The 56,751-nt window shown below is 70.7% G+C and carries 51 protein-coding genes and 2 pseudogenes (2 of these 53 cut by a window edge); 27 read left to right on the top strand and 26 right to left on the bottom strand.

Features of this window, described 5'->3' with window-relative positions; genetic code table 11:
* Together OC490_RS20155 and OC490_RS20160 are read left to right on the top strand one after the other, a co-directional pair.
* A protein-coding gene (locus OC490_RS20155; RefSeq protein ID WP_262059350.1) for a helix-turn-helix domain-containing protein crosses the window boundary here: on the top strand, positions 1-142 show its 3' portion. The gene continues 710 nt to the left of window position 1, outside the view; the window shows 142 of its 852 coding nt (coding positions 711-852); the start codon falls outside the window, past its left edge; its stop codon occupies positions 140-142.
* Between the two features lie 3 nt (positions 143-145).
* Positions 146-337 carry a DUF397 domain-containing protein gene (locus tag OC490_RS20160; RefSeq protein WP_262059351.1) on the top strand — a complete coding sequence of 64 codons (192 nt, stop codon included), beginning with the start codon at positions 146-148 and terminating at the stop codon, positions 335-337.
* Positions 338-367: 30 nt separating this feature from the next.
* Here OC490_RS20160 and OC490_RS20165 read toward each other — a convergent pair whose 3' ends face one another.
* Positions 368-2,902 carry an FG-GAP-like repeat-containing protein gene (locus OC490_RS20165; protein ID WP_262059352.1) on the bottom strand — a complete coding sequence of 845 codons (2,535 nt, stop codon included), beginning with the start codon at positions 2,900-2,902 and terminating at the stop codon, positions 368-370.
* Positions 2,903-3,086: 184 nt separating this feature from the next.
* On the opposite strand from OC490_RS20165, the gene OC490_RS20170 reads away from it, so the two are divergent.
* A complete protein-coding gene (locus tag OC490_RS20170; protein ID WP_262059353.1) occupies positions 3,087-4,457 on the top strand; it encodes a polysaccharide lyase family 1 protein in 1,371 nt (456 codons plus the stop codon).
* A 22-nt stretch (positions 4,458-4,479) separates the two neighbouring features.
* Here OC490_RS20170 and OC490_RS20175 read toward each other — a convergent pair whose 3' ends face one another.
* From OC490_RS20175 to OC490_RS20195, 5 genes are all read right to left on the bottom strand, one after another.
* Entirely contained in the window at positions 4,480-5,916 is a 1,437-nt protein-coding gene (locus OC490_RS20175; RefSeq protein WP_262059354.1) for an FG-GAP-like repeat-containing protein, read from the bottom strand.
* 94 nt (positions 5,917-6,010) lie between these two features.
* Complete coding sequence (locus OC490_RS20180; protein WP_262059355.1) at positions 6,011-6,487, bottom strand: hypothetical protein; 477 nt, start codon at positions 6,485-6,487, stop codon at positions 6,011-6,013.
* A 131-nt stretch (positions 6,488-6,618) separates the two neighbouring features.
* Positions 6,619-8,211 carry a methionine--tRNA ligase gene (gene metG / locus OC490_RS20185; protein ID WP_262059356.1) on the bottom strand — a complete coding sequence of 531 codons (1,593 nt, stop codon included), beginning with the start codon at positions 8,209-8,211 and terminating at the stop codon, positions 6,619-6,621.
* Between the two features lie 30 nt (positions 8,212-8,241).
* Entirely contained in the window at positions 8,242-9,966 is a 1,725-nt protein-coding gene (gene metG / locus OC490_RS20190; protein WP_262059357.1) for a methionine--tRNA ligase, read from the bottom strand.
* A 144-nt stretch (positions 9,967-10,110) separates the two neighbouring features.
* Positions 10,111-11,886, bottom strand: coding sequence for a VWA domain-containing protein (locus OC490_RS20195; protein WP_262059358.1), 1,776 nt, complete (start codon positions 11,884-11,886; stop codon positions 10,111-10,113).
* A 214-nt stretch (positions 11,887-12,100) separates the two neighbouring features.
* Between OC490_RS20195 and OC490_RS20200 the strand changes: the two genes are divergently transcribed.
* A complete protein-coding gene (locus OC490_RS20200; RefSeq protein ID WP_262059359.1) occupies positions 12,101-12,646 on the top strand; it encodes a hypothetical protein in 546 nt (181 codons plus the stop codon).
* A 24-nt stretch (positions 12,647-12,670) separates the two neighbouring features.
* On the opposite strand, the gene OC490_RS20205 is transcribed toward OC490_RS20200, so the two are convergent.
* From OC490_RS20205 to OC490_RS20215, 3 genes are all read right to left on the bottom strand, one after another.
* Complete coding sequence (locus OC490_RS20205) at positions 12,671-14,632, bottom strand: FUSC family protein (RefSeq protein WP_262059360.1); 1,962 nt, start codon at positions 14,630-14,632, stop codon at positions 12,671-12,673.
* Between the two features lie 26 nt (positions 14,633-14,658).
* Positions 14,659-15,657, bottom strand: a complete 999-nt coding sequence (locus OC490_RS20210) for an endonuclease/exonuclease/phosphatase family protein (protein WP_262059361.1) — start codon at positions 15,655-15,657, stop codon at positions 14,659-14,661.
* 126 nt (positions 15,658-15,783) lie between these two features.
* The gene (locus tag OC490_RS20215) at positions 15,784-16,722 is read right to left on the bottom strand and encodes a hypothetical protein (RefSeq protein ID WP_262059362.1); all 939 of its coding nucleotides are present in this window, start codon (positions 16,720-16,722) and stop codon (positions 15,784-15,786) included.
* A gap of 188 nt (positions 16,723-16,910) precedes the next feature.
* Between OC490_RS20215 and OC490_RS20220 the strand changes: the two genes are divergently transcribed.
* Complete coding sequence (locus tag OC490_RS20220; protein ID WP_262059363.1) at positions 16,911-17,480, top strand: SH3 domain-containing protein; 570 nt, start codon at positions 16,911-16,913, stop codon at positions 17,478-17,480.
* A 97-nt stretch (positions 17,481-17,577) separates the two neighbouring features.
* On the opposite strand, the gene OC490_RS20225 is transcribed toward OC490_RS20220, so the two are convergent.
* The gene (locus OC490_RS20225; protein WP_262059364.1) at positions 17,578-18,024 is read right to left on the bottom strand and encodes a hypothetical protein; all 447 of its coding nucleotides are present in this window, start codon (positions 18,022-18,024) and stop codon (positions 17,578-17,580) included.
* A 103-nt stretch (positions 18,025-18,127) separates the two neighbouring features.
* On the opposite strand from OC490_RS20225, the gene OC490_RS20230 reads away from it, so the two are divergent.
* From OC490_RS20230 to OC490_RS20240, 3 genes are all read left to right on the top strand, one after another.
* Entirely contained in the window at positions 18,128-18,763 is a 636-nt protein-coding gene (locus OC490_RS20230; RefSeq protein ID WP_262059365.1) for an NAD(P)-dependent oxidoreductase, read from the top strand.
* Between the two features lie 46 nt (positions 18,764-18,809).
* The gene (locus OC490_RS20235) at positions 18,810-19,964 is read left to right on the top strand and encodes a PP2C family protein-serine/threonine phosphatase (protein WP_262059366.1); all 1,155 of its coding nucleotides are present in this window, start codon (positions 18,810-18,812) and stop codon (positions 19,962-19,964) included.
* Positions 19,965-20,094: 130 nt separating this feature from the next.
* Positions 20,095-21,285, top strand: coding sequence for a hypothetical protein (locus OC490_RS20240; protein WP_262059367.1), 1,191 nt, complete (start codon positions 20,095-20,097; stop codon positions 21,283-21,285).
* Positions 21,286-21,291: 6 nt separating this feature from the next.
* Here the strand turns inward: OC490_RS20240 and OC490_RS20245 are convergent, their stop codons facing one another.
* The 3 genes from OC490_RS20245 to OC490_RS20255 all read right to left on the bottom strand — a co-directional run bounded on the left by OC490_RS20245 (position 21,292) and on the right by OC490_RS20255 (position 24,259).
* The gene (locus OC490_RS20245; RefSeq protein ID WP_262059368.1) at positions 21,292-22,533 is read right to left on the bottom strand and encodes an amidohydrolase; all 1,242 of its coding nucleotides are present in this window, start codon (positions 22,531-22,533) and stop codon (positions 21,292-21,294) included.
* Between the two features lie 98 nt (positions 22,534-22,631).
* Positions 22,632-23,420 (bottom strand): NPP1 family protein, encoded by a 789-nt coding sequence (locus tag OC490_RS20250; protein ID WP_262059369.1) that lies wholly within the window; start codon positions 23,418-23,420, stop codon positions 22,632-22,634.
* Between the two features lie 74 nt (positions 23,421-23,494).
* Positions 23,495-24,259: an NPP1 family protein gene (locus OC490_RS20255; RefSeq protein WP_262059370.1), complete on the bottom strand. Its 765-nt coding sequence runs from the start codon at positions 24,257-24,259 to the stop codon at positions 23,495-23,497.
* Between the two features lie 276 nt (positions 24,260-24,535).
* Here OC490_RS20255 and OC490_RS20260 point away from each other — a divergent pair, with 276 nt between their 5' ends.
* Positions 24,536-25,321: a mechanosensitive ion channel family protein gene (locus OC490_RS20260; RefSeq protein ID WP_262059371.1), complete on the top strand. Its 786-nt coding sequence runs from the start codon at positions 24,536-24,538 to the stop codon at positions 25,319-25,321.
* A gap of 45 nt (positions 25,322-25,366) precedes the next feature.
* Entirely contained in the window at positions 25,367-25,774 is a 408-nt protein-coding gene (locus OC490_RS20265; RefSeq protein ID WP_262059372.1) for a Uma2 family endonuclease, read from the top strand.
* A 265-nt stretch (positions 25,775-26,039) separates the two neighbouring features.
* Here the strand turns inward: OC490_RS20265 and OC490_RS20270 are convergent, their stop codons facing one another.
* Entirely contained in the window at positions 26,040-26,357 is a 318-nt protein-coding gene (locus OC490_RS20270) for a DUF6401 family natural product biosynthesis protein (protein ID WP_262059373.1), read from the bottom strand.
* A 200-nt stretch (positions 26,358-26,557) separates the two neighbouring features.
* Here OC490_RS20270 and OC490_RS20275 point away from each other — a divergent pair.
* The 6 genes and pseudogenes from OC490_RS20275 to OC490_RS20300 all read left to right on the top strand — a co-directional run.
* Positions 26,558-27,202 (top strand): annotated as a pseudogene (locus tag OC490_RS20275) (DUF5753 domain-containing protein); the annotation flags it as partial.
* Between the two features lie 74 nt (positions 27,203-27,276).
* Complete coding sequence (locus OC490_RS20280) at positions 27,277-27,462, top strand: DUF397 domain-containing protein (protein WP_262059374.1); 186 nt, start codon at positions 27,277-27,279, stop codon at positions 27,460-27,462.
* A gap of 48 nt (positions 27,463-27,510) precedes the next feature.
* A complete protein-coding gene (locus tag OC490_RS20285; protein ID WP_262059375.1) occupies positions 27,511-28,854 on the top strand; it encodes a helix-turn-helix domain-containing protein in 1,344 nt (447 codons plus the stop codon).
* A gap of 139 nt (positions 28,855-28,993) precedes the next feature.
* The gene (locus OC490_RS20290) at positions 28,994-29,950 is read left to right on the top strand and encodes a permease (protein ID WP_262059521.1); all 957 of its coding nucleotides are present in this window, start codon (positions 28,994-28,996) and stop codon (positions 29,948-29,950) included.
* Entirely contained in the window at positions 29,947-30,699 is a 753-nt protein-coding gene (locus OC490_RS20295; protein ID WP_262059522.1) for a TIGR03943 family putative permease subunit, read from the top strand. Before OC490_RS20290 ends, OC490_RS20295 begins: the two co-directional genes overlap by 4 nt.
* Positions 30,700-30,833: 134 nt before the next feature.
* A complete protein-coding gene (locus tag OC490_RS20300; protein ID WP_262059376.1) occupies positions 30,834-32,882 on the top strand; it encodes a TerD family protein in 2,049 nt (682 codons plus the stop codon).
* A gap of 68 nt (positions 32,883-32,950) precedes the next feature.
* On the opposite strand, the gene OC490_RS20305 is transcribed toward OC490_RS20300, so the two are convergent.
* Positions 32,951-33,733, bottom strand: a complete 783-nt coding sequence (locus OC490_RS20305) for a hypothetical protein (protein ID WP_262059377.1) — start codon at positions 33,731-33,733, stop codon at positions 32,951-32,953.
* Between the two features lie 234 nt (positions 33,734-33,967).
* Here OC490_RS20305 and OC490_RS20310 point away from each other — a divergent pair, with 234 nt between their 5' ends.
* The 3 genes and pseudogenes from OC490_RS20310 to OC490_RS20320 all read left to right on the top strand — a co-directional run bounded on the left by OC490_RS20310 (position 33,968) and on the right by OC490_RS20320 (position 37,071).
* A complete protein-coding gene (locus OC490_RS20310; protein ID WP_262059378.1) occupies positions 33,968-34,663 on the top strand; it encodes a type 1 glutamine amidotransferase domain-containing protein in 696 nt (231 codons plus the stop codon).
* A gap of 128 nt (positions 34,664-34,791) precedes the next feature.
* Positions 34,792-36,069: pseudogene (thrS, locus tag OC490_RS20315) on the top strand (threonine--tRNA ligase); the annotation flags it as partial.
* Positions 36,070-36,111: 42 nt separating this feature from the next.
* On the top strand, positions 36,112-37,071 hold the full coding sequence (locus tag OC490_RS20320) for a nucleoside hydrolase (protein WP_262059379.1): 960 nt from the start codon (positions 36,112-36,114) through the stop codon (positions 37,069-37,071).
* 39 nt (positions 37,072-37,110) lie between these two features.
* On the opposite strand, the gene OC490_RS20325 is transcribed toward OC490_RS20320, so the two are convergent.
* Complete coding sequence (locus OC490_RS20325) at positions 37,111-38,061, bottom strand: LAETG motif-containing sortase-dependent surface protein (RefSeq protein ID WP_262059380.1); 951 nt, start codon at positions 38,059-38,061, stop codon at positions 37,111-37,113.
* Between the two features lie 166 nt (positions 38,062-38,227).
* Between OC490_RS20325 and OC490_RS20330 the strand changes: the two genes are divergently transcribed.
* Positions 38,228-39,898, top strand: a complete 1,671-nt coding sequence (locus tag OC490_RS20330; RefSeq protein WP_262059381.1) for a glycoside hydrolase family 13 protein — start codon at positions 38,228-38,230, stop codon at positions 39,896-39,898.
* A 23-nt stretch (positions 39,899-39,921) separates the two neighbouring features.
* Here the strand turns inward: OC490_RS20330 and OC490_RS20335 are convergent, their stop codons facing one another.
* Both OC490_RS20335 and OC490_RS20340 read right to left on the bottom strand, forming a co-directional pair.
* Complete coding sequence (locus tag OC490_RS20335; protein ID WP_262059523.1) at positions 39,922-40,662, bottom strand: DUF4142 domain-containing protein; 741 nt, start codon at positions 40,660-40,662, stop codon at positions 39,922-39,924.
* Positions 40,663-40,859: 197 nt separating this feature from the next.
* Positions 40,860-41,333 (bottom strand): carboxymuconolactone decarboxylase family protein, encoded by a 474-nt coding sequence (locus OC490_RS20340; RefSeq protein WP_262059382.1) that lies wholly within the window; start codon positions 41,331-41,333, stop codon positions 40,860-40,862.
* 289 nt (positions 41,334-41,622) lie between these two features.
* On the opposite strand from OC490_RS20340, the gene OC490_RS20345 reads away from it, so the two are divergent.
* From OC490_RS20345 to OC490_RS20360, 4 genes are all read left to right on the top strand, one after another.
* Positions 41,623-42,153 carry a DUF1062 domain-containing protein gene (locus OC490_RS20345; protein ID WP_262059383.1) on the top strand — a complete coding sequence of 177 codons (531 nt, stop codon included), beginning with the start codon at positions 41,623-41,625 and terminating at the stop codon, positions 42,151-42,153.
* Positions 42,154-42,285: 132 nt separating this feature from the next.
* Positions 42,286-42,981 carry a DUF6445 family protein gene (locus OC490_RS20350; protein ID WP_262059384.1) on the top strand — a complete coding sequence of 232 codons (696 nt, stop codon included), beginning with the start codon at positions 42,286-42,288 and terminating at the stop codon, positions 42,979-42,981.
* A gap of 230 nt (positions 42,982-43,211) precedes the next feature.
* A complete protein-coding gene (locus tag OC490_RS20355) occupies positions 43,212-44,486 on the top strand; it encodes a hypothetical protein (protein ID WP_262059385.1) in 1,275 nt (424 codons plus the stop codon).
* Between the two features lie 77 nt (positions 44,487-44,563).
* Positions 44,564-45,091 (top strand): hypothetical protein, encoded by a 528-nt coding sequence (locus OC490_RS20360; protein WP_262059386.1) that lies wholly within the window; start codon positions 44,564-44,566, stop codon positions 45,089-45,091.
* Between the two features lie 48 nt (positions 45,092-45,139).
* Here the strand turns inward: OC490_RS20360 and OC490_RS20365 are convergent, their stop codons facing one another.
* Positions 45,140-45,514, bottom strand: a complete 375-nt coding sequence (locus OC490_RS20365) for a DUF6479 family protein (protein ID WP_262059387.1) — start codon at positions 45,512-45,514, stop codon at positions 45,140-45,142.
* Between the two features lie 10 nt (positions 45,515-45,524).
* Positions 45,525-45,770 (bottom strand): hypothetical protein, encoded by a 246-nt coding sequence (locus OC490_RS20370; protein ID WP_262059388.1) that lies wholly within the window; start codon positions 45,768-45,770, stop codon positions 45,525-45,527.
* Between OC490_RS20370 and OC490_RS20375 the strand changes: the two genes are divergently transcribed.
* Together OC490_RS20375 and OC490_RS20380 are read left to right on the top strand one after the other, a co-directional pair.
* Positions 45,756-46,163, top strand: a complete 408-nt coding sequence (locus tag OC490_RS20375; RefSeq protein ID WP_262059389.1) for a hypothetical protein — start codon at positions 45,756-45,758, stop codon at positions 46,161-46,163. The two genes, OC490_RS20370 and OC490_RS20375, sit on opposite strands and share 15 nt — an antisense overlap.
* 77 nt (positions 46,164-46,240) lie before the next feature.
* Complete coding sequence (locus OC490_RS20380) at positions 46,241-47,407, top strand: sensor histidine kinase (protein ID WP_262059390.1); 1,167 nt, start codon at positions 46,241-46,243, stop codon at positions 47,405-47,407.
* Between the two features lie 34 nt (positions 47,408-47,441).
* On the opposite strand, the gene OC490_RS20385 is transcribed toward OC490_RS20380, so the two are convergent.
* Positions 47,442-49,382, bottom strand: a complete 1,941-nt coding sequence (locus OC490_RS20385; RefSeq protein WP_262059391.1) for a YncE family protein — start codon at positions 49,380-49,382, stop codon at positions 47,442-47,444.
* Between the two features lie 226 nt (positions 49,383-49,608).
* On the opposite strand from OC490_RS20385, the gene OC490_RS20390 reads away from it, so the two are divergent.
* Positions 49,609-50,136 carry a hypothetical protein gene (locus tag OC490_RS20390; protein WP_262059392.1) on the top strand — a complete coding sequence of 176 codons (528 nt, stop codon included), beginning with the start codon at positions 49,609-49,611 and terminating at the stop codon, positions 50,134-50,136.
* A gap of 28 nt (positions 50,137-50,164) precedes the next feature.
* Here the strand turns inward: OC490_RS20390 and OC490_RS20395 are convergent, their stop codons facing one another.
* From OC490_RS20395 to OC490_RS20415, 5 genes are all read right to left on the bottom strand, one after another.
* Positions 50,165-51,022: a calcium-binding protein gene (locus tag OC490_RS20395; protein WP_262059393.1), complete on the bottom strand. Its 858-nt coding sequence runs from the start codon at positions 51,020-51,022 to the stop codon at positions 50,165-50,167.
* 251 nt (positions 51,023-51,273) lie between these two features.
* Complete coding sequence (locus OC490_RS20400) at positions 51,274-52,098, bottom strand: phosphate ABC transporter ATP-binding protein (RefSeq protein ID WP_262059394.1); 825 nt, start codon at positions 52,096-52,098, stop codon at positions 51,274-51,276.
* A gap of 16 nt (positions 52,099-52,114) precedes the next feature.
* Positions 52,115-53,050: a sortase gene (locus tag OC490_RS20405; RefSeq protein ID WP_262059395.1), complete on the bottom strand. Its 936-nt coding sequence runs from the start codon at positions 53,048-53,050 to the stop codon at positions 52,115-52,117.
* Positions 53,051-53,135: 85 nt separating this feature from the next.
* Entirely contained in the window at positions 53,136-55,130 is a 1,995-nt protein-coding gene (locus OC490_RS20410; protein ID WP_262059396.1) for an Ig-like domain repeat protein, read from the bottom strand.
* 159 nt (positions 55,131-55,289) lie between these two features.
* Positions 55,290-56,751, bottom strand: the 3' portion of a protein-coding gene (locus OC490_RS20415; protein WP_262059397.1) for a hypothetical protein. 1,256 nt of this gene lie beyond the right edge of the window; the window shows 1,462 of its 2,718 coding nt (coding positions 1,257-2,718); its start codon lies beyond the right edge, outside the window; the stop codon is at positions 55,290-55,292.

A 56,751-nucleotide genomic window follows, 5' to 3' on the forward strand; every position in this document is an offset into this window, starting at 1 on the left:
GGACATGCCGTATGGCTCGGCCTTTGTTGATGCCGCTGCCCAGCTTGCCTCGATGCGAACGCTCTTCCGTAGGGTGGAGGCGGCTTCCCTGGACCCGGTTCGGTCCACGGAGTTCGTCCACCGCCTGCTGAAGGAGTTGTGAGCCGTGATCGAGTGGCAGAAGTCGTCGTTCTCCGGCGGCGCTGACGGAAACTCGTGTGTGGAACTCGCCTGTGGTGACGCCTCGTTGCTCCTCCGCGAGAGCGACGACCCCACCCGAATACTCTCCCTCACCCCCGCCACCCTCGCCGCCCTCCTCCACGGTGTCGGACGGTCGGTGAGCGCTCGGGATCGCTGAACCCCGGGCGCTCACCGGCACTGCACTGTCCTACGACAGCGGCTTGTAGCCGCCCCACCCGGTCGCGATCTTCACGCGTGCCCCGAACGACCCCTTGCCGTCACCGCTGTTGCGGTACAGGGTGCCGCTGGTGTCGCGGGACACGAGGTCGGCCTTGCCGTCGCCGGTGATGTCGCCGGTCCCGACGATCACGTTGTACGAGGCGCCCCACGCGGTGAACAGCTTCGCCCGCGCTCCGAACGTGCCGTGGCCGGTGCCGTAGTAGCGGTAGAGGTTGTTGGACTTGTCCTGTGCCAGCAGGTCGCCGATGCCATCGCCGTTGAGGTCGCCGACGCCGACGACCTTCTTGTACGTCTTCCAGTTGGTGTACAGCTTCACGCGCGCCGACAGCTTGCCCGCGCTCGTGCCCTTGTAGAGGTAGACGTCCCCGGTCGCCGTGTTGCGCGCGAGCAGGTCCGGGCGGCCGTCGCCGCTGATGTCACCCGGGGACGTCAGCACGTCGTACTGGTTCCAGCCGCTCGTGGCGAGTGTCGTGTACGCCGTCGACGGCTTCAGCGCCGCACCGCAGCCCGGCTTGTACAGGCGCAGCGCGCCGCTGCTCAGCCGGACCAGGACGTCGTTGCAGCGGTCGCCGTTCAGGTCACCGAAGGGGACCGCCTTCACGGTCGTCGGCCAACCGGTGCCGCTGATCTTGCCGGAGAACGTGCCCTTGCCCGTGCCCAGTTGATACGTCAGCGCGCCCGAGGAGCTGAGCGTGAGGAGGTCGCCGGTGCCGTCCGGAGTGGTCGACGTGCCGCCGAAGTCGTGGGCGACCGCCGCTCCGCCGGTGACCGTGACCGTGCCCGAGGCCAGCTTGACGGCCGTGGCCGCGCCCGCCTGGGTGGCGCGCAGGGTCCAGGTCAGGGGGCCGTTGGAGGCGTAACTCCCGGATGTCGTACGGCCGTTCCAGGTCAGCGCGGCTTTGAGGCCGTCGGGCGTGCCGGTCAGCGTACGGACCGTCTTGCCGGCCCGGTCGGTGACGGTCACCGTGAAGGACGACGTGGGCCTGCTGAGCTGCCAGACCGGCGCCCAGGCGCTGCTGGACGCGGTGGTGCCCTTGAGCGCGGCGGTCGCCGGGACGGTGGAGGCGGTGACGGCGAGGGTGGGCCAGGCGGTCCGGGAGCCGTACAGCACGCCGACGCTGGTGCCGGTCTTGTTGCCCGTCCAGACGGCGGTCGCGGTGCCGTTGTCGCCGACGCTGATCCGACCGCGGACGTACGCGTTGGCCGATCCGGGCAGTTGGGTGGCGGTGGTCCAGGTGCCGTCGCTGCGCACCGACTCCATCAGCACGCGTCCGCCGCCGCCCGTCTGGGTCCACAGGGCGTGCACCGTGCCGTCGGCGGTGACGGTCGTGTCGTACTGCTCGGGGACGTACGACGTCGACAGCGTCCGTACGGCCGACCAGGCGCCGGTGGCCGCGTCGCGCGTGGCGGTGCGAGTGCTGAAGGTGCTCGTGTAGTCGACCCAGACGAGGGTCACGTCGCCGTCGGGCGCGATCAGCGGCTCCGGGGTGTCGGCGAGGTCGTCCGTGGCCGTCACGGACTCCGGCGCGGACCAGGTGCCGTCGGCCGTGGAGCGGGTGGCCGTGCGGATGGACTCGGATTCGTCCGTGACGGTGGCCTCGTAGGCGATCGTCACGGACCCGTCGGCGGCTGCCGTGGCCTCGGGGTTGCTGATGGACTGGTAGGAGCCGGTCGCCGCGCTCGGTGCGGTCCACTCGGTGGCGCCGGGTGCCCTGGACACCGTACGGACCGAGGCGGACTCGCCCACGGTCTGCTTGTACACGACGACGGTCGTTCCGTCGGGGGTGACGACGACGCTCGGCGCGTAGGCCGCGTCGGCGCCGTCCGTGTCCGTGGAGCTGAGCTGCACAGGGGTCGACCAGATGCCGTCCGCGCCGCGGGTGGCGGCGTGGACCTCGGCCTTCGACGCGCTGGCGGCCCTGGTGGCCCAGGCCGCGGTGAGCGTGCCGTCGGGCGCCTCGGCGAGGTCGATGCCGCCGTCGTACCAGGCCGAGTCGGCGCCGACGAGTTCGGCGGGCGCGGACCAGGTGGAGTGGTCGGCCGCCAGCACGGAACTGACCAGGCGGATGTCGTACTCCCCCTCTTCCGGGGCGGTTTCGTCCGGGAACTCCACCCACAACGCGGTCACCGTGCCGTCGGCGGAGGCGTGCAGCTTGACGCTGCCGGGCTCGGTCGGGGTCGTCGCGAGCAGTGCGGGTGTGCCCCACGTGTCACTGCCGGCCGGTCGTACGGCGCCGTACAGCTTCCGTTCGTTGCTGCTGGTGCTCGCGAACTGGTTCCACACGGCCACGGCGGAGCCGTCGGACGCGGTGACGACATCCAGTACCGAGGCGTCGACGTCGGTGCCGGTGATCGGGGCGGCGGTCGCAGCCCAGGGGGCGACCGGAGCGGCTGCCGCGGATCCGGCGGCCAGCACCGGCAGCAGGGTGCCGCCCGTCAGGGCGAGCGTCACCGAGGAGATCGCGAGCGCCGTCCGGCGCCGCGAAAGGGCGTATCTGCCCACGTGTTCATCCCTCCCCGCGGAGAGGTACACCCTCTCCGCACAAGTGTGCGGACTTTACCAGCGCTTTTACCGGCGGAAGCGGGGTGGGGCTCGGCTCAAGAAAGTCGGCGGCTCACGGCAACCTTCTTGATCCCCACGGCCACTGAGGAGTCGTAACCCCCTCACCGCACCGAAGGACTCCCCCGTGGCCGCCACCGCTTCACCCGCCCCTTCCCACCGCCGCTCCCTCCGCAAGCGCCGCACCATCGTCGTCACCGCTGCCGCAGCCGCCGCGGGCATCGGCGCGGGCTTTCTCGTGCTCAACGCGAACGCCGCCGGCACCACCGCGGCCGTCGACCTGTACCACCAGACCCTCGCCGCCAAGGACGGCTGGGCCTCGTCCGGGGCCGGGACGACCGGGGGTGCGAAGGCCGATGCCGCGCACACCTTCACGGTGAGCACCCGCGCGCAGCTCGTGAAGGCGCTCGGGTCGGCCAGTGACACCACGCCCCGGATCGTCAAGATCAAGGGCACGATCGACGCGAACACCGACAACTCCGGCAAGAAGCTGACCTGCGCCGACTACTCGGCCGGGACCGGGTATTCGCTGTCCGCCTACCTCAAGGCCTTCGCCCCCTCCACCTACGGCACCTCCAAGCTGCCCTCCGGTACGCAGGAGAAGGCGCGGGCGGCAGCGCAGGTCAAGCAGGGGAAGAACGTCATCTTCCGGGTGCCCGCCAATACGAGCGTCGTCGGCGTGCCCGGCACCAAGGCCGGGATCACCGGCGGCATGCTGCAGATACAGGGCGTGGACAACGTCATCGTGCGGAACCTGACCTTCGCCGCCACCCAGGACTGCTTCCCGCAGTGGGACCCGACGGACGGGGACAGCGGTAACTGGAACTCGCAGTACGACGCCGTGACGCTGCGGGGGGCCACGCATGTCTGGGCCGACCACAACACGTTCACCGACGCGCCCGGCCTCGACACCTCCGACCCGACGTACTACGGGCGCCAGTACCAGATCCACGACGGCGACCTCGACATCACCAAGGGCTCGGACCTGGTGACCGTCGAGCGCAACCAGTTCACCAACCACGACAAGACGATGCTCATCGGCAGCAGCGACACCGACAGCGTCGGCAAGCTGCGCGTCTCCATCCACCACAACGTGTGGAAGGGCATCGTGCAGCGCGCGCCGCTGGCCCGGATCGGGCAGATCCACATCTACAACAACTACTACGACACCACGAACCTCAACGGGTACGTCCTCCAGTACAGCGTCAACTCGCGTGCCAAGGCGCAGGTCGTCGCCGAGGACAACTACTGGAAGATTCCCGCGAGTCAGAAGGTCGGCAAGCTGTTCAGCGGGGACGGCACCGGGTCCATCGCCGGTGGCGGCAACCTCGTCAACGGCACCGCCACCAACCTCGTCGCCGCCTACAACGCCGCCAACTCCAAGAAGCTGAAGACCACCGTGAACTGGACGCCCACCCTCACGGCCGGCCTGGAGAGCTCCGCCAAGAACCTGCCGACGGAGCTCGCCACCACGACCGGGGCAGGGGTGCTCAAGTAGCCTGCGGAGAGCGGCAGTTGCCTCAGATCAGCGAGAGCAGCCCGTTCCCGCCCAGGGCCGTGCCGCTCTGCTGGGTGAGGCCGACCGCAGGCGCGGTGAACAGCTTGCTGCCCGTGGCCGTCGGGCGGGAGGTGCCACCGGGGAAGACCCAGACGGCGCCGGTGGCGTTGTTCTCGTAGGCCGCGCTCACGAACAGCTCGGGCTTGCCGTCCTTGTTGACGTCCCCGACCGAGACCGTCGTACCGAAGAAGTCGTCGGTCTCGGAGGCGCCGGGGACGCCCGCGGTGTCCTGGGTGAAGGAATAGGAGCCGGTGCCGAGCGCGCCCGTGCGTCGGCCCGGGATCACGGTCACCGAACCGGCTCGGCTCTTGCCGGCGACGCCTTCGGACGGGGCGCCGACGACGATGTCGGCGAGTCCGTCCCGGTTGAGGTCCGCCACGGTCACGGCGCCGCCGAACTCGTCGTTCTTCTCGCTCGCGCCGGGCACTCCGGCGGTGTCCTGGGTGAGCTGCACGGGTTCGGCGTTCTGCGCGATACCCCTCGCCGTGCCGTAGTAGACCAGGACGCGTCCGCCCAACGCGCCGTCCACACCGGCGACATAGGGGTCGAGAGGGTCGCCGACCACGAGGTCGGCGTACCCGTCGCCGTTGACGTCTCCCGAAGCGGCGATGAACCCGTTGCCCTGCTTCGGCTGCATGAGGGTGGTGGCCGGGTCGACGTAGACCTCGCCACCGCTCAGGTCGCTGAGACCCACGGTGGTGACGGCCAGGTCGAGCACGGCGTTGCCGTCGAAGTCGCCGAGCGCGACGCTCGCCGGGGAGGCGGTGTTCTGTTCGGGCGCGGTCGAACCGTAGGTGCCGGTGCGGCTGAACGGTCCCTTGAAGACCTGGGTGCCCTCAGATCCGGCGACCGCGACCTGTGTCTTGCTGCCCGCACCGATGCTCAGCGCGGCCAGATCGATGCCGTACTGCTCCCGAATGTCCGACGGCGCCGGCAGGTCGGTGGCCGTCGTCAGCCCGTTCTTGCTGCCCCACAACACGGTGACCAGGCCCGCGTCCTTGCCGCGGGCCGTGTCCTCGTACGGCGCGGAGACCACGAGGTCCGCGTAGCCGTCCCGGTTCAGGTCGGCGGTCGCGGTGGCGGCACCGAACGCGTCGTTCGCCTCCGCCGTGCCCGGTACTCCGGCGGTGTTCTGGGTGATCGTCTTGCGGTGGGTGGCCGAGAGGCCCGACTTCGAGCCGTACAGGACGACGACGGCTCCCGCCGCCTCCTTGCCCGCCACATTCGCGCCGGGTGCGGGCAGGACCGCGTCGCGGTAGCCGTCGCCGTTGAAGTCGCCGGGGACCGCTCCGTGCACGGCGAGTGCGGGCGCGGCGGGCAGCAGTGTCCCGCCGACCAGGGCTGCGGCGACGACTGCCGCAGCTCTCCATCTTCTGCCGGACGCCGTCGAGTTGCTCATGCGAGTCCCCTCCCACCCCAGGCGCACCCCCTGTGCGCCGACACCAGGCGTGCAGTGTAAAGCCCCTGGCTGTAAGGGAGTTGGGGGTGGGGACTCAGCTGTCGTACGTACCGTCCCACGGCGGCCCGAAAGCGTGCCGGTCCGGGTACAGCTCGGCCCAGCTGCCGTCCTCGTCCTCCTCGACCAGCAGGCCGAACAGGACGCCGTCCACGGTGCGTTGGAAGGGCCGGACCGCGATGTCGGTGTAGCTGCGGCGGGGGAGGGCGCGGAGCAGTTTCGCCAGGTGGATGCGGGCCTGGGAGAGGACCGAACCGTCGCCGTGCGGCGCGCGCTGCTGCTCGGCCCAGGTGCCGGCGCACCAGATCTCCGAGTCGCGGTACCGGCCCGCGGCGTCGAAGGTGTGGAGCACCGTGTAGAGACGTTTCTGCTCTTCCCAGCCGTCGGTGGGACGGAAACCCTGGGGGAACGCGTAGGTGACCGACGCCAGGAACTGACCGTCCGCGTAGCGGCCGACGGCCCCGCTGCGCTGATTCGGGTCGTAGGCGATCGGGATGACCTCGGGGACTGCCATGGCGGCACCTTACGGGTTGGCGCGAACACGTCTACGTCGGGGTCCGTCACCGAGCCCGCATGACCTCGCTGAGTTGACCCGGGGTCAATGGTGGCACCGCGACGGGGCGCGCCGCACCAGCCCGCGGACCGTCAAGGCTGTACGGAGTCCTCCGTACGGTCCTCAAGGCGCGGGAAGAGGACCGCGCCCTTTGTCACCGGGGAGCCGGGCGGAAGCGCGCCCCAGGTGGAGGCGTCCCGGATCCGCTGGTCGGCCAGGCTCCCGAGGGTCGCTCCCGCGCCCAGGGAGTCCCACAGCCGTTCCGATGTCTCCGGCATGACCGGTTCGAGGAGGATCGCGATTGCGCGCAGTGAGTCCGCGGCCGTGTAGAGGATTGTCACCAGGCGGTCGCGGGCCTCGGGGGAGTCGGACTTGGCGACCTTCCAGGGTTCCTGGTCGGTCAGATAGCCGTTGACCTGGCGGACGAAGTCGAAGACGGCCAGGATGCCGCCCTGGAAGTCGAGTTGGTCGCCGATACGGCGGTCCGCCTCCGAAGTCGCCGTCAGGAGAGCCGACTTGAGTGAGCGTTCGGCCTCGGTCTCCTCCCCCGGCGCGGGCAGCGCGCCGTCGAAGTACCTGGCCGTCATCGCGGTCACCCGGGACGCCAAGTTGCCGTATCCGTTGGCGAGTTCGCTCGTGTAGCGGGCGGTGAAGTCCTCCCAGGAGAAGGAGCCGTCCTGGCCGAAGGCGATTGCGCGCAGGAAGTACCAGCGGTAGGCGTCCACGCCGAAGTGCGCGGTCAGGGACTGCGGGCTGATGCCGGTCAGGTTCGACTTGGACATCTTCTCGCCGCCGACCAGCAGCCAGCCGTTGGCGGCGATCCGGCCCGGCAGCGGCAGGCCGTTGGCCATGAGCATCGCCGGCCAGATCACGGCGTGGAAGCGGAGGATGTCCTTGCCGACCAGATGGACGTCGGCGGGGAAGGTGGCCCCGAACTTCGCCGGGTTCTCGTTGTAGCCCACGGCGGTCGCGTAGTTGAGGAGCGCGTCCACCCAGACGTAGATCACATGCGAGGGGTCCCAGGGGACCTTGACGCCCCAGTCGAAGGTCGAGCGGGAGATCGACAGGTCCTGGAGGCCCTGGCGGACGAAGTTCACGACCTCGTTGCGGGCGGAGGCGGGCTGGATGAAGTCCGGGTGGGCGTCGTAGTGGGCGAGGAGCCGGTCGCCGTACTCGCTCAGCTTGAAGAAGTAGTTCTCCTCCTTGAGGAGTTCCACCGGGCGGCGGTGGATGGCGCACAGCGGGGTCCCGCTGCCGTCCTCCGCCTCGATCAGCTCGCCCGGCAGCTTGTACTCCTCGCAGTACACGCAGTACGGGCCCTCGTAACCGCCCTTGTAGATCTCGCCCTTGTCGTGCAGGTCCTGCACGAACTCCTGGACGCGGTCCGTGTGCCGGCGTTCGGTGGTGCGGATGAAGTCGTCGTTCGAGATGGCGAGATGGTCCCAGAGCGGCTTCCAGGACTCCTCGACCAGACGGTCCGCCCACTCCTGCGGGGACACACCGTTCGCCTCCGCCGTGCGCAGGATCTTCTGGCCGTGCTCGTCCGTGCCGGTGAGGAACCAGACGTCCTCCCCGCGCCGGCGGTGCCAGCGGGCGAGGACGTCGGCGGCGACGGTGGTGTAGGCGTGGCCGAGATGCGGGGCGTCGTTGACGTAGTAGATGGGGGTGGTGACGTAGTACGTCATCGGGTCACCCCCGTCCAGTACGTCATCGGGTCATCCCTGGTCGCCGCCGAACCGCTCCTTGTACGTCTCCAGGTCCTCCTCCGTGAGCTTCGCGAAGAGCACCGGGGGGACGGTGAAGGGGGTGCCGGCGGGGACGGCGGACAGCGACCTCGCCTCTTCGGCGGAGACCCAGGTCGCGGTGTCCTCCTTGAGCTGGAACGCCTGGCGCATCGCCGCCGACGAGGACGGGATGAAGGGTTCCGAGACCACCGCGTAGAGGTGGATCAGGTTCATCGCCGTGCGCAGGGTGAGGGCCGCGGCCTCCGGGTCGGTCTTGATCTCCAGCCAGGGGGCCTTCTCCTCCAGGTAGGAGTTGCCCGCCGACCACAGGGCGCGCAGCGCCGCCGCGGCCTTGCGGAACTGGAGGGCCTCCATCTGGGTCTCGTACTCGGCGAGCAGGTCGGCGATCTGCTCGCCGAGCTTCGTCTCCGGTTCGCCCGCCGCCGCGCCCGCCGGGACCTCGTCGCCGAAGCGCTTCTTCGAGAAGGACAGGACGCGGTTGACGAAGTTGCCGAGGGTGTCCGCCAGGTCCTTGTTCACCGTGGCGGTGAAGTGCTCCCACGTGAAGGAGGAGTCGTCGGACTCGGGGGCGTTGGCGATCAGGAAGTAGCGCCAGTAGTCGGCCGGGAGGATGCTGAGGGCCTGGTCGGTGAAGACGCCCCGCTTCTGGGACGTGGAGAACTTGCCGCCGTAGTACGTCAGCCAGTTGAAGGCCTTGACGTAGTCGACCTTCTTCCACGGCTCGCGGATGCCGAGCTCGGTGGCCGGGAACATCACCGTGTGGAACGGGACGTTGTCCTTCGCCATGAACTCCGTGTAGCGGACCGGGTTTTCGCCCGCGTCCGACTCGTACCACCAGGACTTCCAGTCGCGGTTCTCCGGGTCGAGGTCCGACCACTCCTTCGTCGCGCCGATGTACTCGATCGGGGCGTCGAACCAGACGTAGAAGACCTTCCCCTCCGCCGCCAGCTCGGGCCAGGTGTCCGCCGGGACGGGGACGCCCCACTCCAGGTCGCGGGTGATCGCGCGGTCGTGCAGGCCCTCGGTGAGCCACTTGCGGGCGATGGAGGAGGCGAGCTGCGGCCACTCCTCCTCGTGGGCGGCCACCCATTCCTCGACCTCGTGCTGCAGCTTCGACTGGAGGAGGAAGAGGTGCTTGGTCTCCCTCACCTCCAGGTCGGTCGAGCCTGAGATCGCCGAGCGGGGGTTGATCAGGTCGGTGGGGTCGAGCACCCGGGTGCAGTTCTCGCACTGGTCGCCGCGGGCCTTGTCGTAGCCGCAGTGGGGGCAGGTGCCCTCGACATAGCGGTCCGGGAGGAAACGGCCGTCCGTGGGCGAGTACACCTGGCGGATCGCGCGCTCTTCGATGAAGCCGTTCTCGTTCAGGCGGCGGGCGAAGTGCTGGGTGATCTCGCGGTTCTGCGGGGAGGAGCTGCGGCCGAAGTAGTCGAAGGCCAGCGCGAAGCCGTCGTAGACCGCCTTCTGCGCGTCGTGCGCCTGCGCGCAGAACTCCGCTACGGGGATGCCCTGCTCCTTCGCGGCCAGCTCGGCCGGGGTGCCGTGTTCGTCCGTCGCGCAGATGTAGAGCACGTCGTGGCCGCGCTGGCGGAGGTAACGGGAGTAGACGTCCGCCGGGAGCATGGACCCCACCATGTTGCCCAGGTGCTTGATCCCGTTGATGTACGGAAGGGCGCTGGTGATGAGGTGTCGAGCCATCGGGGGGCTGCTCCCAGGTCGGTGTGTTGCTGTTGTTGCGAACCTTGAAATCGTAGCCGACATGGGTGTGCCGCCCGCCTCCCGTTTTACGGGGTGGAAGCGGGCGGCACGTGGTCCTGCGGTCCTGCGGGTACTGCTCCGTGGTTACGGGCGCCAGTCGATCAGTACGCCGTCGTAGAGCTCGGCGTCCGTGAGCTCCAGGGGGGTCGGGCCCGCGTGGAAGAAGGCCGTGTTGTCGGTCTTCAGCTTGCGGAGGTAGTCGAAGGCCTTGTTGTCGTGGTCGCCGAACGCGACGAACGAGAAGAAGACCGAGGCGTGGGACTTCGCGGCGTCCGTGAGGGACTGGGTGGCCGGGGTCTTCGCGTCCGGGGCGCCGTCCGTCTGGAAGACGACGAGGGCGGGGGCGCCGGGGGTGGCGTTCTTGTCGTAGTGCGCGAGTACGGCTTCTACGGCGGCGTGGTAGCTGGTACGGCCCATGCGGCCGAGGCCGGCGTGGGCCTCGTCGATGGCGTTCTCGGGGGAGGCGGAGGTGAGGTCGGTGGTGCCGTCGACCTCCGTGGAGAAGAAGACGACGTGGACGGTGGGGGTGGGGTCCGGGTCCAGGTGGGTCGCGAGGGCGAGGGTCTGGTCGGCGAGGGCCTGGGCGGAACCGTCCTTGTAGTACGGGCGCATGCTCGCGGAGCGGTCCAGGACGAGGTAGAGCTTCGCCCGGGTACCGGTGAGGGTCGCCTTGGCGAGGGCGACGGCGGCGGAGTCGCTGCCAACGCCCTCGGCCTCGGCTACGCCCTCGGCTTCAATAGTTTCCCCACCCGCACCACCCGTGACGGATTCGTCGTCGACTGCGGGTGGCCCCTGCGGGGCGGACTCGCCGTCGGCGGCTGCGGCAGCGGCTGCGATCGCGGGGACGGGTTCGGGGGTGGCCTCGGCGACGGGCTCAGGCTGGGGCTCCGCCTCCGGCGCAACCTCCTCGACGACCGGCTCGGCAGCGGGGGCGGCTTCCGGCTCCGCCTCCGCCTCAGTTTCCGCGACCGGCTCCGCCTCGGGGGCGACGACCTCCGCGACGGGCTCGGGCTCGGGGGTGGTGTCCACGACGGGCGCGGCTTCCGGCTCCGCCGTTACCTCAGCCGCAGGCTCGGCTTCTTCCGGCGCCGGCTCGACGACCGGCTCGGTCTCCGTTACCGCTTCCGGCTCGGTGCCCACGACGGGCTCGGTTTCCGGCTCCGGCACGGTTTCCGCGACGGGCTCCGCCTCGCGCTCCTGCGCGGCTTCCGCGACCGGCTCCGCCTCGGAGGTCTCCTGGGCCGTAGCCTCGGTCCCCTCTGCCTCGGGCTCGGCAACCGGCTCCGCCTCGGAGGTCTCCTCGGCCGTAGGCTCGGCTTCCTCTGTCTTCGGCTCGACGACCGGCTCGGGCGAGGCTTCCGCTGAGGTCTCCTCGACCGGCTCCGCCTCGGGCTCCGGCGTCACCTCAGCCGTAGGCTCGGCCGCTTCAGCCACCGGCTCTGCGACCGGCTCCGCCTCGACGGCAGGCGCGGTCTCCGCGAGCGGCTCGACAACAGCGCCGGTCTCGGCCCCGGTCTCGACCCCGGCCTCCGCCGAGTTCGTCGCCGTACCCTCCGTCCCTTCCGTCCCTTCCGTCGACGTCGTCGGCTTCGGGACCGTCACGTTGTCGAAGGCCAGGGCCACGAGTTCGTGTTCGTCGTCCTCCAGGGTGGAGGACGGGCGGGGTTCGGGGACCTGGGCGACTGGCGTGGGGGCCGGGGTGGTGAGGTCGGGTTCTGTGGACGGGGACGGGACCTTGGTGTCCGGTTCCCGGGGGGTCTGCTGTTCCTGCGAAGGAGTGCGTTCCGCGCTCTCTGCTTCCGCGGCACGCTCCTTGCGTGACCTGCCGAACGCATTCCGCAGGAGAGTGAGAATGCCCATGTGCGCAACCCTTCGCGTGAGTTGAAGCCGTCAATCCCTGGCCAGGACGGACACGTAAGGTTAGCGGCCTCGGACGGCGATCTTAGGCAGGGGCGACGCGCGTGGGACGCCTTCTGTCAACACCCCCTGTTTCAGCCACCACTTCGCTCACCCGTTCACCTGCCCGTTCGTCGACCGGCGGGCAGTGTCAGTGGCTCCCCCTACCGTTCCTTCCATGACACACGTGACGCACCGCACGTACAGAACGCACTGGATACACGGCCCGCTCGCCATCCACGAGGAGGTCAATGTCGTCTTCTTCCGGGGGATGTCGTTGGACGCGCTCACGCGAGGGCTTCTCTCCGTGCGGCGCATCCCGCTCGCGTACGCCAAGGGCGGTGAGGACGAAGGCGAAGGCGAATGGGGGCTGGTCATGCACGACATGTTCGGCTGGGACGACGGCGACTACGACGGTACCGACTACCAGCAGTTGTGCCGTGACGGCGGTGAACTCGCCGTCTTCACCACGGAACCCTGCATAGCCAAGGCGCACGGCCCCCACTTCGAGTACTTCCGCGACGGACGCATCGTCTGCGGGATCAACTTCGAGACCCCGTCCTACGGCGTCGGGAGCCACCCCGATCTGCTGGCACCCGCCCTCACCGCGGCGCGGCTGATCGGACCGCACGCGGAAATCGACCTGCACGACGACGAGGAACGGATGGTCCGGGCGATCTCGGCCTTCTTCTCCCTGCCGGATCCCGACTTCTCCCTGACCTGATCAACCCCGAACTCGGCGGAGCGCTCAGTGCGGTGAAGCGATAGCCCGTGCCGCAGCGACCTCCTGCCGCAGCGGCTCCAGCACACTGCCCGCGGGCCCCGTCAGATCCGTACGGACCTCCACCAGCACCTCCGACTCGCGTACGCCCTCCGACAACTCCCGGAGCTGGAGCGCCACTTGGTCGACCTCGGCGGAGGACGGCGGCGGTGCCCCGTGTTTCACCCGCACCCGTGCCGCCGTCGTCGCGTCGACGATCCGCTCCACGGCGACGACCAGGGGGAGCCAGCCGGCGGCGAGGCGGCCGGTGGGCGGGGGTTCGGTGAGGGCGCGTTGGAACTCCGTGCGGATGACGGACAGGTCGCGGTAGAGACGGCGCCGCATCCGGGCCCGGGCGGCCGGATCGACCTCCACGCCGGCAGAGCCAGGAGTTCCGAACGCCGACTCCACATAGCGTGCCGTGTCCGCCACCGCCTCCGCCAACCGGTCCCCCACCCGCGTGTGCCAGCTCTCCGGCCAGAGCAGATAGCCCGCGACCAGCGCGATCCCGCAGCCGATCAGCGAGTCGACCAGGCGGGGCAGGAGCAGTGCCGTGCCCTGGTGGTTCAGGATGTCCGAGAGGAGCAGGATCACCGGGGTGATCGCCATCGTCTGGTAGCCGTAGCCCCGGGGGGTGAGGGCCGGGATCAGCGGGGCCAGGAGGAGCAGGACCAGTACGTCCCACCAGCCCCTCGGGACCACCGACAGCACCGCCGCCGCGATCACCAGTCCCGCCACCGTGCCGAGCGCGCGCAGCAGGGCCCGGGAGAAGACCGAGCCGAAGTCGGGCTTCAGCACGAAGGTGATCGTCAGGGCGATCCAGTAGGAGCGCGGTACCGGGACGGTGGACACCAGGACCTGCGCGAGGCCGATGCAGAGGGCCAGGCGCAGGCCGTAGCGCCAGGAGCCGGAGGAGAGCAGCACGTTGCGCGCCGCGCGTGCCGCCCGGATGCGGAGGGCCGCCGGACGGCCCAGTCGGTCGTCGATCCCCCGAGGGTCCACGTCGGGCGCGGTCACGACCTCGGCCGCGTGGCGCAGGGCGTGGTCGACCGCACGGGTCGTCTCGCTGGTGGGGGCGGGGAGGTCGAGCCCGATCGGACCGGTGTAGCCCGTCTCGACGGCCTGCGCGAGATGGCGGACCGTGTCGCGGATCTGCGGAGGAAGGGAGCGGCCCGACTGATGTACCGCCGGGGCCGCCTCGACGACCGGCGTGATCGCGTTCAACTGGGCCAGCAGGCGGGTGAGTTCGGGGTTGCGGCCGTGGTGGCGGGCGCGCCGGGCGAGGACGAGGTCGTAGGACTGGTTCAGGGACTGGGTGACGGCCCGGCGGGCGGCGTCGTAGCCCGCCGCGGGGTCGTCGCCGCAGGTGGTGAGGAGGTCGGCGACGGTGCGGTAGGTGTTCGCGACCGCCGTCCGTTCCGGGACGCCGGAGCGCAGGGGCCAGGCGAGGAGCGCGAGGAGCAGGACCAGGAGGCCGCCGCCGGACATCAGGACGGGGGCCAGCCACCACGCGCCGGGGAGCGGGAGGCCCGCGCCGATCACCGAGTTGAGGAGCAGGAGCAGCCCCGATACGGAGGCCACCGCGCCGATCGTCGAGATCATCCCGGAGACGAGCGCGATGGCGGTCAGCGCGGTGACCGCGTACCAGCCGTGGCCGTAGACCGCCGCGCCGAGCGTGACGCCGACGGCGCCGAAGAGCTGGGGGATCGCGATGTTGAGGATGCGCATGCGGTAGGCGTCGGCGGTGTCGCCGATCACGCCGGAGAGGGCGCCCATGGAGGCGAGGGCGCCGTAGGCGGTGTGTCCGGTGGCGAGGCCGAGGGCGAGGGGGAGGGCCATCGCGACGGCGGCGCGGGCGATTGCCGGGCGGTTGAGGGGGGCCTGCTGGGGTTGGAGGTTCCTCACCAGCCAGTCGGGGGGTGTGAGGCCGATGGGGAACTCGCGGGACATGCGCCCATTATGGGCAGCCCTCCGCGCTATTCGTGCTGGTGGAGTGCGATGTCGACGAGCAGCGCGCGGTGGTCGGTGTCGGCGAGGTCGAGGAAGCGGGCGCTGTTCGCGGAGAAGTCCGGGGAGAGGAGGACGTGGTCGATCTGGGTGCCGAAGGTGGGCAGCAGACGTTCCGGCCAGCTCGGGGTGCGGGGGTGTCCGGCGAGGCGGGCCGCGTCGCGCAGGCCGGTGTCGAGGATGCGGCGGAACGCGGCATGGTCCTGGGAGGAGTTGAAGTCTCCGGCGAGGACGGTCGGGGTGGTGGGGTCGGCGGCGGCGAAGGCGCGGAGCCTGCCCAGCTCGCGGCGCCACAGGCCGACCTGGTCGGGCAACGGGGGCATGGGGTGGGCGAGTTGGAGGCGAACGGAATGGCCGTCCACGTCGGCCACCGCGCCGGGCATGCCCATCGTGCCGGTGACGCCCTTCGTGCCCTTGAGGGGGAAGCGGCTGAGGATCACCGAGCCGTGTGAGCCGGCCGCCACCACGGCCTGCCGGTAGGGGAGTTGGGTGCCGAAGTCCCGCCGCAGGGTGGCCTGGCAGGTGTACTCGCACTCCTCCACGAACACCACGTCCGGCCGCTCCCGCCGGATCACCGGGACCAGGGAGCCGGTCCCCTGCCCGAACTCGACGTTGGAGGTCAGCACCCGGAACTCGGCAATCGCGGGGCCGCCCGGCTCACCGCTCTTCCCGTACGGCTCGATGAACCATGCCAGCAGTCCGAGCAGCGCCACTCCCCACACCAGCCCGAGCCGCCAGCGGGCGAGCAGGGCGAGGAGGAGTCCGAGGCCGGTCGGTGCCAGCAACCAGGGGAAGAAGGCGAGGAGTTGGGGGACGGGGGTCACGGCGTCGGTGTCGGCCGTACGGCAGCCGACGGCCACGCTCACGGCGGTGAACAGCAGGCCCGCGCACCAGACCGTGAAGTGGCGGCCCCGGTGGCGTTCCGGTACGAAGTCGGCGGCGGTCCACTCGGAGGTCACGGTGCCCACGTGATGACCTTCCGCCGGTGGACGCAGATGCCGGATGCCCGAATCATCCCACGCGTGCCGGGAACTCCCCCGGGAATCAGGAATCCCGGGGAACGCCTCCAGGAATCACGCGTGGGCAGCCATCGGTCATGCCTGGGCCCGCGTCGCCTGCTGTGCCCGGTCCGCCGCGGTGGCCGCGGGCGCTCGCCGGCGTCGTACGAACTCCCGTGCCGGGCGGGCGTATCGGGTGAGCCAGGCCGTCGCGGCGACCGTGAGGCCGAGGCCGAGCAGCAGCCAGGCGACCGTGCGCAGGGTCGAGGTGAGGGCGTCGTAGATCGCGCCGCCCGCGGCCTGGGAGACCTCGGCGGGGAGGTCGGAGACCGTGAGTTGGCGGCCGATGGCGAGGGCGAGGCCGAGCAGTGCGCCGCCGAGGGCCGTGCCGAGCGCGGTCGCGGTGATCGCGCGGCGGCGGCGCACGGCGACGGCGATGCCGGTGACCGCGAAGACGGCGGCGGTGACGGGGAGCCAGAAGCCGGCGACCTCGAGCACGTGGAACTCCTCCCGGAGCGGGCCCAGTTCACCGGCCGGGAGGACCGCGACCTCGGTGTGCTGGACGGGGATGCGGTCCGCCAACGGCACGTGCTCGTGGGCGAGTCGATGCTTGACGTGGGCGGCGACCGGGGCGAGGTCGACGGTGACGGCGCCGCTGCCCTCCTCGTCGCGCAGGGCGTGCAGCACGGCGTCGTGGGTGGCCCGGTTGCTCTCGTCCCAGGCCAGCCGGAAGGCCTCGGTCTTGGTGAAGGAGCGCACCGCGTCGTGCACGAAGGGGGCCATCGTGCCGCGCATGCCGCCCACCGTGCCGCGCATCCCGTCCACATGGATGCCGCGCATGATGCCCGCGCCGACCGTGTCCGCGACGACGTCCCGTACGGCCGGGTCGGCGGCCAGCGGTGCCATCGCCGTGACGTAGCGGCCGGAGTCGGTCAGCCCGTACGCCGCCCAGGCCGCCAGCGCGCCGAAGGGCGTCAGGAAGCAGGAGAGGGCGACGAGTACGGCCGACAGGGCGCTCCGGAGTCGTGGGGGCACCTCCCCAGGACACGGGCGGGGCGTGCGGGGCGCGAGCCGGGTGCGCGTATTTGCCTGCATTCGGGTGCGATGTCAAGCCGAACGGGTGCCCTGGCCTCGGAACCCTTGGCGGAACTGGCTGTTCCGCTCTCGGGTGGAGGGTTGACCCGAACGGGTGTTTCCTGGAACCGGGGAGAAGGAGGCCGAACATGCGCACCACTCCGGCCCTGCGGACTCTGGCCGCGGCCCTGCTCACCGGTGGCACACTCGCCGTCGCGGCGGCGGGCACCACGGCGGCGGCAGCACCGACCACGTACGCCGAAGGACATGGCGGTGGTGGCGGTGGCGGCAGTCCGATCTGGGGCACGATCGTCTCCCGCACGGATCTGAACGTGCGGCAGTCACCCACCACGCATTCCCCCGTCGTCGACTCGCTCTCACCGGGCAGCCAGGACCGCGTCCAGTGCGTGGTCAGGGGACAGAGCGTCAACGGGAACTCCGACTGGTACTGGCTTGCCGGCGCACAGGGCTGGGCCAGCGCCTCGTTCGTCGACACCGGCGGCCAGTGGGTGCCGTCCTGCTCGGACCCGTGTCCGGGCTGGAAGGACGGCAGCGACTCCAACGGCAACAACTCGAACTGGAACAACGACCCCAACTGGAGCGACAACTCCAACTCGTGGAGCACCTCGGCATCCGGGTCGTGGAGCGTCTCGGGCTCGTGGAGCTGGAGCGCCTCCGGGTCCTCGACCGGCGGCGGCATCTGGAACTGGGCGCCGTAACAGTCGTAGGAGTCGTAGAAGTCGTAGGCAGCGGACAAGTCGTGGGCCCCGGCACCGAGTTGGTGCCGGGGCCCACGACCGTGTGCGATGCGTCCGGTCAGCGGATGCGGTTGCCCTCTCCGTCCTCGCGCGTGTAGTAGCGGTAGAAGAACACCAGGAACACGCCCGCGGTGGTGGCGAGCCCGATGGCCGCGGACCGCAGCACGCTCTCGCCGGTCTGGCTGTAGAGGAAGCCGAGCGCGGCGCCCGCGAAGCCGGACTTCACCAGCGAGTGCAGTTCGCGCTTGAGCAGCGGGGCGAACCGGGCCACCGCCAGGCACAGCACGATGAACGCCAGCGCCGTCACGAAGCCGAACAGGATGTTCCAGCCGGTGATGGGACCGCCGCTGCGACGGTTGGCCGCCGCCCAGTAGCCGTAGACGAGCCCCAGGACGACCGGGATCGCGATCTTCGCCACGCGGTGGACGCGGGCGTCGAAGATGTCGGGCAGCCCGCTCGGGGCGGTGAATCCGCCGGAGCCGGGCGTGGGTGCCGCATGAGCCATGAGAGCACTCCTCTCTCTCGCCCCCGTCTACCAATGCACACCCCGGGGGAGGCGGTGGCAAGTCGGGGTGCGGCCTCGGTTGCCCCATGTTTCGCTGGGGCGCATGAAGCTCGTACTCTTCGGCGCCACCGGCATGGTCGGCAGCCGGATCGCCACCGAGGCCTCGGCGCGTGGACACCAGGTGCTGGCGGTCAGCCGCTCCGGCCAGTCACCGGTTCCCGGGGTCACCGCGACGGCGGCCGACGCGGCGGACGCGGCGAAGGTCGCGGACCTCGCGCGCGGCGCCGACGCCGTCGCCTCCGCATGCGTACCGCCGAGGGACGGGAGCGACCCGCGCGGGCCCTTCCTCGCCCTCAACGAGGGACTCGTCGCGGGCGTCCGCGCGGCCGGTGTCGGGCGGCTCCTGGTGGTCGGCGGCGCCGGCGGCCTGGAGGTCGCCCCCGGCCAGGCCCTCAGCGACCAGCCCGGCTTCCCCGAGGCCTACCTCCCCGAAGCCCGCGCCCACCGCGACGCGCTCGCCTACTACCGCACCCTCGACGACCCCGACTGGACCTACGTCTCCCCCGCCGCCGAGATCGCCCCCGGCAAGCGCACCGGCCGCTTCCGTGTCGGCGGCGACGAGTTCATGACCGACGACCAGGGCCGCAGCTTCGTCAGCGCCGAGGACTACGCGGTCGCCTTCGTCGACGAACTCGAACAGCACGCCCACCCGCGCACCCGGATGTCGGTCGCGTACTGATGCGTGCACCGCTGGGCGTGCTGCCGCCGGTCGCGCACCGACGGCCGTGAGCGGCCGCGGACTCATACCGGTGCGCCACGGCGACACCGATGCCCTACGGCGGCAACAGCTGCTGCGGGTGCGCGGGCGGAGCGTCGCCTGGGCGCCGCCGCTGCTGGTGCTCGTCACCATCCTGCTGGTCGACTGGTACACCAGCGGCGAGTTCCGGACCGTCTCCTGGATCGTGCTCGTACCCGGTATCGCCGCCGCGATCTGCGGGGTGTGGGGCACGTCCGTGTTCGCGGTGCTGGGCCTGGCCACCTACGTCCTCGCCGACCACGCCTGGCCGCGCCAGTACCAGACCGGCCTGCCCGACTTCATCCTCGTCGGCGTCGGCGGGGCCCTCGCCGTGCTGGCCTGCGTGGTCCGGGTCCGCGGCGAACGCCGCATGCTGCACATGCGGGACGTCGCCGAGACCACCCGCCGCACCCTGCTGCGCCCGCTGCCGCCCGGCTTCGGCGGCCTCGACCACGCGGCCGTCTACCTCGCCGCGGACGCCGTCGCCCGGGTCGGCGGCGACTTCTACGACATCCAGCCCGGCCTGCACGGCACCCGCGCCCTCGTCGGCGACGTCCAGGGCAAGGGCCTCGGCGCGGTGGAGGCGGCGGCAGCGCTGCTCGGCACGTTCCGCGAGGCCGGCTACCACGAGACGGACCTCGCGACGGTCGCCGCCCGGCTGGAGATCCGGATGCTGCGCCACGGCCGGCATCTCGCCGCCCTCGGCCGCGAGGACGTCGACCGTTTCGCCACGGCCGTCCTGCTCAGCTTCCCCGCCGGCGACCCGGGCACGGTCGAGGTCGTCAACTTCGGGCACGAACCCCCGCTGGTGGTCGGCCCGTTCGGTGTACGGTCGCTGCCGCCCGGGCACGGACTACCGCTGGGGCTGGGCGAGTTGGCCGGCCTGGAGGGACCGCCGCCGACCCTCCGCATCACCCTCGCCCCCGGCGAGACCCTCCTCATCGTCACCGACGGAGTCACCGAGGCACGCGACGGCGCCGGTGTCTTCTACCCCCTCAAGGACCAGGTCACCGAAGGCGTCCACCTCGACCCGCACATCGCCGACCCGCCCCGCCTGGTCGCCTACGTCCGCGACGGCACCCTGCGCCACTGCCGCGGCCGTCTCGCCGACGACACCACGATCTTCGCGGTACGGCGGTCCTGAGATCGCGGGTTCCGACATCACCCTTTGCAGCAGCAGAGGTTGGGCAGAGGTTACGGTGCTGCGGTACGCAAGTGATCGCCGGCTCTGCCGGGTTCATCGGGTTCATCAGGTTCTAGTCGGGGGAGGGCACATGCCTGGAACGGTGTTGCTGCTCGCGGCCTCGCCGGTCGGCAAGGGGCGGCTGGTGGACGCGGCGTCCGTGCTCCCGGTCCTCGCGGCCGTCGCCCCGGCCGTCCTGTCCGGCACGGAGACGGCCAACGTTGTCGAACTCGCCGACCCGTTGGAGCCGCAGGCGGTACTCACCCGGCTCCGGGCCGCCGCGACCGCCCCCGGACCGCTGACGGTGTTCATCACCGGGCAGCTCCAACTCGACCGCAAACAGCGCCTTCCGCATCTGGCGCTGGCGCGAACGACCCCGGCGACGGTCCGCTACACCGCGTTCCCCTGGGCCTGGATCCGCGAGGAGCTGCGCCTGCGCGCACCGGGCACGACGACCCTGCTGCTCGACCTCCACTCCGACGCCGAGACCTGGCAGTGGCTGCGGGCCCATCCGCTCGACTCGGGCCGCACACACGCCGTTTACGGTCGCATCGCACCGCCTCCTCCTCGGCGGGGGGTGGCTGTGCCGACGTACATGAAGGCGGTGGCGACGGTGTTGCGGAGCGGGCACCGGCCGCCGGTGGAGCAGTTGCATCAGCTGGCGGTGGGGAGGCTTGGGGCCGAAGGGTATGCGGACGTGCTGCTGGCCTCGCCGGGGGTTGTCGGTGCGGGCGTCCCCGGGGGCCCCGCCCCCAGACCCCCGTCGGCCCTGAAGGGGCCTCGCCCTCAGACTCCCCCGGAGGGGGGACCCCCGGACGGGCCGGAAAATGAACGGGGTTGGGAAGGCGCCGCCCCGAGCCGGGACACCGACCCGCACGCCGCCATCACGGATGCCGTCCAGGCCGGTCGTCACCCTGCCGCCGACGCGCTCGCCGCCGAGCACGAGCAGGCCGCCGTACGGGCGCACGGTCGGGGGTCGGAGCAGGCGCTGCACTGGACCGAAGTCCGGGCCGATCTCGCGATGTTGGCCGGGGACCCGGTGGGCAGTTGCCGGGCCTGGCTCGCGGTGGCGACCGCGCGGCTGGCGGCGGGACAGTCACCCGGTGTGCCCGCCGTCGAGGCGGCGGTCGACCGCGCCCATCACCAGTGGGGCCAGATCCACGACCCCGCAACCGCCCGCGAACTCGGCCTCGCGCTCGCCGAGTTGAGGGGACGTGTCCCAGGCCGCCGGGCGGGCGCCCTGGACCATGTGCGGAAACAGTTGCTCCAACTCCAGCCATAGGGCCGGTCAGTCGACGGTCAGGATCTCCAACGCGCCCGAGACCAGGGTCCGTACGCCCGGCACGACCGTCACCAGGTCGGGCGCGAAGTTCGGGCTGTGGTTGCTGGGGACGGCGTGGAACTTCTCCATCAGGTCGGTGCCGGGGGCCGCGTCCCAGGTGGCCGCCGGGGTACTCGTCACGAACCAGTAGGAGTACGGCACCCCGTCCGGGACGAGGTTGGGGAAGTCCTCGCTGCCCGTCGCCGGGCCGGGGTCGAAGACCGTGCCCGCGCCGAGGACCTCGGTGTGGACGGCGGCGATCCGGCGGTCGGTGTCCGCGTCGTTGACCACCGTGGGGATGCTGGTGCCGATGGTCACCTCGGGCTCGCGCGGGCAGCCGGCCGCGAGTGCCTCGCCGGACGCGATGCGGCGGATCGCGGCGATCATCCGGTCCCGTACGTCGGCGGACTGGGTGCGCAGGTTGAGGGAGATCCGGGCGGTGGTCGGGATGATGTTGTGCCGGGTGCCGGCCTCGATGCGGCCCACGGTCAGGACGGCGGAGTCGCGGGCGGCGATCTCGCGGGACACGACCGTCTGCAGGCGGGTGACCAGGTACGCGGCCGTGACGACCGGGTCGACCGTCGCCTCGGGGCGGGAGCCGTGGCCGCCGACTCCGTGGATCTCGATGTCGATGTCCGTGGAGGCCGACATGATCAGGCCGGGCGAGTGCGGGTAGAACCCGGCGGGGCCCGGTGCCGCGTGCTGGCCCAGCACCGCGTCCGGACGCGGGACGCGCTCGTACAGGCCGTCGGCGACCATCGCCGCCGCGCCCCCGCCCGTCTCCTCGGCGGGCTGCCCCACCAGGACCAGCGTCCCCGACCAGGTGTCCCGCCCGGCGGCCAGCGCCTGGGCGGCGCCGGTCAGCCAGGTCACATGCAGGTCGTGCCCGCACGCGTGCATCACACCGTCCACGGTGGAGGCGTACGGCAGCCCCGTCTCCTCCCGCACCGGCAGCGCGTCCATGTCGGCGCGCAGCAGCACGGTCGGGCCCTCGCCGTTGCGCAGCACCGCGGCGACGCCGGTGCCGCCGATGCCCTCGGCGGTGTCGTAGCCCGCCCTGGTGAGGCGTTCGGTGAGCTTGGCGGCCGTGCGGTGCTCGTGGCCGGACAGCTCGGGGTGGCGGTGCAGGTCCCGGTAGAAGTCCTCCAGGTCGGGGACCGGGAGGTCGGCGGTGAGGTCCAGTGCGGTGCGCGCGGCGGCAGACGTCATGGCGTCAGCGTAGGGCGGTCGCGAGGGTGATCACGTGGCACGTCCCCCAGGCGATGACGTAAGTGATCGCCTGGGGGCGGCCGTGGTGCGGGACGCGGTCAGAACGCCGGGACCGCCGACGGACGGGCCTTGTTGATGTTGCTCACCAAGTTGTTGGTCAGCGGGAAGTTGGCCTTGCCCCAGGTCGAGTTCCACAGGGCGTCGCGGGGCGCCTTGGCCATGTTCTCCATGGTGACCAGAGCCGGTGTGTCCCAGGTGCCGTTGCCCCAGGCCACCGGCGTCTCGCCCCACTTGGCGAAGCGGAAGGCGTGGGTGCTCGCGCCGTCCTTGTGGTAGACGATCTCGACGTGGTTGCCGCTCATGGGCACCTCGTTGATCGGGTGGGTGCTGTAGCCGCCGTGCCGGGAGGCGGCCAGGTAGCTGGGCCGCTCGTCGCCCTGTTTCTGGAAGACGACGACGGACTCCCAGTCGTGACGGTGCCCGAAGGCGTCGGCGCCGTTGAGGGTCTGGTCCTTCTCGAAGTAGAGCCCGTAGACGTACGCGCACCAGCCGTTCTTGCACAGGGACTGCGCATACGTGTTGGCCTTGCCCAGGTGGTCGGTCCGGCAGCCGCCGGTGATCGACCCGCTGTTGTTGAGGCCGCCGTTGAGCCTGCCGCTCGCGTCGACGGCCGCCGCCGGGAAGCAGCCGTCGGAGTCGTAGTCGAAGAGCGGCATGTACTTGTTCTGGAAGGTGCTCGCGTTCCAGGGCAGGGGGGTCAGGATCGCCGCGTCGGCGCTGCCGGCCAGGCCGACGGCGAGTGCGGTGGCGGTGCCGACCACCAGGGCGGCCCTGGCGATCCGGGATCTCTTGGTGGTCTCGGTGCTCGTGCTTGTTGCAGTGAACATGTGCGGGGGGTCTTCCCTTGCTCCGTGGGGGCGGTGACCCGTGCGGGTCCGGTGCGACGAGAGGGGCCGGCCGGTCAGGCGTACGGGTCGAACGTGATGCCGCTCGGCAGGGCCTTGTCGAGGTGGTCGTCGAAGCGGGAGTCCTGGAGCGGGAAGTTGGCGTCGCCCCAGTCGGAGGCGTTCAGGATGCCGCGGAGGTTGGACGCCATGTTCTCCCAGGTGAGCAGGTTCTCCTGGTGCCAGGCGCCGTCGTCGTTCTCCGGGGTCTCGCCCCACTTGGCGAACCGGAAGTCGTGGGTGCTCAGGCCGTCCTTGTGGTAGACGACCTGGACGCGCTGGCTGCTCATCGGCACGTCGGCGACCGCCTCGGTCTCGAAGTCGCCGTGCTGGGAGGCGGACAGGTACGACGGGGTGGAGTCGCCCTCCTTGACCCAGACGACGATGCATTCCCAGTCGTGGCGGTGGCCGATGCCCGGGGAGGCCTCGTCCTTCTCGAAGTAGCTGGCGTAGATGGTTCCGCACCAGCCGTTGTTGCACTTGGTGCGCGAGTAGGTGTTGGCGTGGTCGAGATGACCGGTGCGGCAGCTACCGGTGACGGAACCGGTCGGCTTCAGACCGCCGTTGAGGTTGCCGTCGGGGTCGATGGCGGCGGCGGGGTAGCAGGAGTCCGTGTCGTAGTCGTACAGCGGCTCGAAGTTCTTCTCGTACGTGGTCGCGTTCTCCGGCAGGTTCTGCAGCACACCGGCGGAGGCGGTGAACGGCAGTGCGACGGTGAGGGCGACGGCGCTGCCCACGACTGCGGCGGCTCTGCCGAGGCGGTGGGTCCTGGTTCGGGACATCGGGGGCTCCAGTCGACGGTCCATGTCCACGCTCGCCCCGGACATGACAGCCGGGGTGGGCGAACAGAGATTGGCAGACGGAGAGAGTCCGATGGAAGGGCTTTCTATCAAACGGAGGGAAGCATTTCGCCGAACTGGCGAACACGTCCCCACAGCGAGGGGCCGACCGGACGCCCCTCACCCGTACGGCTCAGCCCACGCGGCCACGCTTCCGCCGCACTGCTCCACTGGTTGGTGACAGGGGGCCGGTAGTACCCACCGAAGGAAGTGCCGCTCATGGCAGTCCCCGAATCCAACCTCGCGATCAACTTCACCCAGGGGCTGAACGACGCCTGGTCGAAGGTCGCGCAGTTCGTGCCGAAGCTCGTCGGTTTCCTGGTCATCCTGGCCATCGGCTGGTTCGTGTCGAAGATGATCGCCCGCGTCCTGGACCGGGTACTGCGCAGGGTCGGCTCGGAGCGGTTGTCCGAACGGGCCGGTACGGAACGGTACTTGCGGGACTCCAAGTACGACATGACCGGCATCGTCTGCAAGATCGTGTACTACGCGCTGATGCTGATCACCCTCCAGCTCGCGCTGGGCGTCTTCGGCTCCAACCCGGTCAGCACGATGATCAACGGCATCGTCGCCTGGCTGCCGCGCGGCATCGTCGCGGTGGTCCTGATCGTCGTGGCGATGGCCATCGCCAACGCGGTCCGCGGGATCGTGGGCAGCGCGCTGTCGTCGATGTCGTACGGCAGGATGCTCGCGACGATCGTCTGGGCCTGCATCATGGCGCTCGGTGTGATCGCCGCGCTCGGCCAGGCGGGCATCGCCACCTCGGTCACCCAGCCGGTCCTCTACGCGGCCCTCGGGACCGTCGCCGGCATCATGATCGTCGGTGTCGGCGGCGGCATGATCGCCCCGATGCGGCAGCGCTGGGAGCGGATGCTGACGACGGCGGAGCGCGAGACGACCAACGCGAAGGGGAGCCTCACGGCGTACCAGGCGGGCCGCGCGGACGCGATGGGCAACCAGCCGGTGCGGGAGCGGACGGAGATGCCGGGGGCGTCGGACATGTGACGGTACGGCTACGCTCGGTCGTACTGCCTGAAAGGGGACAGCGGTATGACCGAGCCGCAACTGCCGGACGGTGTCGGTGTCTTCGAGGCCACCGTCACCGGAGACGAAGGCCTCGGCAAGCTCCGTATCCCCGACCTCGTCGTCACCACGGCCGAGGCCACCGTGCCCCTGCCGGCCGTCGAGATCGTCTCCCCGTCGAACCCCGGCACCGACTACGAGGACAAGAGCCGCGACTACCCGGCCATGGGCATCCCCCACTACCTGATCGTCGACCCGCGTGACGGCACGTGGACGTACCAGTGGCAGGTCGGCGAGCGGCGCGGTTTCCCGGAGTACGAGAACCGTTTGCGCCGGCCGTACGGGAACACCGTCACCGTCGCGGGCGGGTGGAAGGTCAAGACCGGAGGCCCGCCGCTCTACTCGCGCAAGGACATGATGCTGCCGCCGGAGTGAGCGGCATGAGCGGCGTGGTGCCCGGTCGACGACCGGTCCGCCGCCTTGGCCGGGCTTGCCGCTGCCGCGCCGATCAGGGCGGCTACGGCGATGACGGCGGCGCAGAATCCTCTGACGTAACGCGCGGACATACCAACCTCGCAACGACAGTGACGGCGACGGCAACAGCGAAGAGTTAAGCACGCTTAATGCGTGCCTAACTTAAGGGGTTGGAGTGCGCAACGGGAAGGGCTTCAAGGGGAGTTGAGCCAACGGAAACCTGTTTTCAGTCACCCCGGCGCTGTTCCGGAAGCAGCCCGTGCCGGTGTACCAGCCAGCTGATGGCCGTCAGCCTGCACACCGCGTAGTCGTGCCCGACCGGCTCCCGCCAGTCCAGCTCCGCGAGCGCGTCCAGAAAACCGAGCGCGTAGTCGGTGAGGTCGGCGCGGTCCGGGGGCGGGGGCGTCAGATCCGGGCCGCCTGCCGAAAGGCGTTCCCGCAGCTCGGCGACGTGCTGGTCCACCGCGGCCGTGAAGGCGGGCTCGAAGGCGAACTCCGCGAAGCGGGGCCCGTAAGCGCTGCTGATCTTGGCCAAAGGGGACATTTCTCCACGGTACGGCAGGCGGGGCAGGGGGAGTTACGTGATTCCCGTCACCGGGTTGCGACGCAGTGGTTACGCTCGGCGACAGGCCGTAACTACTCGGAGGTGGCTGCCACATGGTCCACGTTCGTCAACTCGACCCGAGCGCGTCCCCGTTGGACTACTTCGGCTACGAGGCGCGGCGCCTGCGCGAGGCGGCCGGCATGACGCTGGAGCAGCTCGGCAAGGTGATCTACTGCACGGGCTCGCTGATCGGCCAGGTCGAGACGGCGTCGAAGGTCCCGAGCCGGACCTTCGCCGAGGCGCTCGACGCGGCCTTCATGACGGACGGGTTCTTCAGCCGCCTGCTCAAGCTGGTACTGCGGAGCCAGTTGCCGAAGTGGTTCCAGCCGTACGCCGAGATGGAGGCGAAGGCGGCCTTCATCTCCACGTACCAGTGCCAGTTGGTGCACGGCCTGCTCCAGACGCCGGAGTACGCGGCGGCGCTGCTGACCGTCGACGAGCCGGACAGGGTCGAGGAGCTGGTCGCGGCACGGATGGAACGGCAGCGCATCCTGGAGAAGAAGCAGCCGCCCGCGGTGTGGGTCATCTTCGACGAGTCCGTGCTGCTCCGGATGGTCGGTGACCACGAGGTCATGCACAGGCAGCTCGCTCGTCTGGTGAGCTACCGGGACAACCCCTGGGTGAACATTCAGGTGCTGCCGTTCTCCGTGGGCGCGCACACCGGAATGATGGGTTCCTTCACGCTCCTGCGCTTCGACGACGACCCGGACATCTACTACTCCGAGGGCTACGACCAGGGACACATGACCGCCAGCCCGGACATCATCAGGGAGCGTTCCGTCAAATACGCTCGCCTGCAGGCGGGGGCTCTCCCGGTGAAGGACTCCGCCGACCTGATCGCGCGCGTGATGGAGACGTTATGGAGACCGGGCGACGGACGATATGGCGCAAGTCCAGTTACAGCGGCACCAATGGCGGTGAGTGCGTGGAAGTCGCTGACCGCACCCCTCACATCGCGGTCCGTGACTCGAAGCACCCTGGCGGAGCCGTCCTGACCGTCTCCCGTCGCCGCTTCGAGGACTTCATCAACTCACTCTCCATGTAACTGAGTTACTCGCCAGTCTGTAACTCGGCTTACTGGCATGATTAATGCATGGTGAGACGGGACGACCCGGAAGTCATCGGGCGCAGGGTCCAGCAGTTGCGGCACGAACGTGGGCTCACCCAGCGGCAGTTGGCCGAGCCCGCCTACACACCCGCGTACATCTCCACCCTTGAGGCCGGCCGGGTCCGCCCCTCCGACGACGCGCTGCGCCACCTCGCGGACCGACTCGGCGTCGCCTACGACGAGCTGGCCACCGGCCGCCCCGCCCACCTCGCCACCGAGCTGCGCCTACGGCTGACCGGTGCCCAACGCACCCTGGCGACCGGGGAGTCGGAGGAGGCGGCAGAGCAGTACGCCGAACTGCTCGCGGAGGCGGAGTCGCACGGGCTGGTCGACGAGGAAGCCATCGCCCTGCTCGGACTCGGGGAGTGCGGCCTCGACACCGGCGATCTCACCGCCGCCCGCCTGCACTTCGAGCGCGCCGAGCAGCGCCTCGCCGACGAACCCCTCCCCGCCCGCGTCCCCGCCATCCGCGGCCGAGCCGTGGCGCACTACCTCACCGGCGAACTCCGCTACGCCGTATACCTGTTGGAGTCCACGCTCGACGAGCTGAACCGCGGCGGCCTGCACGACCCCGACGCCCTCCTGCTCCTCTACGCGAGCGCGATCGGGCCGTACATGGACATGGGCGCCCACGCGAGGGCGGCCCAGGCGGCGGAGCTGGCGCTCGCGCTCGCCCCGCAGGTCGCGGATCCGGCGCTGCTGGCGCGCATGCACCGTTCGGTGGCGCGCACGCTGATAGCGGAGGGCCGGGTGGCCGAGGCGGACGCGTCACTCGCGAAGGCCGCCGAGCTGTACCGCCAGCTCCAGTTCCGTACCGAACTCGCCAACTGCCACTGGATGCGCGGTTACGTCTACGCCCAGGACGGCGAACTGGAGCGTGCCGAGGTCGAGTTGAGGCAGGCGCTGGCCATGCTGACGGCGAAGCGGGCGGCGCTGTACAGCAGCCAGGTCGCCGTGGAGCTGGCCGACGTCCTGCACAAGCGGGGCAAGTCCGACGAGGCGGCCACCCTCCTCCACGACGTCCTCAGCGACCTCAGCTCCGAACGCGGCGCCCTGCACTCCGCCGCCGCCCACCGCCTCCTCGGCATCATCGCCGAGGACGCCCGCGACACGGACGCGGCCGAGGAACACTACGTCCGCGCCCTCAGCCTCCTGGAGCGGGCGGGCGCGGCCGGTGACCTCGCCGACCTGTGCCGGATGCTCGGCGACCTGCTCCGTCGTACCGGCCGGGTGGAAGCGGCACTCGACGCCTACCGCACGGGCCTCGGCCACCGTACGGCCCCCGGAACCACGACCCTCGGCCCGGCCCCCGCACAGCCTCCTCTTTGACAAATCGGGGATACCGCACAGCGCCGACGGTTACCGTGCCACGTACGAGTACGAGGCGTAATCGTGCGAAACGGGATGAGACAGGCGCGTGCAGAACGAACGGACCGTGGTCGACGGCCTGCGCCTGGCCGTACGCGCCATGGTCTACGCGGTACTCGGCGGCGCGGCACTGATCGCCATCGCCACGGTCGTGTCGGTCCTCGGCCCGATGCTGGCGATCGACCTCTACACCCCACCCGTGGCGGCCTGGTGGACGGTCTTCACGGCGGTAGCCGTCCAGGGCGTCCCCTTCCTGCTGCTGGGCACGGTGGTCTCGGCGGCGATCGGCGCGTTCGTCCCCGAGCGGGTGTTCACCCGGCTCCTCCCCCGCAACCAGGCACTGGCCGTCCCGATCGCGGGCGCGGCAGGAGTCGTACTCCCGGGTTGCGAGTGCGCGTCGGTACCGGTGGCGAGCAGCCTGATGCGGCGTGGGGTCGCCCCGGCCTCGGCCCTGGCCTTCCTGCTGTCCGCCCCGGCGATCAACCCGGTTGTCCTGGTGGCCACTTCGATCGCCTTCCCGGGCCAGCCGAAGATGGTGCTGGGCCGTCTGGTCGCGTCCCTGGCGACGGCGGTGGTGATGGGCTGGCTGTGGGCGCGCTTCGGCCGGGAGGAGTGGCTACGACTCCCAGGGCGCACCCGGCCCACCCACGCGACGGTGGGCGTGAAGGCGTTCGTCGCGGGTCTGCAGCACGACTTCCTCCATGCCGGCGGTTTCCTGGTGCTGGGCGCGGCAGCTGCGGCGACCTTCAACATCGCCGTACCGCGCTCGATCCTGGACATCTTCACGGGCTCGTCCTGGCTGTCACTGCTCCTGCTGGCCCTCCTGGCGGTGGTGCTGTGCGTATGCAGCGAGGCGGACGCGTTCGTCGCCGCCTCGCTGAGCGGCTTCTCACCGGCGGCGAAACTGGCGTTCATGGTGGTGGGCCCGATGGTCGACCTGAAGCTGATCGCACTGCAGGCGGGCACGTTCGGCCGTTCCTTCGCCCTCCGCTTCTCCTCGACGACCTGGCTGGTCGCCGTGACGAGCAGCACGCTGGTGGGTTGGTGGTTGCTGTGAGGAGCTACGGCTCGGCGGTCCTGCTCCTGCTGACGGGCGGGGCGGTGCTGCGGATCTCTCTCTTCAGCGACCTGTATCTGCGGTATGTGCAGGCGGCGTTGCGGCCGTATCTGGTGATCTCCGGTTCGCTGCTGATGCTGCTGGGGGTCGTGGCGGCTGTCAGAGGCATGCTCCACAGGGACCACGAGGAGACACACGAAGAACCTGAGGAACAGGAAGAGGAGGAAGAGGAAGCGCACTCCCACGGCGGCCCCCGCATCGCCTGGCTCCTCCCCCTCCCCGCCCTCGCGCTGCTCCTCTTCCCGCCCCCGGCGCTGGGCTCGTACAGCGCGGGGCGCGAGCAGGCGCAGTTGGCGGCACAGGGCGTGGGCACCTTCCCCGCGCTGCCCGCCGCCAAGGTGCTGGACATCTCGGTAGCCCAGTACAGCTCACGGGCGATCTACGACACCGGCCACTCCCTCAAGGGCCGCACGGTCCGTATGACGGGCTTCGTCACCCACGGCTCGAACGGCACCTGGTACGTCACCCGCCTCGTCGTCACCTGCTGCGCCGCCGACGCGACGACCAGCAAGGTCGAGATCAGAGGCACCGAGTCCGACGACGCCCCCCAGACCGACACCTGGGTCACCGTCACCGGCACCTGGCTACCCAAGGGCAGACTCGGCACGGACGGAGCATGGCCCCCACTCCTCGACGCGACCACCGTCACCCAGGTGAAGCAGCCGGCGGATCCGTACGAGAAGCGTTGAGGCTGTTCCGGAGATACGGGTGATTCCGGAGCGTTAAGGTGCTGGTGATGCGCAGGGTGTGGGGCGCGTCACACATCGCTACGAAACAGGGGTCGCGGGGGGAAGCTCGCGCGGCCGTGCATCTGGGGGGCCTCATGCACGAGATGGTCAAGGGTGGGAACGTCGGTCTGGCGTCGCTGAGCGAGGACATCGGCTCGGTGCTGATGAGCCTGAGCTGGGGAAGTCCGACGGGAGAGGGCGACGCGGACGTCTCCGTACTGCTGCTGACCGGGGACGGAAAGGTACGCAGCGACGGGGACTTCTATTTCTACAACAACCCCGTCGCCGCCGACGGAAGTGTGCAACTGCTCGGAAAGGCACCGACGGCGGACGGCAGCGAGGACCGGATCACGTTCGACCTGACCGCGATCCCGGCCGGCGTCGAACAGATCGTGGTGGCCGCGAGCCGCTACGAGAGCGCCCGTTTCTCCGAACTCCAGGACCTGCGGCTGACGTTGGCCGACGGTTCCGGCGAGAGCCTGCTGCGCTTCTCGATCGACGATCCCGGCGAGGTCAGCGCGCTGCTCTTCGGCGAGTTCTACCGGCGGGGCGGCGACTGGAAGTTCCGGGCGATCGGGCAGGGCTACGAGTCCGGACTGGCCGGTGTGGCAACGGACTTCGGCGTCGACATCGACGACGACGCGGACGTGGATGTGGAGGCTGCGCCTGATGCGGAGTCCGAGGCCGAATCCGGATCCGAGGTCGCGACCGAAGTCCGTACGACGGAAGCCGTCGCCGCGATTCCCGCGCAGCCGCCGAGTCCCGCGGTCGAGTCGGTTCCCGGGGGCCCCGAGGCCACTGCCCCGACCCGTCCCGCCCGTCCCCGTACCGCCAAGAAGAAGGTCACCCTGCCGAAGGTGGCCAAGAAGTCCCTCGCCGAGAACGACTCCTGGCGGGGGGCCCGGCTCTTCCCGGCCTCCGCGCTCAAGAGCGATCACGAGCGGGAGACCCGGGCGACCTCAGTACTGCTGTCGGTGATGGCTCAAGTGCCCGAGTTCGGACGGCGGTTGACGGCGGCTTTCGGCGCCCCGGTCGGCCGGATGGAGACGTTCACCGAGGTCACGCTGCCCAACGGAGAGTCCCCTCGGCGGCCCGACGGGGTGATCCGGGTCGAGCGGGCGGGCAAGCTGTGGACCGCGCTCGTCGAGACGAAGACGAACGGTAACCCCCTCAAGCCGGACCAGGTGCAGGCCTACGCGGACATAGCGGCCCGGCGCGGATATGAGGCCGTCATCACGCTCTCCAACGATGTCGAGCTGGAGGGCAGTCCCCTGGTGGAGGTCAAGCTCGACGGGCGGCGCAAGAACAAGGTGGCGCTCTGGCATCTGTCCTGGGCCGAAGTCGCCCACCAGGCACAGATGTTGATCCGGCACGAGGGCGTCGGGAACGCGGCGCACGCCTGGCTGCTCCAGGAACTGCTCCACTACCTCCAGCACGAGAACTCCGGCTGTCACGGCTTCCAGAACATGGGCCGCTCCTGGGTCCCGGTGCGCAACGCGATCGACGCCGAGACCCTGTGCCAGGGCGACCCGCGCGCGGTGGAGGTCGTAGAAAGCTGGGAACGGCTGGTGCGGCAGGTGTGCCTGCGGCTGGGCGGCGAACTCGGTGAGAAGGTGCTGCCCGTGCAGCGCGCCAAGCGCGGCACCGATCCGGCCTCCCGCCGCGCCGCCCTCGCCGACCGGCTCTGCGCCGAAGGCAGACTCGACGCCGAACTCCGTATCGAGGGCACGCCCGGTGTGCTGGCCCTCTGCGCGGACCTGCGCACCGGCAAGCTGCGGACGTCGATCGAGATCGCGGCCCCCGACCAGGGCTATCCCCTCAGCTGGGCCAAGCGGCTGGTCCGCAGGCTCGCCGAGGCACCGGCCGATCTCCACGTCGAGGCCGTGCTGGAGGGGCAGGCGGGCGGTCCGCGCGGCACGCTGGAACGTCTGCGACCCGAACCGGCCGACATCCTCCCCAAGAACGGCGCCCAGATCACCGGCTTCCGCCTGTCCCTCTTCAGAGGAATGGGCAACACCCGGGGCACCGCCGAATCGGGCTTCATCCGCAGCGTCGACGAGTCCGTGGACCGGTTTCACGCCCATGTGGTGGTCCACCTGGACGGCGGCCGTTCGACGCGTTCGCGGCGGCCCGTCGAGGCCTGAGGCGCCAGGCGCGAGGCGTCGGACGCCAGGTGCCAGGGAACCGAGCGCTGGTCGGGTGCGGCCGACTGTCAGATCTGCACCCGCCCCTGCCGCTGCACATCCGTCAGCCGTTGCGCCCCGATCTCCAGTGCCCGGCTCGTCGCGTCCGGGGGTACGTTCGCCGGCCCCCCGGCCGTGAGGGTGATGGTGTCGTCGCCGATGCGGACGGCGGCGGTGTCCAGGGTGAGGGTGGACTGGTCGCCCTCCGGGGTGGTGCCGGTGAGGGTGAGGTGGAGGCCCTCGCGGGCGTCGCCGACGTTCGGGAGGGTGGCCTCCGTGACCGTCACGGTCTGCGGGCCGGAGCGGGTGGTCGTCGCCGTGAACTGGGCGCATTTCTGCGGGAGCGTCTTCAGCCAGGCCAGGGTGCGGTTCACGTCGGCGGACCGGAACGCGGCCACCTGGTAGTGGAGTTGGGCCTCGTCGTCGGTGTCGTCGAGGCCGATCACCGCCTGGGCGGTGGCGGGGGTGCCGAGGAGTTCGTCGGCGTAGAGCGCGTCCAGGAGCCGTTGGCAGTCGGGGTCGGCGGTCTTCGCCTTGAGGAGGCTGTCGCGCCAGGTCGCCGTGCCCTGGGTCGGGGTCCAGGGGGCGCCCAGGTCCAGGTCCGTGATCAGCGCGGTCTGCGCCTGCGCCTGGGTGAGGACGGGGGCCGCGGCGGGGGACGCGTGCGCCGCGGGGGTTCGTACGACCGAGGGGGAGGGCGCGCTCGTCACCTTGTGCAGGGCGGCCTCGTTCGCGCAGCCCGCGGCCGTCAGCAGGGTGCCCGCCGACAGTGCCGAGGCGAGGAGGAGGACACGGGCCGGGGAACGGGTCATCGAGGGTCCCTCCTGGGGCGGACGCGTGACGCGGATGTCGGAGCGTGCTCCCACGGCACCATCGCCCGCGCCCGCCCACCAGCGCTCCGGGCCGTCCGGGTGAGAAACCGGATCACCCTCACCGGATCGCCCCATCGGAAAACCAATACCGGGCATTCGGTTCCTCATTGGCCGCCCGTCCGCACCCCGCCTACTGTCGGAGTCAGTTCACCGACCACCGCCCTGGAGACCCCCATGTCGAAGATCCTCTTCGTGCTGACCGGCGCCGACCACCTCACCCTGGCCGACGGGACCCTGCACCCCACCGGCTACTGGGCCGAGGAGGCCGTCACCCCGTTCGAAGCCTTCAAGGCGGCCGGTCACGAGGTCGTCGTCGCCACGCCCGGCGGTGTCGTACCGCCCGTGGACCGGGGCAGCCTCGCCCCCGACTACAACGGCGGCCAGGAGAACGCCGACCGGGTCGCGGGCGTGCTCGCGTCGAGCGCCGAGTTCCAGCACCCGGTCAAGCTCACCGAGGTCGACCTCGCCGACTACGCCGCCGTCTACTACCCCGGCGGCCACGGCCCGATGGAGGACCTCGCCGTCGACGCCGACTCCGGCCGGCTCCTCACCCTGGCCCTCGCCTCCGGCAAGCCGCTCGGCGTGGTCTGCCACGGCCCGGCCGCGCTTCTCCCGGCCACCAAGGAGGACGGTACGAACGCCTTCGCCGGGCGGCGGCTCACCGGGTTCACCAACGCCGAGGAGACCCAGGGCGGCCTCGCCGACAAGGTGAAGTGGCTGCTCCAGGACCGGCTGGTGGAGCTCGGCGCCGACTTCCAGGAGAGCGAGCCGTGGGCCCCGTACGTCGTGGTCGACGGCAACCTCGTCACCGGCCAGAACCCGGCGTCCTCCGCACCGGTCGCGGACGAGCTGCTGAAGAAGCTCGCCTGAGCAATTCCGTCGCGGTGGCCGTCGTACGACTGCTACGGTCCGCCGCATGAAGCGCGCCAAGCCGTTCGTGTCCGCCATGACGACGACGCCGGAGAGTGTCCCGGCGCGCTGACTGCTGACCCAAGCCGAAGCCCCGGGGCTTCGACGCGTGGTGCTCGCCTCTCGGTCTCTTCTTTCGCGAGGAGTTCACCATGTACGACCACCGACGTCTCGGCCGAGAGCTCGGCCTCTTCGACACCGACCCCCTGATGGGTGCGGGACTGCCGTACTGGCTGCCGGACGGTGCCGTCGTCCGGCATCAACTGGAGGAGTACGTAAGGGGGTTGGAGTGCGCTGCCGGGTATCGGCACGTGTACTCGCCCGTTCTCGGCAAGCGTGAGCTGTACGAGATCTCCGGGCACTGGTCGCACTACAGCGACGACATGTTCCCGCCGATGCGACTGGGCGCGGAGGAGGTCGTCCTGCGCCCCAGCCTCTGTCCCCATCACGCCCTCATCTACCGTTCCCGCTCCCACAGCTACCGCGAACTGCCGCTCCGGATCGCCGAGTTGGGCGGCATGTACCGCTCCGAACTCTCCGGCGTGCTGGGCGGACTGACCCGGGTCCGTGCCATCCAGCTCAACGACGCGCACATCTTCTGCACCCTCGACCAGGCCGTCGAGGAGGCCCGCGCAGCCCTCGCACTCATCGCCCGCGCCTACGCCGACCTCGGCATCCGCGCCTCCCGCTACCGGCTCTCACTGCCGGGGGACGGCGGCAAGTACGTTGCGGATCCGGCCCTTTGGCGCCGGGCGACCGAGTTGTTGCGCGCGGTCCTCGACGGCTCGGGCATCGCCTACGAGTCCGCCGAGGGCGAGGCCGCCTTCTACGGTCCGAAGATCGACGTCCAGATCGAGGACGCGGCCGGCCGCGAGGCCACCCTCTCCACCGTCCAGATCGACTTCCACCAGCCCGAACGCTTCGACCTGCACTACATCGGCGCCGACGGCGCGAAACACCGGCCGGTCATGGTGCACCGCAGTGTCATCGGGAGCGTGGAGCGGGCGGTGGCGCATCTGGTGGAGCAGCACGGCGGGGCGTTCCCGGCGTGGCTGGCGCCGGTGCAGCTGGTGGTCCTCCCGGTGTCGGAGGCGCAGGAGGCGCAGGCCTACGACCTCGTCGAGCGGGCCCTCGCCCACGGGCTGCGCGCCGAGGTCGCCGTCGAGGGCAGCCTCGGTGCCCGTATCCGGGCGGCGCGACTGGTCCCGTACCAGGCGGTGATCGGCGAACGGGAGGCCGACGCGGGCCTGGTCGCCGTACGGCTGCGGGACGGCCGCCGGGTCGAACCGCTGCCCGCCGCCGAACTGCTGCACCACGTCGCCGCCCGGGTCGGGGCGCGCGGCGCCGAACTGTGGGCGGATGCGTAAGGTCGCAACCGAACAGCACCGTTGAGTCGAGAGGACCCTGCCGTGACCGGTCAGCCCATCCCCGTGATCATCGACTGCGACACGGGGGTCGACGACGCCCTGGCGCTGCTGTTCGCCGTCCGGCACCCGGGACTCGACCTGCGCGCGGTGACCTGTGTGGCCGGGAACACGGACGTGGACCAGGTCGTACGGAACACCCTGATCGTCCTGGACCACGCCGGTGCCGGTGACATCCCGGTCGCGCGCGGTGCGGCCCGCCCGCTGATCGAGCCGGCGCGGTCGGCCGCGCACGTCCACGGGCAGGACGGCATGGGCGACATGGGCCTGCCCGCGTCGGCGCGCAGGCCCGCCGACGTGGACGCGGTGACGCTGCTGCGCCGCGAGATCCTGGCGTCTCCGCGCCCGGTCACCCTGATCCCCACCGCGCCGCTGACGAACATCGCGCTGTTGCTGCGGACGTTCCCGGAGGTCACCCGCAACATCGAGCGGATCGTGTTCATGGGCGGCGCGGTGGCGGTCGGGAACGCCACCCCCGTCGCGGAGTTCAACGTGTGGCACGACCCGGAGGCGGCGGCGATCCTGCTCACCGCCGGGGTGCCGATCACGATGTACGGCCTGGACGTGTTCGAACGGGTCCAGGTCCCGGCCGCGGATGTCCAGCGCCTGCGGGAGAGCACGGAGCCGCGGCTGAGGCTGGCGGGCGATCTGCTGGCCCACCGCGACCCGGCCGCCTCCGGGGACCCCACCCCCACCGGCGGACTCGGCGACGCGGGCGCGGTCTGCGCGGTCGCCGACCCGGCCGGCCTCACCACCCGCCTCCTGCCGGTGGAGGTCTCCCTCGCCCCCGGCCCGTCCCGCGGCCAGACCGTCGTCGATCGCCGTTCCCGCCACGGCGAGTCCGAGATCCACGACGGGGCACGCGAACAGGCCCTGGTGGACGTGGGGTTGGACGTGGATGTGGACCGGTACGTGAAGCTGTGGCTGGAGACGGTGGAGGGCTAGACCGAGACAAGTCCCGGCCCAGCCCCGCACGTTCGAACGTTACGAGTGCGAAGCCCGCCGGCGGCGCGTCGCCACCACGATCGCCGCGCCGCCCGCCAGCAGTGCCGCCGCGCCGCCGACGATCGGACCGGTGTTGCTGCCGCCACCGGTCTCGGCGAGGTCGCCGCCGCCACCGTTGGGCGAGGGTGCCGCCGGGGCGCTGCTCGAACCGGAGGCGACCGGGGTCGGGTTGGACGGCGAGGCCGGGGTCGACTCGGAGGCGCTCGGGGTCGGGGTCGGGGAGTCGGAGGCGGGCGGGGTGGACTCGGGGGCCGACGGGGGGACCGAGGCCGGGGCCGAGGGGGACGGGGGCTGGGACTCGGTGGTCGTGCAGTCCTTGGTGCCGCCGTTCCAGGCCGCGATCAGCTTGTCCTTGATGACCGTGTGGTCGGGGCCCTTGGGCAGGTCGCCGTGGACGAAGCCGTCGCCGGCGGCGGGGTTGCCGTCGAACTTGACGGCGCCGCGGTAGAGGTCGATCTGCGCGAAGCAGCCCTCGTCCGGCACCGCGATGTCGAGCGAGTCGGTCTGGCCCTTCTTCACGGTGACCGTGTCGAAGTCGACGAAGACCTGCTGGCCGGAGGTGGCGAACGTCGGGCCGTGCGCGATGTACGAGGCGAGCGAGGCGGTGCAGGTCGAGGCGTCGCCCGCGGTGCGGACCTTGATGTGGACCTTGCCGTCGTCGGTGGGCTTCAGGTTCTGGTCGTCGACCTTGACGGAGGGGAAGAAGCTGGTGCCGTCCAGCGAGAACTGGCAGCCCTCGGTCTCGGTGACCGTGCCGGCGCCCGAACCGGGCCGGTAGTGGCCGCCCGACTCCCAGCCGTCACCGCCGTCGCCGTGCCCCCCGGTGGCCCAGGCACCGGACGCGGCGGCTACGGAGGCCGCGGCGAGGGCGAGGGAGGCGGCGCCCGTCCCCAACAGGCGGCGCACGGTGACACGACTGGCTATGGACATACTGATCCCATCTGGCGTGTACAGGGTGTGGAGGAGCGCGGAAGCGCAGCAACGAAGGAACACCGGGCCCACTGGTCACATGCGCCACAGCGTGTGCACATCGTGGGTCCACCGGAAGAAGACTGTCAACTCGCCTCGGTGTAGAGGGAATTCATAAGGAGACCACGTGACCGACCTGTCCTCCCATGACCCGAACTGGTGGCGTCAGGCCGTTGTGTACCAGGTCTATCCGCGCAGTTTCGCCGACGCGGACGGTGACGGACTCGGGGATCTGCGGGGCATCACCGAGCGGCTCACCCATCTGGCCGCCCTGGGCGTCGACGCCCTCTGGCTCAGCCCCTTCTACCCCTCCGAACTCGCCGACGGCGGCTACGACGTCGCCGACTACCGCGATGTCGACCCGCGCCTCGGCACCCTCGACGACTTCGACGCGATGGTCGCCGAAGCGCACCGGCTGGGCCTGAAGGTCATGGTCGACATCGTGCCCAACCACACCTCGCACCTGCACAGTTGGTTCCAGGAGGCGCTGGCCGCCGGTCCCGGTTCGCCAGCCCGCGACCGCTATGTCTTCCGGGCCGGACGCGGCGACGGCGGCCAACTCCCGCCCACCGACTGGCCGTCCGTCTTCGGCGGCAGCGCATGGAAGCAACTCCCCGACGGACAGTGGTACTTGCACCTCTTCACACCCGAACAGCCCGACCTGAACTGGGCCAACGAGGAGGTGCGGGCCGACTTCCGCACCACGCTCCGCTTCTGGTCCGACCGGGGCGTCGACGGCTTCCGCGTCGACGTGGCCCACGCACTGGTGAAGGACCTCGGCGAGCCGTTGCGCGACATCGGCCCCCTCGCGGCGAACTCCGAGGCGGTCCTGGACTCCCTCCCGCCCGGCACCCACCCCTACTACGACCGCGACGAGGTCCACGAGATCTACCGCGACTGGCGCCGCAGCGTCTTCGACACCTACACCCCGCCGCGCATGGCGGTCGCCGAGGCCTGGGTACCGGCCGCCCGCCGCGCCCTCTACGCCCGCCCCGACGAACTCGGCCAGGCCTTCAACTTCGAGTACCTGGAGGCCGGTTGGGACGCGGACGAACTGCGCGAGGTGATCACCGGCTCGCTCGCCACGGCCCACGCGGCAGGCGCCTCCGCCACCTGGGTGCTGTCCAACCACGACGTCGTACGCCATGCCTCGCGCCTGATGCTCCCCCCGGGCACCGACCCGAACACCTGGCTCCTCTCCGACGGCCGCACCCCGCCCGTCGACCCGGCGGCCGGCCTGCGCAGGGCCCGCGCCGCGACGCTGCTGATGCTGGCGCTGCCCGGTTCGTCGTACGTCTACCAGGGCGAGGAACTCGGACTGCCCGAGGTCGCCGACCTGCCCGTGGAGGTCCTCCAGGACCCGATCTGGGAACAACAGGGCCACACCCACAAGGGCCGCGACGGCTGCCGGGTACCCCTGCCATGGACCACGACCGGTCCGTCGTACGGCTTCGGGTCCGGCCCCGCGTGGCTGCCGCAGCCGGCGAGCTTCGCGTCGTACGCCGTCGAGGCACAGGACGGGAGGGAGGGCTCGACCCTGGAGCTCTACCGCGCCGCGCTGCGGCTGCGCCGCAAGCTGCTCGACGGGGAGGCGCTGGCCTGGGCCGTCGACAGCCCGCCCGGGGTGCTGCACTTCACGCGTTCCGAGGGCTGGCGGTGTGTCACCAACCTGTCGGCGCAGCCGGTCGCCCTGCCGCCGGGGGAGGTGCTGCTGAGCAGCGAACCGGCGGCGGGCGAGGGGCAGTTGGGGCAGTTGGGATTGCTGCCACCGGACACGACCGTGTGGCTGGGGGCGTAGCGCGCTCTGTGGCTGTGGCGCACTCACCCCACGGTCGGGGTCTGGCTCGGGTTGGCCGCGTTCTGGCTCGGTGACTCGCCCGGCAGGACCGGCGGCTGGGTGGTGCTGTTCACCGGCGGGGTGAGGACGACCTCCGGCTGGCCCGCGGCGGGGGGCGGCGGGGTCAGGTCCGTGGCGGGCAGCTTCGGCGGGGTCGTCTCCTGGAAGAGGACCTGGCTGAAGTTGACCAGGCCGGTCTCCTCCATCACCGTGATGTGGTCCAGGACCGTGGCGTTGGCCTGGTTGGCGAGGATCCGCACGAGGGTGTTCTCGGTCGTCGAGCGGATCTTCGCGATGGTGTTGAAGATCGAACCGTGCGTCACGCGCAGGATGTTGGCGAAGTCCGTGTCGAACTGCTTGCCGCTGTCCCCGTTCAGCGTGTTGATGAAGCCCTGCTGCTGCGGGCTGGGCTGGTTCGGGATCGTGATGTTGAGCATGGGCGCGATCTTGCGGACGGTGGAGTCCAGCGCCGCGTGCCCGTCGATCAGGTGCTTGCTCGCGGTGATGACCGCCGGGCTCGCCCCCTTCTTCAGGCCGATCTGGCCGACGGGGTACTCCCACAGCCCTGCCGCGCGGACCTTGACCACGAAGTCCCGGTCGGCCTCGGTCAACGGCCCCCACTGCGTGTTGGCGATCACACGTGTGGGCGCACTGGAGACCGTGTTGACGCCCAGCATTGCCGGATAGGCGAGGGCGACGAGAGTCAGGCTGAGGGCACCGCCCACCACCATGGTTCCCGTCGCGTTCCGCGAAAAGCGCACCGTACCTCCTGTGTCGTGGACCGCCCGTCGGCGGTACGGACAGTGGTGAGTACGGATCGGGGAAGCGTTCGAAGTCTTTGGTTTTGGTAAAGCCCGAGTGGGGCGCGTCACAAGTGGCGGGTGATGCCTCCGGTTCGGCGCCCCGGCTTTTTTGCGGGGGGCTAGTTGAACTGGCCGGGCTGGTAGTCGCCGGCCGGCATCGTGAGCATGACGTTCATGCGGTTGAAGCTGTTGATGAGGGCGATCAGGGAGACGAGGGCCATGAGCTGCTCGTCGTCGTAGTGCTTCGCGGCGTTCCCCCACACCTCGTCGCTCACCCCGCCGGCCGTGTCCGCGATCCGGGTGCCCTCCTCCGCGAGTTCGAGCGCGGCGCGCTCCGCGTCGGTGAACACGGTGGCCTCGCGCCACACCGCGACGAGGTTCAGCCGTACCGAGGTCTCGCCGGCGGCTGCGGCGTCCTTGGTGTGCATGTCGGTGCAGAACCCGCACCCGTTGATCTGACTCGCCCGGATCTTCACCAGCTCCTGCGTGGCGGCGGGCAGCGGTGAGTCGTCGATGACCTTGCCCGCGGCGATGAAGTGCTTCAGGGCCTTGCCGGCGATCGGGCTGGTGAAGGCGTTGAGTCGGGCACCCATGGTGGGCTCCTCTGCGTTTCGTTGCCGTTGCTTGCACAGGACTGACGAAACGGGCGGCGCGAATGTGACACGTACAGGGGGCGGCGAGCGAAAAGCGGTGGAGCGGCGCCGCTGTCCGCCTCTACCGTGCTGCCCGACCGAGTCGTCTGGGCAAGGACGTGCCGTTGTACACCGTGTGAGACCTCCCGAGTGCTGAATCGTCGCGCGTCGCGCAGGTGCGCCGCGCTCCTTTTTGCTGCGGACTTCTCACTGGAAACGGTGTACTTCTGTGCTCGAAAACTGGGTGGTCATGCCCACCTGCCTGCCGCTTGTCCGCCGTCGCTGTCATGCGTGCGGGGCCGGACACTTCGAGGCAAGCGGCAAGTTCCGCGTCAACGCCCACCACAAGCTGCTCGATGTCTGGCTCCTGGTGCTCTGTACGGGATGCGGGGACACGGCGAAACTCACGGTCCTGGAACGGGCGAACGTACGCTCCGTACGACCCGATCTCCTGGACCGCCTGCACGCCAACGACCCGGCCCTGACAGCGGAGTTGCTCCAGGACCCGGTCGTGCGGCGCCGTAACCGCATCGCTCTCGACTGGTCCGGAGCGTGGCGTCTCGACACCGGCGGCGGATCGGAGCACCTGGACCGCGAGGTGATCGACATAGCGGTCCGCTTCGCGGCACGGATCCCGGTCCGGCCGGTACGGCTGATCGCGGAGGGCTGCGCCTTGCCACGGGCCGAGGTCGAGAGCCTGATCAGGGAGGGGAGGCTGGTCTCGGCGGCTCGCCTGAACACGAGGCTCTCGGACAACTTCACCTTCACCCTCAAGAACTGACGCTCCGGCCCTCCGGCGCTCGTAGGACCTGCCTGACGGGTCCTACAGGCGTGGGTCAACGTCCCCCCGTTGACGGAATGTTGACCGGTGTATGGCACAGCGTTGGCGAACCCCCGCTATACGTTCGGCCCCATGCCACCACTCCCCCCACACCCCCAGCGGGCCCGTCAGGTGCCCCTCCCCGTGCTGCCCTATCGCAAGCCCACCAAGGGCCGTGACTACTGGGTGCTGAATGACGTCCTTCCGGATGCCGACGCCGTACGGGAGCGGTGTCTCGCGAAGGACGACTGGGTGAAGGGGTATCCGTACACCTCGGAGACCTGGCCGGGGCTGCGCACCATGCCGGGGTTGGAGCCCTCCGAACTGGGGCGGATCGAGCGGCTGGTCAAACAGGCCACCGGGGCAAAGGAGTTGTGGGTGCAGAAGGCGCCCGGCGGCGGGACGCTCAACCACAACTGCATCCAGGTCGTGGGGGAGGGCGAGAGCGAACCCCGGCCCCACACCGACTCGCGGTCGCTGTGCCGGTACGCCGCCGTGCTGTACCTCAATCCCTCCGTGCCGAAGGACTGCGGCACCAGTTTCTACCGGCAGCATCTGCCTGGTGGGCGGCTCGGCGGCAACGTCGTGCAGGCTCCGCACAACAACCTCGTCGAGGCTCTGGGCACGCGGTTCGTGGCGCCGGACGCCTTCGAGGAGGACGTGCGCGTGCCGCACAAGTACAACAGCCTGCTGCTCTACCACGCCAACCTCGTGCACAGCGCGACCGGTTACTACGGCAGCACCCTGGAGGAGAAGCGCATGACCGCCGTCTTCTTCTGGATGGCTTGAGCAGGGCAAACGCCCGCACGGCACCCTCTCTCCAAAAGTGTGTCACTTCTGCCAGAGGTGTCACGCTTTTTTTGGACCCCATGAGTCGCCGCTTCCCCGGGCCGTCCCTCAAGTGAGGGTCCCTTGCCCTACGCCCGCACGCCGGCGTCACCCGAACGGCGTGGCACTGCTCGCGGAAGCGGGCCGTCGGGGATGCGCTGGCAGGCACAGCCGCGGCGGAGGAGGCAGGGGTGACGGAACTCGACCGACTGCGGGCGCGGGTGGCCGCCCTGGAGGCGGAGCGGGCGCGCGGGCCTCGGCACCGGGTGCGTTCGCTGGTCGCCGTCCTGCTGGTCGTCGTCGGGTGTGTGCTCGCTCCGCTCGGGGTCGTGGCCGCGTGGACGGCGGACACGGTGGGTGACACGGACCGCTATGTGCGGACGGTGGCGCCCCTCGCCTCCCACCCGGACATCCAGGACGCCGTCGCGGACCGGGTGACGACGGCGGTCATGGGGCATCTCGACCTCACCACGCTGCTGTCCGGCGCGGCCCCGGCCGAACGCCCGCTGCTGGAGAAGGCGTTGGGGTCGCTCGGCGGTTCCCTGGAGGACGCGGTCCGCGCCTTCGTCCACGACAAGGCGCGGGCCGTCGCCGCCTCCGACGTCTTCGCCAGGATCTGGAAGGACGCGAACCGGCGTGTCCACAGCACTGTGGACAAAACCCTGACCGGCAGCGGCGGCGGTGCCGTACGGCTCGACGACGGCGCGGTGACGCTCGACGTCGGTCCGGTCGTCGACCAGGTGAAACAGCGGCTGGTCGACGACGGGATGACGGTCGCCGGGAAGATCCCCGAGATCCACACGTCGATCACGCTCGTCGAGAACGACGACCTCGACAAGTTCAAGACGTACTTCCGGCTGCTCCAACTGGCGGGCACCTGGCTGCCGTTGGTGGCCGTGGTCCTGGTCGCGGCCGGTGTACTGACGGCGAGGCGGCGGCGCAGGGCGCTGGTCACCGGCGCGCTGGGCGTGGCCGCCGCGACTGCTCTCCTCGGCATCGCGCTGCGGATCGCCCGCGCGCTGTATCTGGACGCGCTCCCGGGCGGGGTGTCGCAGCCCGCCGCCGCGGCGGTGTACGACGCGCTGACCCGGTTCCTGAGCACGACGGTGCGGATGGTCGTGGTGGTGGGGGTGGTGGTCGCGCTCGGTGCCTGGCTGACGGGGCCGGGTCGGTGGGCGGGTCTCGTACGGCGGCTGTGGACGTCCGGGATCGGGGCGGTGCGGGCCACGGCCGACGGGGCGGGACTGCGTACGGGGCCGGTGGGGCCGTTCGTCCGCCGGTACCGATCGTGGATCGACCGGCTTCTGATGGGCGCGGCCCTGCTGGCCTACCTGCTCTGGTCGTACCCGACGGGGTGGGCGGTGGTGGGGCTGGCGCTCGCGCTGCTGTTCGCGCTGGCGGTGGTGGAGTTCCTGGCGGCGGACGAAGACCCGGGGCCGAGGCCGGGGCTCACCCGGACGGCGTAATCCCCCTGGTGGAGGACCCGCCTCGGCCGGATGGTCGAAGCACCACACACCACACCACAGAGAGGTGGGGCACCGCCATGACGCAGCAGCCGCACTCGACACAGCAGCCGCACTCGACGTCCACCGGCGGCGAGGAGAAGCCCCCGGTCTGGAACGACGCCGGCCGGCACACCGGTCAGGCCCCCGGCACCCGCGGCTACGGCCCGCCCCCCTCCGGCGCCGGCCTCGCGGTCGGCGGTGCCGTCTTCGCCGGTGTCCTGATGCTGATGAACGGCGTGATCGCCATCCTCCAGGGCATCTCCGCACTCGCCAAGGACGACGTCTACACCCGCGTCGGCGACTACGTGTACAGCATCAACCTCACCGGCTGGGGCGTGATCCTCCTGTGTCTGGGCGCCGTGGGCGCGGTCACCGGCTGGGGCATCCTCAGGGGCATGAGCTGGGCCCGCGTCTGCGGCATCGTCCTCGCGAGCCTCAGCGCGATCCTCCAGTTCATGTTCCTCCCGTACGCCCCGATCTGGTCGGTCATCATGATCGCGGTCGATGTGTTCGTCATCTGGGCACTGGCGGTCTACGACCCGAAGACCTCCGGGGCGCCCCAGTAAGCACGAACAGCGGAACCGGCGGCGGGCGCGTCAGACGGGTCAGATGTGTCAGACGTGTCCGATGCCGCCCCCGCCGAAGGAACCGCTCCTTCCCGGCACCCAGCGCTGCCGGCTCTGGTCCTTTCCCGTTCTGCTTCCGGAGTGATGGAGCTGGTACGGCATCAGCCGTTCCTTCTCCTCCGAGGCGACGGGCATCTCGTCTGGTTCCCGCATCTCGCGCATCTCGTGGACGGCGCCGGTGGCGGGGAGGTGGGGCTGCTCCTCGGGGAGCGGCCGCGGAAGTTCCTGGTCCCGGACCTTCATACCGAAATGTATGGCCCAGACCAGCGCGCCTGCGATCAGCAGGCCACCGAGAAAGGCTGCGGTCACGTCGAGGGTGTTGTGCGACGACGCGGCCAGCAGTTCGTACGCTGCCGTGCTCATACTCCGAGTATCACTCTTCGGGAGTGAATGTGGCGATCCGCGTGAGATAAGCGGTGACCTCGGCGGGGTCCCGGGTGAGCAGCGCCAAGTGGTTGTCGGGGCGGACCAGCACCAGGGCCGGATCCGTGACGCCGTATGCCCGCCGCGCATGCCCCTCGTGGTCGAGCAGGTCGGCCACCGGGCCCGAGGCCACCGCGCCCGAAGTGCCGCCGTCCACCGTGAACCCCTGCAGCAGGCCGTCGTGCTCGACCGCCAACTTGCCCACGGTGTCCGCGAGTTCGGCACCGAAGCCGAGCAGCGTGAACCGCGGGTCGGCGTACACCTGGAAGAGCCGGACCGGGCGACCCGAAGCGTCGAGGCAGGGCGCGTCGGGCGCGCGGTCGCCCGGGCGCAGGACGGCAGCGTCGCCCGGAGTGCGGCCCTCCCCGACCCCGACGCCGATGACTCCACCCCGCTCACCAGACGCCTGGCCGCCACGCACCTGATCGTCGTACAGCAGGAACTCGGCATGGAGAACTGGCGGACGATGGCCGCGGGCCGCACCGCCGACGAGGCCTACGACGATGCCGTCGCCGAGGCGGAGCGTGCGTACGGCCAGCTCATGACAGGCCTGGACGCGGTGTTCCCGGCCGGGGCGGAAGGCCCCTGAGGGTGTAGTGGGCTACACCCCGCATTCGGCACCCTGCTCTCCCGCGCCGGCCGCAACCCGGTGCCAGCCTGGTGAGCATGGGTACGACAGTGCGGCAGGCGACGCGGGCGACGGTTCAACTGGCCAGAGGTGTGGCCATGACCCTCGGGACGTATCTCTTCGTCACCGCGCTGCTGATCGCGACCATGGGGACGCTGTTCGTCGTCGGTGCCTGGATGCTCCCGGAGGCGGTGCTGCTGGTGCGCCGGATCGCGGGCGCCAGGCGGCGGCAGGTCGCCGGATGGAGCGGGCGGGAGATCGCGGAGGCGTACCGGCCGCTGGACGGAAGGCCGTTGCGGGAGCGGTTCGTCGTGGCGGTGCGTGATCCCGGTACGTTCCGGGACCTGCGGTGGATGCTCGCCCAGTACGCCTACGGGCTGCTCGGCCTGCTCGCCGTCCCGCTGTGGATCGTAGGGCTGCCCGTCGACGGTGTGTGGTGCGGGCTGTTGCGCCGCCGGGCGCTGGTCCTGCCGTTGATCGGGCGGCTTGCGGACCTCGACGCGCGCTGGTCGACGGCCCTGCTGAAGCCGTCCCCGAAGGCGCTGCTCACCGAGCGCGTCGAGGAACTCGCCGAGACCCGGGCCGGAGTGATCGCCGCGCACGAGGCCGAACTACGGCGTATCGAGCGGGACTTGCACGACGGGACACAGGCCCGGCTGGTGGCGCTGTCGATGCGGATCGGACTGGCGAAGCGAGCCTACGACCGGGACGGCGGCGGTGATCCGGAGGCCGCCCGGCGGCTGCTCGCGCAGGCGCAGGACCAGGCGGAGGAGGCGCTGACGGAGTTGCGGCACGTCGTGCGCGGTATCCACCCGCCGATCCTCACCGACCGCGGGCTCGCCGGTGCCGTACAGGCGCTCGCCGCCGGCAGTGGGCTTCAAGTTGCCCTGGATGTAGAGGAGTTGGCGACCGGTTCGCGTGCCCCGGCCGCGGTCGAGGCCGCCGCGTACTTCCTGGTCGCCGAGGCGCTCACCAACGCGGCCAAGCACAGCGGCTCGGACCGCGCGGAGGTCCGGCTCGCCCGGGTGCCCCACGGGCTGGCGGTGTGCGTGCGGGACGAGGGAAAGGGCGGTGCCGAGGAGGCCGACGGCACCGGACTGCTCGGCCTGCGCCGCCGTATCGCCGCCCTCGACGGGACCGCATACGTGAGCAGCCCCGCCGGAGGACCCACGGTCGTCGCGGCGGAGCTGCCCTACACCTGGTGAACAGGCTTCAGAAGACTGCTGGTCGGAGAAACGACTAGTTGGAGAAGTAGATGTACTTCCAGCCGCTGTACGTCGTCGAGTTGACGTTGTCACCGGACGAACCGTTGATGTACGCGGCCCGGATGCGGGCCTTGATGCCGGACTGGCCGGGTGCGCCGAGGTTCACGGCGGCCTTGCCGCTCGTACCGAGGCCGAAGTACTCGGAGTCGGAGTCGTACCACCGGCCGTCGTAGTAGACCTGCAGGTCGAGCCGCTCCTGGCGGTTGGGGTAGTAGGTCATCGTCGTGGTGACGATCGGCGCCGTGTTCTTGTGGAACCAGTAGTACGACGTCGAGCCGATCTTCGCCGTCTTGTAGTGCTTGCTGATCGCGGTGGAGACCTTGACCTTGGCGTACGCCGTGACCTTCACCGTCTTGGCCGCGTTGCGCGCGTCACCGGCGAAGACCGCGGAGACGGCGGTGTCGCGGGTCATGTCCACGGTCACCGTGAGGTTGCCGCTGGAGTTGACCTTGCCGGTCTTGACCAGCTTCTTCGGCTTGTCGGCGCCGAAGGGGTCCGAGTAGATCGCGACCGTGCGGTTCTTGTAGGTCTTGCCGAGGTGCGCGGTGAACTTCACGTCGGCGCCGTACGAGTACAGCTTGCCGTTGTTGTTCAGGCTCAGGCTGGTGGCCGCGCGGGACACGGAGACCTTGTCGGAGGCGCTGACCGCCGCGTGCCCGGCGTCGCCCGCGTAGGCCACCTTGTAGGTGACCGTGCCGCCGGCCGGCGGGGTGTCGGCGAAGGAGTACGCGCCGTTCGCCTGCACCGTGACGGCGGGCAGTGCCTTGCCCTTCGGGGACTCCAGGTCGGTGCGCGTGACCTGCAGCTTCACGCCCGCCGGCAGGGCGACCGTCGCCGAGAGCTTCCCGGTGACGGTGAGCTTCTTGGCGCGGGTCGCGGAGGAGGGGGCGTTGACCGTGAGGGTCGGGACGTTCTTCTCGGGGTCGGTCAGCGCCTTGAGCGTGTAGCCGCCGCCCGACTTGCCGACGAGCGCGAAGATCCGCGAGTTGTCCGGGGCCCAGGTCAGGTCGGCGGTGCCGTAGACGCCGACGTTGTACGTGCGGATCGCCTTCGTGGCGTTCGGCCGGTACGTCGTGATCGTGCCGCCGCTGACCGTCGCGACCGTGCCGTCCGCGGCGATGTCGGCCTGCTGGCCACTCGGGTAGGTGCCCGCCTGGCTGAACTTGCCGTCCGCGTAGGCGTCCCGCACCGCGCCGTTCACCAGCAGCTCGTCGGCGCCGGGCACCAGGTCGATGTCGTAGATACCGCTGTTGAGCGTGTAGTCGCCGCCGTAGTAGGCGACCTTCTGCGGGGTGGCCCCCGAGACGTCCACGACGGCCATCGAGTCGGTGGAGATGCCGGTCTCGCCGATGGCGAGGAGGCCGGGCCGGGACGCGGCGGTGTCGAGGAAGCCCGGGTCCCAGATCGTGACGCCCTCGGGCATCTGTGCCAGGGCCACCGGGTCGGTGCCGCTCGCCGGGTCGATGGCCGGGTCGACCGAGCCGAGGTTGCCGGACCACTGGTCGCCGTAGGTGAACCAGACCTTGCCGGCGGAGAAGGCGAGGTAGCGCGGACCCTTGCCGGTGGCCACCGGATAGCGGGCCTTCACATCGAGGGTGGCCGCGTCGATCGCCACGATCTCGTGCGTCTCCTGCGCCGCCGCGTAGATGGTGGCCCCGTCGTCGGAGACGGCCAGGTCGGAGACTCCCTTGATCCCGCCGACCGAGGCGAGGACGTTGCCCGAGTAGTCGGTGGCCGCGACCGTACCGGCCGAACTGTCGCCCACGAACACCCTCTTGAGAGCGCTGTCCGCGACCACACCACCGGGCGAGGTGATGTTGGCGGTGGCCGCCGAGGCCGTACCCGCCGCTACGACGCTGAGCGCCGCCGAGCCGAAAAGAACCGCGAGCGCTGTCGCGGTGGAGATGCTGCGCATCCGCACGTGCTGTTCCCCCCACAAGGAAAACCGGTCTGGAGACCGGGAGTTGAGAGCGCCGCGCAACACCCGGACGTGACCGCGGATGAGAGTCGCGGTGACGCGCGGGGCGCGGCTGCTATGCGCAGCGTATGGCATGCCTGTGACAGGTGGGAAAGGAGTTATGCGGTTGTCGTGTACGCGCGCTGTTTGGGAGGCTCGCGATCACCATGACGAGGGGGCGTTGATGAGTGATGCGGCCGGGCGGCGGCGGGTGCCGGTGTGGCTGGGGATCGGTGCGGTCGTTCTCGCGGCGGTGGGCGGCGGCGGGACCTGGCTCTTCCGGGACGAACTGTTCCATCCGTTCGGGGACGCCCGGGCGTGTGCGGGGAGCGATCTGCGGCTGCCGCACACGATCGACGCCGGAGGCGCGACCCTTCCGGCCGACGCCTCCGACATCCACTACCTCACCCGCAACGGCAGCGTCGAGGTCACGTTCCTGAGCCATCGGATTTCGGACTACCTGCGCCGCGCGGGCGTTCTCCCGGAGGGGAAGGACCTGTTCGACCAGAAATACGGGACCAAATTCGGAGACGGCGAGGAGAAGGTCGCGCTGCCGGACGGCCTGTGCGGCACCTCCCTGCGGAGCCCCGCCTGGGAGTACCGGTCGACGGCCGCCAACGGCACCCCCGTCGACATCGTCGTCGAGCGGTCCCTGCTGCTCGACGACGCGTTCCGCTGGCCGGCCCGGGCCGTGGTCACCTTCACGTCCTGAGACCGGCTCGCGTCAGTGCCGGTTCACGTCAGTTCTGGTGGACGGAGTTGTGGCCCGGCCCGCCCGACAGGACGTCCGTGCCGGTGCCGCCCCACAGCGTGTCGTTGCCGGAGTTGCCGTAGAGGGTGTCCGCGCCGGCGTTGCCGTACAGGACGTCGTTGCCCGTGCCGCCGTAGAGGAAGTCGTTCCCGGCGCCGCCGCTGATCCTGTCGTTTCCGGCGCCGCCGGTCAGGCTCTGGCCGCCCGCGCCGCCGGTGATGACGTCGTTGCCCGCGCCGCCGTCGGCCGCGGCGCCCACGGTGGTGATGGTGTCGTTTCCGTTGCCGCCCTGGGCGATGGTCTCGGCGCCGGCGTGGATGGTGTCGTTGCCGTTCTCGCCCCAGCCCACCGAGTACTTGCCGAGGGTGAGCGTGTCGTTGCCGGTGCCGCCCGAGACGTAGTTGCCGTCGACGCTGCCGTCGTCGGTGGCCTTGTCGTTGCCGGCGCCCAGGTCGATCGAGGCGAAGTAGTACGTCTGGGCCGTCCTGTTGTGATACGTGAGGGTGTCGTTGCCGTCACCGAGCGTCAACTGCACGGTGGGGTAAGGGTCCTGGCTGTCGAAAGTGGTGACCGTGCAGGAGACCTTGGTGTGGTCAGCGGCGGTGGGGTAGGCGCAGCCGGTGCCGGGCTTGATGGTGACGACGTCGTCGATGACGTAGGTGATCTTGTCGGTGCCGGTCGTGTGCGTCGCGGTGACGACCGCCTTGTTGGCCTGGCCGGCGGCGGCCGTGTACAGGACCTCGTTGCCGCCGTTGCCGAGCGCGGCGGTGGCCGGAGCCGTGGCCGCGCCCGCGGTTCCGGCGAGGAGCAGCGGAGCGGCCAGGGCCGTGCCGAGAGCCAGGGTCATGAGGCGACTGACAGAACGAGTGGACATCGCACAACCTCCGTGAAACGTATGGGGAGTTGGCGGATTCCGAGGAATTCGAATTCCGACACCGCGTACGACCCGCCCCTCCAGGGCTTGGTTGTGCGCCGTTTCGCGTGTGAGTCGCCCCGGCGTGAATCGTCAGCCGTGGTTCAGCGCGAATTCATGAACTGGCCCGCCGATCAATGACAACCATCGCTATGAGGCACGGGCCGGTCCCGTCGCGTCACGGCTCAGCCGAAGCGGCCCGCCACATAGTCCGCCGTCCGCTCGTCCTGGGGGGAGCCGAAGACGTCGTCGGTGGCGCCGGCCTCCACGATCCCGCCGGGGGTGCCCTGTTCGGCGAGGAAGAACGCGCACTGCTGGGAGACGCGGGCGGCCTGCTGCATGTTGTGCGTGACGATCACCACGGTGACCTGCCCGGCCAGTTCGTGGATGGTCTCCTCGACCCGGCGGGTGGAGGTCGGGTCGAGCGCCGAGCACGGCTCGTCCATGAGCAGCACCCGGGGGCGTACGGCGAGCGCGCGGGCGATGCACAGCCGCTGCTGCTGGCCGCCGGACAGTGCGCCGCCGGGCTGCCGCAGCCGGTCGCGCACCTCCTTCCACAGGCCCGCGCGGGTCAGCGACTCCTCGACCAGCCCGTCCTTCTCGCGACGGCCGACCCGCGTCCCGGTCAGGCGCAGACCGGCCACCACGTTGTCGTAGATCGACATCGCGGGGAACGGGTTCGGCTTCTGGAAGACCATGCCGATACGGCGGCGGGCGTCCGTCAGCCGCCACGAGGCGTCGTAGATGTCCTCGCCCTCGAAGAGCACCTCGCCGCCGAAGGCCGCCGACGGGATCAGCTCGTGCATCCGGTTGAGGGTGCGCAGGAACGTCGACTTGCCGCAGCCGGACGGGCCGATGAGCGCGCTGACCTGGCCCGCGGGCATGGTCAGCGACACCTGGCCGAGCACCTGGTGGGTGCCGAACCAGGCCGAGACGGCGCGGGCTTCGAGGGTCGCGGGGGCGGCCGTCGGGTCGACGACGGGGAGGACGGCGGTGTCGGTCACGGTCATGTCTGGATCCCTCGGTTCACAGCAGGTTCGGCAGCAGTTCGGTGGTGCGCGTGGCGACCTGGAGGCCCAGGACCGCGACGAGCGGGGCGAAGACGATCCACGTCTGGTGACGGCCCCAGCGGTGCCACGCCCATACGGCCGCTACGGCGGCCAGCAGCAGCGCCTGCAACCACATCACCAGGGGCCACGGCACGCCCTCGGGGCGGGCGAGGGGTTCTTCGGAGCCCGGCAGGGTGCCGGAGCGGATCACCGCGGCCGGGGTCTGGAAGGCGGTCGAGACCAGGTCGGCGTCGATGCGCAGGACTCCGGAGGGCATGAAGTGCGGGCCGGTGGCGGTGACCAGGACCAGTCGTCCCGCGCCCGCCGCGAGCGGCGCGGGTGCCGGGTCGCCGGCCCGGCGGACGTCGGTGACCTGGTACCTCGCCGTGCCCTGGCCGGTGGTCACGCTGAACGTGACCCCCGCGCGCAGCTCGGCCAGCCGCCCGAACGGGCCGCCGTAGGCCGCCGCACGGCCCATCAGCACGCTGGTGCCGGACTGTCCGGGCAGCGGGGTGTCACGGCGGTGGCCCGGGCCGTCGGTCAGGACCGTCGAGTCGGTGCCCTCCAGGACGACCTGGCTCAGGCCCAGGGACGGGACGCGGATCAGGGCCACCGGGGTGCCGGGCGCGAGGAGCCTGCCCTGCTGGTCGGTCTGGGACACCGGGGCGGTGCCCAGGGCGAGTTGGCCGCGCAGCTCGTCGAACAAGGCGTGCTGCGCGGAGTGTTCCTGGGCGCCGCTGAACACGAGCAGCTGCGCGGTGATGCCGAGCAGCAGGGCGGCGAGGCTCAACAGACCGCCGCGCGCGAGGTGACGGACGGCGGTGACGCTCCGCACGTTCCGGACGCTCCGGACGCTCCGGACGAGGGTGTGCGGCGCGGCCGGGGCGGGCCTGACGGGGGTGGCGACGGTCATGGCGGCCCGCCTCCTTCGCGGTTCGGTCGGTGGCGGCCGGGGAGACGATGCGGTCTCCCCGGCAGCACGGTCAACTGGTCCTGGATCAGGTGGACTTGATGGTGAAGTTGGCGCCGGACTTGGTGTTCACCGTCGTCGAGCCCGCGTAGTAGGCGTGCAGGGTGTGCGTACCCCGGCTCAGCCTCGGCAGGGTGAGGGTCACCTTGCCGCCGCTCAGCGTGCCGGTCGCGATGATCCGGCTGCCCTCGTAGACGCGGACGGTGCCGGTCGGCGTGGTGCCGGTCGCGGTGACCTTGACGGTGACCTTCGCGCGGGCGGTGTGGCCGATCGAGGCGGGCGCGGTCTTGGAGACCGCCGGGGTCGCCTTGGTGATCTTCAGGGAGACGGTCGCCGAGGAGGTGTTGAGCTTGGCCGCACCGGCGTAGGAGACGGTCAGGCTGTGCGTGGCGACCTTGAGGTGGTTCGACACGTTGACGGTGACCTTGCCGGAGCTGTTCAGCGTGCCGGTGCCGACGACCGTCGAGCCGTCCTTCACGGTGACCTTGCCGCTCGGGACCACACCGTGCGTGCCGGTGACGGTGACCGCGACCTTCGGGGTCACGCCGTACGCGGTGGTGGCGGTGGCCGCCTTGGTGGTGCTCGCGTACTTGACCGCGCCGGTCCAACTGGCCGCGGTGCCGGCGCCGTTGACGTTGTTGGCGGTGACCGTGGCGGTGTAGGTGCCGGTGGCGAGACCGGTGAAGGAGTACGACGTGGTGGAGGCCGCGACGTCCTTGGTGGCGACGAGGCCGCCGTCCGCGTCGGTCAGCGTGATCCGGTAGTCGGTGACCGGCATGGCCGGGACGATGCTGTTCGGGGTCCAGCTGAGCTTGAGGCTCGCGTCGCCGAGCGTGGACTTCAGGGTGGGCGCGTTCGGCACCGAGTGGTCGAAGGAGCTGGACTCCTCCAGGCCGCCGAGCTTGGCGTGCTTGGCGACGGAGACGGAGCCGTTGTAGGACTCGTTGACGAAGCCGAACTTGGCGATGACCGACTCGGCGGCGTCCGACGCCAGCTGCGCGGTGTGGCTGCCGCTGGTGACGAAGACGTCGTACAGGTCCTTGTCGTAGAAGATGCTGGTCGGGTCGATCGCCCGGCTCGGCACGACGTTGTAGACGTCACGGCCGAACGTCGCGTTCTCGTAGTAGGCGTTGACCGGGGCCAGCTTGCCGTTCACCGTGGTGACCGGGCTGGTGGCACCGTCGTCGCCGGGCAGCTGCACGGAGGCCAGGTGACCGCCGGCGGCTGCCGCCGTCTTGCTGTAGTCGGGGGAGACGCCGTTGTTCTGGGCGATCCAGGAACCGACGGAGAACGGGACGAGCGCGCCGTCCTCGGTGAGGGCCGCGTTGGCCTGGTTCTCCTGGACGACGCCGATGCTCACGGGGACGTCGTTGTCGGCCACGCCGATCGCGTTCAGGAAGAACTTGCGGGTGCCGGAGCCGGACTGCGGGATCTTCGGGTGCACGGTCTGGCCGTTCACCACGGTCAGCGCACCGATGTAGACGTCGTGCAGCTGCTTCACGGTCAGGGTGTCCAGGCCCGAGCCCTTGACCGCGACGCCGACCGCGTCACGCGCCATCGGGATGTAGGTGAGCGAGGTGCCGGAGCTGGACGGACCGCCGGAGGAGCGGGCGAAGTCGACCTGGCCCTTGACCGAGGCACCTGAGGAGTCCAGGTCGCCGGTGAGCGACTCGCTCAGGGCGGTGCGGCCGGCGCCGGAGCCGTTCGGGCGCAGGAAGGTCGTGCCGCCGGTGCGGGTGGTGATCTTCGTGCCGGTGGCGCCGGTGCCCGGCTCGATCGCGTCGTAGGACGCGATGCCCGCGCCGTTCGTCGACTTCACGCCGGTGGCGGAGTAGCTGGTGCCGTTGACGGTGTCACCGGCCAGGGCGTTGGTGACGTCCTGGGTTGTGTCCGAGCCGACGCCGACGAGCTGGCGGAAGGTCCCGACGGGGGTGGGGTCGGCGGACGCCGGGCTCGCCAGAGCCAGCGTGCCGGACACCACGGCGGCGGCGACCATGGCCGCCGAGAGGCGCATTCTGCGCATTGCGGTTCTCCAGAAGGTGTGCGAGGTGACGTGACATCGGATGGATCTGGGAGGGTGGTGCGAGCCGTCCGCCCCGACTGCCTTTCGGGGCGGACGGCCGTTCATGGGGAGTTCTCAACTCCGTGAGGGGCAGCGCCCCTTCAGGGGCGCGGGGCTGTGTCAATCTGCGGCTCCGCCGCGTGGGCGCGACCAGCCACGACGGGCCCGCAGCCGACGAACTCCCGTCTGCACGGAGCTCATTGACAACCGCCCACCACCAGCGAACGGCGCACCAACCCCGGCCACAGCACCGAGCACCGCACCAACCGGCACCGCATAGCGCAGCGGACTCGCAGGGTCGGCAGGCGTCGTACCCGCCGCCGTGGTCGCAACGGCCTGACCTCCGCCGTACGACGCCGACGCACTTGGCGAGACACTCGCGCCGACGCCACCGGCACCGGCACCCGTACCCGCGCCGCCCGCCGTACCACCGCTGCCACCGGCGGAGCCACCCGCACCGCTGCCCGAGGCGGAGGTACCCCCGGCGGCCGAGCCGCCCCCACCCGTGGACTTCGGAGCGGTGTAGGCGATGAGCGCGTCGGCCGCCTTGCCGGCCTGGGCACGCAGCTTCACGGTGAGCGGGGCGTAGCCGTAGGGAAGCCTGCCCGGATCGGCCCCCTGGGTCTGGCCGGCGCCGGAGGCGTACCGCAGCAGCGCCGCGTAGTCCTGGCGGGCGGCCTTGCTCACCTTGCCGGGCCGCACCGCCGCGTACACCAGCTCGGTCAGCGGATAGGCGCCCTTCGCCGTGGCGTTCGCCGGGGTGACCTCGGGGACGCCGGAGCCGGTGGCGGTCGTCGCCGCCGCGGTCAGGGCGGCCGTGGTCGGGGCCACGTACGTGCCCGCGCTGTTCTTCAGCAGGGCGGTCTGCAGGCCGTAGCGGGCTGCGGAGGCCGCGTCCGTGATCGTGATGACGAAGCGCGAACCGACGATCTGCGGGCCGGAGTTCTTGTACGCCGGCGGGGTGGCCAGCGGGTCCCAGGTGGACTTCCACAGGGTGTCCGCGCGGCGGGCGTGCAGGGCGCCGGCGTGCATGTCCTCCACATAGGGGTGGAAGTCGATCATGCACTGCTTGTTCGTCGCGGGCGCGCCCGAGCCCGGCGGGATCGTGCACCACGGGTCGCTCTTCGGGTAGTCGTCGGTGCTCGACGGGTCGAAGGCGGTGCCGATCGGGTTCAGGTCCGCGTTGGTGCTGTAGTACGGGTTGACCCGCATCCCGTCGTCGTCGGGGACACCGGCGAGGAACTGCCGGGCGTCCAGGTCGGCGAGGATCCACTGCCAGATCGCACGGGCGGAGTCGGAGTGGCCGAGCGAGGTCAGCAGGTCGGTGTCGGTGGCGGGGGTCTCGGCGACCGACAGGTAGGCGAACTCCGGGTTCAGCGCGATGAATTCGGGGTCCGTGGCGAGCCCGGACGGGTTCTTCCGCGCCCAGCCGTACCCCTTGACCGCCGTACCGCTGATGACCGAACCCCAGGTGGAGCTGCGGTACGACTCGGTGAGCAGCTTGGCGACCAGGCGGGCGTTCAGCTTGATGGACTCGACCTTGGTGCCGTCTAGTTTCTCCTCGGACGGCGGTGCCCCGGAC

Origin of the sequence: Streptomyces sp. STR69 (assembly GCF_024519455.1) — a bacterium.
Classification (GTDB): domain Bacteria; phylum Actinomycetota; class Actinomycetes; order Streptomycetales; family Streptomycetaceae; genus Streptomyces.

Excerpts from the sequence above, each read along its gene's own strand:
- metG (WP_262059357.1), bottom strand. The coding sequence starts at position 9,966 with ATGGCTCGACACCTCATCACCAGCGCCCTTCCGTACATCAACGGGATC.
- OC490_RS20310 (WP_262059378.1), top strand. The coding sequence starts at position 33,968 with ATGTCGAAGATCCTCTTCGTGCTGACCGGCGCCGACCACCTCACCCTG.
- OC490_RS20285 (WP_262059375.1), top strand. The coding sequence starts at position 27,511 with ATGGTGAGACGGGACGACCCGGAAGTCATCGGGCGCAGGGTCCAGCAG.
- OC490_RS20225 (WP_262059364.1), bottom strand. The coding sequence starts at position 18,024 with ATGGCTCATGCGGCACCCACGCCCGGCTCCGGCGGATTCACCGCCCCG.
- OC490_RS20340 (WP_262059382.1), bottom strand. The coding sequence starts at position 41,333 with ATGGGTGCCCGACTCAACGCCTTCACCAGCCCGATCGCCGGCAAGGCC.
- OC490_RS20255 (WP_262059370.1), bottom strand. The coding sequence starts at position 24,259 with ATGTCCCGAACCAGGACCCACCGCCTCGGCAGAGCCGCCGCAGTCGTG.
- OC490_RS20220 (WP_262059363.1), top strand. The coding sequence starts at position 16,911 with ATGCGCACCACTCCGGCCCTGCGGACTCTGGCCGCGGCCCTGCTCACC.
- OC490_RS20230 (WP_262059365.1), top strand. The coding sequence starts at position 18,128 with ATGAAGCTCGTACTCTTCGGCGCCACCGGCATGGTCGGCAGCCGGATC.
- OC490_RS20385 (WP_262059391.1), bottom strand. The coding sequence starts at position 49,382 with ATGCGCAGCATCTCCACCGCGACAGCGCTCGCGGTTCTTTTCGGCTCG.
- OC490_RS20250 (WP_262059369.1), bottom strand. The coding sequence starts at position 23,420 with ATGTTCACTGCAACAAGCACGAGCACCGAGACCACCAAGAGATCCCGG.
- OC490_RS20260 (WP_262059371.1), top strand. The coding sequence starts at position 24,536 with ATGGCAGTCCCCGAATCCAACCTCGCGATCAACTTCACCCAGGGGCTG.
- OC490_RS20265 (WP_262059372.1), top strand. The coding sequence starts at position 25,367 with ATGACCGAGCCGCAACTGCCGGACGGTGTCGGTGTCTTCGAGGCCACC.
- OC490_RS20280 (WP_262059374.1), top strand. The coding sequence starts at position 27,277 with ATGGAGACCGGGCGACGGACGATATGGCGCAAGTCCAGTTACAGCGGC.
- OC490_RS20240 (WP_262059367.1), top strand. The coding sequence starts at position 20,095 with ATGCCTGGAACGGTGTTGCTGCTCGCGGCCTCGCCGGTCGGCAAGGGG.
- OC490_RS20195 (WP_262059358.1), bottom strand. The coding sequence starts at position 11,886 with ATGGGCATTCTCACTCTCCTGCGGAATGCGTTCGGCAGGTCACGCAAG.
- OC490_RS20200 (WP_262059359.1), top strand. The coding sequence starts at position 12,101 with ATGACACACGTGACGCACCGCACGTACAGAACGCACTGGATACACGGC.
- OC490_RS20270 (WP_262059373.1), bottom strand. The coding sequence starts at position 26,357 with ATGTCCCCTTTGGCCAAGATCAGCAGCGCTTACGGGCCCCGCTTCGCG.
- OC490_RS20395 (WP_262059393.1), bottom strand. The coding sequence starts at position 51,022 with ATGACCCTGGCTCTCGGCACGGCCCTGGCCGCTCCGCTGCTCCTCGCC.
- OC490_RS20350 (WP_262059384.1), top strand. The coding sequence starts at position 42,286 with ATGCCACCACTCCCCCCACACCCCCAGCGGGCCCGTCAGGTGCCCCTC.
- OC490_RS20390 (WP_262059392.1), top strand. The coding sequence starts at position 49,609 with ATGAGTGATGCGGCCGGGCGGCGGCGGGTGCCGGTGTGGCTGGGGATC.
- OC490_RS20245 (WP_262059368.1), bottom strand. The coding sequence starts at position 22,533 with ATGACGTCTGCCGCCGCGCGCACCGCACTGGACCTCACCGCCGACCTC.
- OC490_RS20400 (WP_262059394.1), bottom strand. The coding sequence starts at position 52,098 with ATGACCGTGACCGACACCGCCGTCCTCCCCGTCGTCGACCCGACGGCC.
- OC490_RS20325 (WP_262059380.1), bottom strand. The coding sequence starts at position 38,061 with ATGTCCATAGCCAGTCGTGTCACCGTGCGCCGCCTGTTGGGGACGGGC.
- metG (WP_262059356.1), bottom strand. The coding sequence starts at position 8,211 with ATGACGTACTACGTCACCACCCCCATCTACTACGTCAACGACGCCCCG.
- OC490_RS20380 (WP_262059390.1), top strand. The coding sequence starts at position 46,241 with ATGGGTACGACAGTGCGGCAGGCGACGCGGGCGACGGTTCAACTGGCC.
- OC490_RS20405 (WP_262059395.1), bottom strand. The coding sequence starts at position 53,050 with ATGACCGTCGCCACCCCCGTCAGGCCCGCCCCGGCCGCGCCGCACACC.
- OC490_RS20300 (WP_262059376.1), top strand. The coding sequence starts at position 30,834 with ATGCACGAGATGGTCAAGGGTGGGAACGTCGGTCTGGCGTCGCTGAGC.
- OC490_RS20360 (WP_262059386.1), top strand. The coding sequence starts at position 44,564 with ATGACGCAGCAGCCGCACTCGACACAGCAGCCGCACTCGACGTCCACC.
- OC490_RS20290 (WP_262059521.1), top strand. The coding sequence starts at position 28,994 with ATGGTCTACGCGGTACTCGGCGGCGCGGCACTGATCGCCATCGCCACG.
- OC490_RS20180 (WP_262059355.1), bottom strand. The coding sequence starts at position 6,487 with ATGGCAGTCCCCGAGGTCATCCCGATCGCCTACGACCCGAATCAGCGC.
- OC490_RS20410 (WP_262059396.1), bottom strand. The coding sequence starts at position 55,130 with ATGCGCAGAATGCGCCTCTCGGCGGCCATGGTCGCCGCCGCCGTGGTG.
- OC490_RS20365 (WP_262059387.1), bottom strand. The coding sequence starts at position 45,514 with ATGAGCACGGCAGCGTACGAACTGCTGGCCGCGTCGTCGCACAACACC.
- OC490_RS20345 (WP_262059383.1), top strand. The coding sequence starts at position 41,623 with ATGCCCACCTGCCTGCCGCTTGTCCGCCGTCGCTGTCATGCGTGCGGG.
- OC490_RS20175 (WP_262059354.1), bottom strand. The coding sequence starts at position 5,916 with ATGAGCAACTCGACGGCGTCCGGCAGAAGATGGAGAGCTGCGGCAGTC.
- OC490_RS20305 (WP_262059377.1), bottom strand. The coding sequence starts at position 33,733 with ATGACCCGTTCCCCGGCCCGTGTCCTCCTCCTCGCCTCGGCACTGTCG.
- OC490_RS20205 (WP_262059360.1), bottom strand. The coding sequence starts at position 14,632 with ATGTCCCGCGAGTTCCCCATCGGCCTCACACCCCCCGACTGGCTGGTG.